Annotated in this window: 56 protein-coding genes and 1 pseudogene (1 of these 57 running past the window's edge); 50 read left to right on the top strand and 7 right to left on the bottom strand. The window is 43.0% G+C overall.

Features of this window, described 5'->3' with window-relative positions; genetic code table 11:
* From typA to GMC92_RS09155, 14 genes are all read left to right on the top strand, one after another.
* Nucleotides 1-1,130: the 3' portion of a translational GTPase TypA gene (gene typA, locus GMC92_RS09220; RefSeq protein ID WP_049474409.1), read on the top strand. It extends 718 nt beyond the left edge of the window; 1,130 of the gene's 1,848 nt are visible here — the last part of the coding sequence; the start codon falls outside the window, past its left edge; it ends in the stop codon at nucleotides 1,128-1,130.
* Nucleotides 1,131-1,153: 23 nt separating this feature from the next.
* The gene (locus tag GMC92_RS09215; protein ID WP_004219693.1) at nucleotides 1,154-1,402 is read left to right on the top strand and encodes a DUF3165 family protein; all 249 of its coding nucleotides are present in this window, start codon (nucleotides 1,154-1,156) and stop codon (nucleotides 1,400-1,402) included.
* A 90-nt stretch (nucleotides 1,403-1,492) separates the two neighbouring features.
* Nucleotides 1,493-2,842 (top strand): UDP-N-acetylmuramoyl-L-alanine--D-glutamate ligase, encoded by a 1,350-nt coding sequence (murD, locus tag GMC92_RS09210; RefSeq protein ID WP_155200236.1) that lies wholly within the window; start codon nucleotides 1,493-1,495, stop codon nucleotides 2,840-2,842.
* A 1-nt stretch (nucleotide 2,843) separates the two neighbouring features.
* Nucleotides 2,844-3,926 carry a UDP-N-acetylglucosamine--N-acetylmuramyl-(pentapeptide) pyrophosphoryl-undecaprenol N-acetylglucosamine transferase gene (locus GMC92_RS09205; protein WP_155200235.1) on the top strand — a complete coding sequence of 361 codons (1,083 nt, stop codon included), beginning with the start codon at nucleotides 2,844-2,846 and terminating at the stop codon, nucleotides 3,924-3,926.
* Nucleotides 3,910-5,121, top strand: a complete 1,212-nt coding sequence (locus GMC92_RS09200; RefSeq protein ID WP_155200234.1) for a cell division protein FtsQ/DivIB — start codon at nucleotides 3,910-3,912, stop codon at nucleotides 5,119-5,121. Before GMC92_RS09205 ends, GMC92_RS09200 begins: the two co-directional genes overlap by 17 nt.
* Before the next feature lie 142 nt (nucleotides 5,122-5,263).
* On the top strand, nucleotides 5,264-6,652 hold the full coding sequence (ftsA, locus tag GMC92_RS09195) for a cell division protein FtsA (RefSeq protein ID WP_155200233.1): 1,389 nt from the start codon (nucleotides 5,264-5,266) through the stop codon (nucleotides 6,650-6,652).
* Nucleotides 6,653-6,667: 15 nt separating this feature from the next.
* Nucleotides 6,668-7,933, top strand: a complete 1,266-nt coding sequence (gene ftsZ / locus GMC92_RS09190; RefSeq protein ID WP_049474213.1) for a cell division protein FtsZ — start codon at nucleotides 6,668-6,670, stop codon at nucleotides 7,931-7,933.
* A 2-nt stretch (nucleotides 7,934-7,935) separates the two neighbouring features.
* A complete protein-coding gene (locus GMC92_RS09185; protein WP_155200232.1) occupies nucleotides 7,936-8,604 on the top strand; it encodes a YggS family pyridoxal phosphate-dependent enzyme in 669 nt (222 codons plus the stop codon).
* A 9-nt stretch (nucleotides 8,605-8,613) separates the two neighbouring features.
* The gene (locus GMC92_RS09180; protein WP_049483056.1) at nucleotides 8,614-9,249 is read left to right on the top strand and encodes a cell division protein SepF; all 636 of its coding nucleotides are present in this window, start codon (nucleotides 8,614-8,616) and stop codon (nucleotides 9,247-9,249) included.
* A gap of 1 nt (nucleotide 9,250) precedes the next feature.
* The gene (locus GMC92_RS09175; protein ID WP_024055397.1) at nucleotides 9,251-9,514 is read left to right on the top strand and encodes a YggT family protein; all 264 of its coding nucleotides are present in this window, start codon (nucleotides 9,251-9,253) and stop codon (nucleotides 9,512-9,514) included.
* 6 nt (nucleotides 9,515-9,520) lie between these two features.
* The gene (locus GMC92_RS09170) at nucleotides 9,521-10,312 is read left to right on the top strand and encodes a YlmH family RNA-binding protein (RefSeq protein WP_155200231.1); all 792 of its coding nucleotides are present in this window, start codon (nucleotides 9,521-9,523) and stop codon (nucleotides 10,310-10,312) included.
* 9 nt (nucleotides 10,313-10,321) lie between these two features.
* Nucleotides 10,322-11,149, top strand: coding sequence for a DivIVA domain-containing protein (locus tag GMC92_RS09165; RefSeq protein WP_155200230.1), 828 nt, complete (start codon nucleotides 10,322-10,324; stop codon nucleotides 11,147-11,149).
* Between the two features lie 255 nt (nucleotides 11,150-11,404).
* Nucleotides 11,405-14,197 carry an isoleucine--tRNA ligase gene (gene ileS, locus GMC92_RS09160; RefSeq protein WP_155200229.1) on the top strand — a complete coding sequence of 931 codons (2,793 nt, stop codon included), beginning with the start codon at nucleotides 11,405-11,407 and terminating at the stop codon, nucleotides 14,195-14,197.
* 60 nt (nucleotides 14,198-14,257) lie between these two features.
* Nucleotides 14,258-14,692, top strand: coding sequence for a GNAT family N-acetyltransferase (locus GMC92_RS09155; RefSeq protein WP_155200228.1), 435 nt, complete (start codon nucleotides 14,258-14,260; stop codon nucleotides 14,690-14,692).
* A gap of 81 nt (nucleotides 14,693-14,773) precedes the next feature.
* Here GMC92_RS09155 and GMC92_RS09150 read toward each other — a convergent pair whose 3' ends face one another.
* From GMC92_RS09150 to GMC92_RS09135, 3 genes are all read right to left on the bottom strand, one after another.
* Nucleotides 14,774-15,076: a DUF1827 family protein gene (locus tag GMC92_RS09150; protein ID WP_021152773.1), complete on the bottom strand. Its 303-nt coding sequence runs from the start codon at nucleotides 15,074-15,076 to the stop codon at nucleotides 14,774-14,776.
* 67 nt (nucleotides 15,077-15,143) lie between these two features.
* On the bottom strand, nucleotides 15,144-15,593 hold the full coding sequence (locus tag GMC92_RS09145) for an NUDIX hydrolase (protein WP_155200227.1): 450 nt from the start codon (nucleotides 15,591-15,593) through the stop codon (nucleotides 15,144-15,146).
* Nucleotides 15,594-15,857: 264 nt separating this feature from the next.
* Nucleotides 15,858-18,116, bottom strand: a complete 2,259-nt coding sequence (locus GMC92_RS09135; protein WP_155200226.1) for an ATP-dependent Clp protease ATP-binding subunit — start codon at nucleotides 18,114-18,116, stop codon at nucleotides 15,858-15,860.
* A 248-nt stretch (nucleotides 18,117-18,364) separates the two neighbouring features.
* Here GMC92_RS09135 and GMC92_RS09130 point away from each other — a divergent pair, with 248 nt between their 5' ends.
* The 23 genes from GMC92_RS09130 (at nucleotide 18,365) to GMC92_RS09020 (ending at nucleotide 40,004) form a co-directional block, all read left to right on the top strand.
* A complete protein-coding gene (locus GMC92_RS09130) occupies nucleotides 18,365-18,595 on the top strand; it encodes a DUF1797 family protein (RefSeq protein ID WP_003005989.1) in 231 nt (76 codons plus the stop codon).
* Between the two features lie 165 nt (nucleotides 18,596-18,760).
* Nucleotides 18,761-19,615, top strand: coding sequence for a bifunctional methylenetetrahydrofolate dehydrogenase/methenyltetrahydrofolate cyclohydrolase (locus GMC92_RS09125; protein ID WP_173019417.1), 855 nt, complete (start codon nucleotides 18,761-18,763; stop codon nucleotides 19,613-19,615).
* Between the two features lie 13 nt (nucleotides 19,616-19,628).
* Nucleotides 19,629-20,402 carry an HAD-IIB family hydrolase gene (locus GMC92_RS09120; protein WP_155200224.1) on the top strand — a complete coding sequence of 258 codons (774 nt, stop codon included), beginning with the start codon at nucleotides 19,629-19,631 and terminating at the stop codon, nucleotides 20,400-20,402.
* Between the two features lie 52 nt (nucleotides 20,403-20,454).
* A complete protein-coding gene (locus tag GMC92_RS09115; RefSeq protein ID WP_155200223.1) occupies nucleotides 20,455-21,333 on the top strand; it encodes an NAD(P)H-hydrate dehydratase in 879 nt (292 codons plus the stop codon).
* A gap of 26 nt (nucleotides 21,334-21,359) precedes the next feature.
* Nucleotides 21,360-22,355: a LacI family DNA-binding transcriptional regulator gene (locus GMC92_RS09110; RefSeq protein ID WP_049514237.1), complete on the top strand. Its 996-nt coding sequence runs from the start codon at nucleotides 21,360-21,362 to the stop codon at nucleotides 22,353-22,355.
* A 131-nt stretch (nucleotides 22,356-22,486) separates the two neighbouring features.
* Nucleotides 22,487-23,800, top strand: a complete 1,314-nt coding sequence (locus GMC92_RS09105) for an ABC transporter substrate-binding protein (RefSeq protein ID WP_118095804.1) — start codon at nucleotides 22,487-22,489, stop codon at nucleotides 23,798-23,800.
* Between the two features lie 84 nt (nucleotides 23,801-23,884).
* Nucleotides 23,885-24,787: a carbohydrate ABC transporter permease gene (locus GMC92_RS09100; RefSeq protein ID WP_023917471.1), complete on the top strand. Its 903-nt coding sequence runs from the start codon at nucleotides 23,885-23,887 to the stop codon at nucleotides 24,785-24,787.
* 1 nt (nucleotide 24,788) lies between these two features.
* Entirely contained in the window at nucleotides 24,789-25,634 is an 846-nt protein-coding gene (locus GMC92_RS09095; RefSeq protein ID WP_023917473.1) for a carbohydrate ABC transporter permease, read from the top strand.
* A 9-nt stretch (nucleotides 25,635-25,643) separates the two neighbouring features.
* The gene (locus GMC92_RS09090; RefSeq protein WP_118396899.1) at nucleotides 25,644-27,098 is read left to right on the top strand and encodes a glycoside hydrolase family 32 protein; all 1,455 of its coding nucleotides are present in this window, start codon (nucleotides 25,644-25,646) and stop codon (nucleotides 27,096-27,098) included.
* A gap of 109 nt (nucleotides 27,099-27,207) precedes the next feature.
* Nucleotides 27,208-27,372, top strand: coding sequence for a type 2 periplasmic-binding domain-containing protein (locus GMC92_RS09085; RefSeq protein ID WP_024055990.1), 165 nt, complete (start codon nucleotides 27,208-27,210; stop codon nucleotides 27,370-27,372).
* Between the two features lie 152 nt (nucleotides 27,373-27,524).
* On the top strand, nucleotides 27,525-28,865 hold the full coding sequence (gene xseA, locus GMC92_RS09080; protein WP_155200222.1) for an exodeoxyribonuclease VII large subunit: 1,341 nt from the start codon (nucleotides 27,525-27,527) through the stop codon (nucleotides 28,863-28,865).
* Nucleotides 28,843-29,055, top strand: a complete 213-nt coding sequence (locus GMC92_RS09075) for an exodeoxyribonuclease VII small subunit (protein WP_003006013.1) — start codon at nucleotides 28,843-28,845, stop codon at nucleotides 29,053-29,055. The genes xseA and GMC92_RS09075 overlap by 23 nt, the downstream gene beginning before the upstream one ends.
* Nucleotides 29,052-29,927 (top strand): polyprenyl synthetase family protein, encoded by an 876-nt coding sequence (locus GMC92_RS09070; protein ID WP_049486560.1) that lies wholly within the window; start codon nucleotides 29,052-29,054, stop codon nucleotides 29,925-29,927. The genes GMC92_RS09075 and GMC92_RS09070 overlap by 4 nt, the downstream gene beginning before the upstream one ends.
* Nucleotides 29,920-30,738, top strand: a complete 819-nt coding sequence (locus GMC92_RS09065; protein ID WP_155200221.1) for a TlyA family RNA methyltransferase — start codon at nucleotides 29,920-29,922, stop codon at nucleotides 30,736-30,738. Before GMC92_RS09070 ends, GMC92_RS09065 begins: the two co-directional genes overlap by 8 nt.
* The gene (locus GMC92_RS09060) at nucleotides 30,728-31,162 is read left to right on the top strand and encodes an arginine repressor (RefSeq protein WP_003006022.1); all 435 of its coding nucleotides are present in this window, start codon (nucleotides 30,728-30,730) and stop codon (nucleotides 31,160-31,162) included. Before GMC92_RS09065 ends, GMC92_RS09060 begins: the two co-directional genes overlap by 11 nt.
* A gap of 6 nt (nucleotides 31,163-31,168) precedes the next feature.
* Nucleotides 31,169-32,827, top strand: a complete 1,659-nt coding sequence (gene recN / locus GMC92_RS09055; RefSeq protein ID WP_125826184.1) for a DNA repair protein RecN — start codon at nucleotides 31,169-31,171, stop codon at nucleotides 32,825-32,827.
* Between the two features lie 20 nt (nucleotides 32,828-32,847).
* Nucleotides 32,848-33,576, top strand: a complete 729-nt coding sequence (locus GMC92_RS09050) for a metallophosphoesterase (protein WP_155168842.1) — start codon at nucleotides 32,848-32,850, stop codon at nucleotides 33,574-33,576.
* Between the two features lie 89 nt (nucleotides 33,577-33,665).
* Nucleotides 33,666-34,499, top strand: coding sequence for a DegV family protein (locus tag GMC92_RS09045; protein WP_045759182.1), 834 nt, complete (start codon nucleotides 33,666-33,668; stop codon nucleotides 34,497-34,499).
* Nucleotides 34,500-34,609: 110 nt separating this feature from the next.
* Nucleotides 34,610-34,885 carry an HU family DNA-binding protein gene (locus GMC92_RS09040; RefSeq protein ID WP_003006038.1) on the top strand — a complete coding sequence of 92 codons (276 nt, stop codon included), beginning with the start codon at nucleotides 34,610-34,612 and terminating at the stop codon, nucleotides 34,883-34,885.
* 454 nt (nucleotides 34,886-35,339) lie between these two features.
* Entirely contained in the window at nucleotides 35,340-35,786 is a 447-nt protein-coding gene (locus GMC92_RS09035) for a Fur family transcriptional regulator (RefSeq protein ID WP_338324057.1), read from the top strand.
* Nucleotides 35,787-35,932: 146 nt separating this feature from the next.
* Complete coding sequence (locus GMC92_RS09030) at nucleotides 35,933-36,625, top strand: phosphoglycerate mutase (RefSeq protein WP_003012031.1); 693 nt, start codon at nucleotides 35,933-35,935, stop codon at nucleotides 36,623-36,625.
* A 155-nt stretch (nucleotides 36,626-36,780) separates the two neighbouring features.
* Nucleotides 36,781-38,772, top strand: a complete 1,992-nt coding sequence (metG, locus tag GMC92_RS09025; protein WP_155200220.1) for a methionine--tRNA ligase — start codon at nucleotides 36,781-36,783, stop codon at nucleotides 38,770-38,772.
* 470 nt (nucleotides 38,773-39,242) lie between these two features.
* A complete protein-coding gene (locus GMC92_RS09020; protein ID WP_173019419.1) occupies nucleotides 39,243-40,004 on the top strand; it encodes a hypothetical protein in 762 nt (253 codons plus the stop codon).
* A gap of 130 nt (nucleotides 40,005-40,134) precedes the next feature.
* On the opposite strand, the gene GMC92_RS09015 is transcribed toward GMC92_RS09020, so the two are convergent.
* Both GMC92_RS09015 and GMC92_RS09010 read right to left on the bottom strand, forming a co-directional pair.
* Nucleotides 40,135-40,341: a helix-turn-helix domain-containing protein gene (locus GMC92_RS09015; RefSeq protein ID WP_003006064.1), complete on the bottom strand. Its 207-nt coding sequence runs from the start codon at nucleotides 40,339-40,341 to the stop codon at nucleotides 40,135-40,137.
* Between the two features lie 10 nt (nucleotides 40,342-40,351).
* Nucleotides 40,352-40,873, bottom strand: a complete 522-nt coding sequence (locus GMC92_RS09010) for a DUF2975 domain-containing protein (protein WP_155200218.1) — start codon at nucleotides 40,871-40,873, stop codon at nucleotides 40,352-40,354.
* A gap of 248 nt (nucleotides 40,874-41,121) precedes the next feature.
* On the opposite strand from GMC92_RS09010, the gene GMC92_RS09005 reads away from it, so the two are divergent.
* The 4 genes from GMC92_RS09005 to GMC92_RS08985 all read left to right on the top strand — a co-directional run bounded on the left by GMC92_RS09005 (nucleotide 41,122) and on the right by GMC92_RS08985 (nucleotide 47,904).
* Nucleotides 41,122-42,384: a DUF6287 domain-containing protein gene (locus GMC92_RS09005; RefSeq protein WP_155200217.1), complete on the top strand. Its 1,263-nt coding sequence runs from the start codon at nucleotides 41,122-41,124 to the stop codon at nucleotides 42,382-42,384.
* A gap of 16 nt (nucleotides 42,385-42,400) precedes the next feature.
* Nucleotides 42,401-43,384 carry a Gfo/Idh/MocA family protein gene (locus GMC92_RS09000; protein ID WP_155200216.1) on the top strand — a complete coding sequence of 328 codons (984 nt, stop codon included), beginning with the start codon at nucleotides 42,401-42,403 and terminating at the stop codon, nucleotides 43,382-43,384.
* A 352-nt stretch (nucleotides 43,385-43,736) separates the two neighbouring features.
* Nucleotides 43,737-44,672, top strand: coding sequence for a metal ABC transporter solute-binding protein, Zn/Mn family (locus GMC92_RS08990; RefSeq protein WP_155200215.1), 936 nt, complete (start codon nucleotides 43,737-43,739; stop codon nucleotides 44,670-44,672).
* A gap of 7 nt (nucleotides 44,673-44,679) precedes the next feature.
* Entirely contained in the window at nucleotides 44,680-47,904 is a 3,225-nt protein-coding gene (locus tag GMC92_RS08985) for a pneumococcal-type histidine triad protein (RefSeq protein WP_155200214.1), read from the top strand.
* Nucleotides 47,905-48,242: 338 nt separating this feature from the next.
* Here the strand turns inward: GMC92_RS08985 and GMC92_RS08980 are convergent, their stop codons facing one another.
* Nucleotides 48,243-49,427, bottom strand: a complete 1,185-nt coding sequence (locus tag GMC92_RS08980) for a DUF2974 domain-containing protein (RefSeq protein WP_118396924.1) — start codon at nucleotides 49,425-49,427, stop codon at nucleotides 48,243-48,245.
* A gap of 169 nt (nucleotides 49,428-49,596) precedes the next feature.
* Here GMC92_RS08980 and GMC92_RS08975 point away from each other — a divergent pair, with 169 nt between their 5' ends.
* The 5 genes from GMC92_RS08975 to GMC92_RS08960 all read left to right on the top strand — a co-directional run bounded on the left by GMC92_RS08975 (nucleotide 49,597) and on the right by GMC92_RS08960 (nucleotide 54,244).
* The gene (locus tag GMC92_RS08975; protein WP_070450357.1) at nucleotides 49,597-50,274 is read left to right on the top strand and encodes a response regulator transcription factor; all 678 of its coding nucleotides are present in this window, start codon (nucleotides 49,597-49,599) and stop codon (nucleotides 50,272-50,274) included.
* Nucleotides 50,267-51,241 carry a sensor histidine kinase gene (locus GMC92_RS08970; RefSeq protein WP_155200213.1) on the top strand — a complete coding sequence of 325 codons (975 nt, stop codon included), beginning with the start codon at nucleotides 50,267-50,269 and terminating at the stop codon, nucleotides 51,239-51,241. Before GMC92_RS08975 ends, GMC92_RS08970 begins: the two co-directional genes overlap by 8 nt.
* A 114-nt stretch (nucleotides 51,242-51,355) precedes the next feature.
* Nucleotides 51,356-51,484: a hypothetical protein gene (locus tag GMC92_RS10905; RefSeq protein ID WP_009732443.1), complete on the top strand. Its 129-nt coding sequence runs from the start codon at nucleotides 51,356-51,358 to the stop codon at nucleotides 51,482-51,484.
* A gap of 15 nt (nucleotides 51,485-51,499) precedes the next feature.
* On the top strand, nucleotides 51,500-52,258 hold the full coding sequence (locus GMC92_RS08965) for an ABC transporter ATP-binding protein (protein ID WP_155200212.1): 759 nt from the start codon (nucleotides 51,500-51,502) through the stop codon (nucleotides 52,256-52,258).
* Nucleotides 52,259-54,244 carry an FtsX-like permease family protein gene (locus tag GMC92_RS08960; RefSeq protein WP_155200211.1) on the top strand — a complete coding sequence of 662 codons (1,986 nt, stop codon included), beginning with the start codon at nucleotides 52,259-52,261 and terminating at the stop codon, nucleotides 54,242-54,244.
* 367 nt (nucleotides 54,245-54,611) lie between these two features.
* On the opposite strand, the gene GMC92_RS08955 is transcribed toward GMC92_RS08960, so the two are convergent.
* On the bottom strand, nucleotides 54,612-54,875 hold the full coding sequence (locus tag GMC92_RS08955) for a SemiSWEET family transporter (RefSeq protein WP_003012241.1): 264 nt from the start codon (nucleotides 54,873-54,875) through the stop codon (nucleotides 54,612-54,614).
* A gap of 279 nt (nucleotides 54,876-55,154) precedes the next feature.
* Here GMC92_RS08955 and GMC92_RS08950 point away from each other — a divergent pair, with 279 nt between their 5' ends.
* The 4 genes and pseudogenes from GMC92_RS08950 to GMC92_RS08935 form a co-directional block, all read left to right on the top strand.
* On the top strand, nucleotides 55,155-55,412 hold the full coding sequence (locus GMC92_RS08950; RefSeq protein ID WP_003011864.1) for a SemiSWEET family transporter: 258 nt from the start codon (nucleotides 55,155-55,157) through the stop codon (nucleotides 55,410-55,412).
* A 106-nt stretch (nucleotides 55,413-55,518) separates the two neighbouring features.
* The gene (locus tag GMC92_RS08945) at nucleotides 55,519-55,896 is read left to right on the top strand and encodes a YbgA family protein (RefSeq protein WP_254729436.1); all 378 of its coding nucleotides are present in this window, start codon (nucleotides 55,519-55,521) and stop codon (nucleotides 55,894-55,896) included.
* Entirely contained in the window at nucleotides 55,897-56,262 is a 366-nt protein-coding gene (locus GMC92_RS08940) for a TIGR02328 family protein (protein WP_155200210.1), read from the top strand.
* Nucleotides 56,263-56,388: 126 nt separating this feature from the next.
* Nucleotides 56,389-57,618, top strand: a pseudogene (locus GMC92_RS08935) (DEAD/DEAH box helicase family protein); the annotation flags it as partial.
* Nucleotides 57,619-57,671 lie beyond the last annotated feature (53 nt).

The following is a 57,671-nucleotide window of genomic DNA, read 5'->3' as shown; positions in this document are numbered from 1 at the left end:
ACCAAGTAACTCTTTCTAAATTGGATGGAACGACTAAGAACTTCCGTGTTACCAAACTCTTTGGTTTCTTTGGCTTGGAACGTCGTGAAATTCAAGAAGCTAAAGCAGGTGATTTGATCGCGATCTCTGGTATGGAAGATATCTTCGTTGGAGAAACGATCACACCGACAGACGCAGTTGAAGCTCTTCCAATCCTTCACATCGATGAACCAACCCTTCAAATGACCTTCTTGGTCAACAACTCACCATTTGCTGGTCGCGAAGGGAAATGGGTGACCTCACGTAAAGTCGAAGAACGTTTGCAAGCGGAATTGCAAACAGACGTCTCTCTTCGTGTTGACCCAACTGATTCACCTGATAAATGGACAGTTTCAGGACGTGGGGAATTGCACTTGTCTATCTTGATCGAAACCATGCGTCGTGAAGGATACGAATTGCAAGTGTCTCGTCCAGAAGTTATTATCAAGGAAATTGATGGTGTCCAATGTGAACCATTTGAGCGCGTACAAATCGACACACCAGAAGAATACCAAGGTTCTGTTATTCAAAGCCTTTCTGAGCGTAAGGGTGAAATGTTGGATATGGTTGCAACAGGTAACGGTCAAACTCGTTTGGTCTTCCTTGTTCCTGCGCGTGGTTTGATTGGATACTCAACAGAGTTCTTGTCAATGACACGTGGTTACGGAATCATGAACCACACCTTTGACCAATACTTGCCAGTGATTCCAGGAGAAATCGGTGGACGTCACCGTGGTGCTCTTGTTTCAATCGATAACGGAAAAGCAACCACTTACTCTATCATGTCTATCGAAGAACGTGGTACGATCTTTGTCAATCCAGGTACAGAAGTTTACGAAGGAATGATCATTGGTGAAAACTCTCGTGAGAACGACTTGACCGTAAACATTACGAAAGCAAAACAAATGACCAACGTTCGTTCCGCTACTAAGGACCAAACAGCGGTTATCAAGACTCCTCGTATCTTGACCTTGGAAGAATCTCTTGAGTTCTTGAACGACGACGAGTACATGGAAGTAACACCTGAATCTATCCGTTTGCGGAAACAAATCTTGAACAAAGCAGAACGCGAAAAAGCAAATAAAAAGAAAAAATCAGCAGCTGCTGAATAATACGGAAAGAAAGGAGAAACAAAATGGTCTATTTTATCTTAGGGATTTTGATTCTCCTTTTTTACCTTTTTATGACCCCAAAAAGTATTCGTGGTACCTTAAACAGTGTCACAATGGTGGTCTTAATCGTCTCCATTATCGTACTGACTTGTCTCGCCATTTTTCAGATATTCCAACTACCGTCTGAGTTTTTTGTCGGTGCCTTTCTCGCCTTTGTTGGCTACCTGGCTTTGGTGGATATTTCCAAAATGACGACCAAACAGAAAAAATAAATGCTGACGTGATTTTTAAAGCCCTTTGGGCTTTTTAATTTTGTTAAAAAAAGGTAAAATAGAGAGTGATAAAAATGGAGCGAAGAAATCATGAAATTTGTGAAACAATTTGAAAATAAAAAGGTTCTTGTATTAGGTTTGGCGAAGTCAGGCGAGTCAGCTGCCCGTTTGTTGGATCACTTAGGAGCGATTGTGACCGTCAATGATGGCAAACCTTTTGAAGAAAATCCAGCAGCACAAAGTTTACTGGAAGAAGGGATTAAAGTTGTGACAGGAGGTCACCCTCTGGAATTGTTGGATGAAGACTTTGCAGTCATGGTCAAAAATCCAGGAATCCCTTATTCCAATCCAATGGTTGAAAAAGCGCTTGAAAAAGGCATTCCCATCCTCACTGAAGTGGAATTGGCCTATCTGATTTCGGATGCGCCAATTATTGGGATTACAGGATCAAACGGAAAAACGACGACAACAACCATGATCGGGGAAGTCTTGACAGCTGCAGGTCAAGGTGGTCTATTGTCTGGGAATATCGGTTTTCCAGCTAGTCAAGTTGCACAAACAGCAACAGAAAAGGACGTTCTGGTCATGGAATTGTCTTCTTTCCAATTGATGGGAATTGAAGCCTTCCATCCAGAGATTGCAGTGATTACCAACCTCATGCCGACCCATATCGACTATCATGGTTCTTTTGAAAATTATGTAGCTGCCAAATGGAATCTTCAAAAGAATATGACAGAAAAAGATGTCATTGTCTTGAACTTCAACCAAGACCTAGCCAAGGAACTCGCTACAAAAACCAAGGCAAGGGTCCTTCCATTTTCAACGGTTGAAAAAGTGGATGGGGCTTATTTGGAAGATGGACTTCTCAAGTTTAAGGGAGAAGCTGTCATGCGTGCAGATGAACTGGGCGTTCCAGGTAGTCACAATGTAGAGAATGCCTTGGCAACGATTGCTGTTGCAAAAGTCCGAGGTGTGGAGAATGAGGTCATTAAAGAAACCTTGTCGGCCTTTGGAGGAGTGAAACACCGTCTTCAATATGTGGATGAAATTCAAGGTGTCAAATTCTACAATGATAGCAAATCGACTAATATTCTAGCAACACAAAAAGCTCTTTCTGGTTTTGATAACAGCAAGGTTATCTTGATTGCAGGAGGGCTCGATCGTGGCAATGAATTTGATGAATTGGTGCCTCACATTACTGGTCTAAAGGAAATGGTGATTCTCGGGGAATCAGCTCCTCGAGTGAAACGTGCAGCCGATAAAGCGGGTGTTTCATATGTCGATGCGACAGATGTAGCAGATGCTACAAAGAAAGCCTTCGACTTGGCTAGCCCTGGAGATGTTGTGCTCTTAAGTCCTGCCAATGCCAGCTGGGATATGTATCCGAATTTTGAAGTGCGTGGGGATGAATTCCTTGCTACAGTAAAAGGGTTGAAATAAGATGAAAAAAATAATGTTTACTGGTGGGGGAACCGTGGGACATGTGACCCTTAATCTCCTCTTGATTCCAAAATTTATCGAAGATGGATGGGAAGTTCATTATATTGGGGACAAAAAAGGAATCGAATACCAAGAGATCAAAAAGTCTGGCTTAGAGGTACGATTCCATTCGATTGCAACAGGGAAATTGCGTCGCTATTTCTCTTTCCAAAATATGATGGATGTGTTCAAGGTGGCTTGGGGAACGCTCCAATCCATAGCGATTCTGCTCCGTGTGCGTCCACAAGTTCTCTTCTCAAAAGGGGGATTTGTCTCGGTGCCACCAGTGATCGCGGCTCGTCTCACTCGTGTTCCTGTCTATATCCATGAGTCCGATCTCTCGATGGGATTGGCCAATAAAATTGCTTATAAATTTGCTACCAAGATGTACACGACTTTTGAGCAAGCACATGGTTTGACAAAGAGTGAGCATATCGGTGCGGTAACCAAGGTCACAGATCATATTCCGCCGACTTCAGAAGTTTTAGAAGAAAAAACAAAAGGTTTCCGAAAAGAGTTGCCGACCCTTCTCTTTGTCGGAGGATCAGCTGGTGCGCGTGTCTTTAATGAATTTGTAACAGAGCATCAAGCAGAGCTCTTGCAGCACTACAATATCATCAATTTGACGGGCGATTCAACATTGAATCAGGCTGAGGGTGGCTTGTATCGAGTGGATTATGTAACCGATCAGTATTTGCCCATGCTCCAGAAGGCTGATTTAGTGGTGACTAGGGGTGGAGCCAATACCTTATTTGAACTCTTGGCTATGAACAAACTCCATTTGATTGTACCACTTGGAAAAGAAGCCAGCCGTGGCGATCAGATTGAAAATGCCCAATATTTTGTGGATAAAGGTTATGCAGAGCAATTGCAGGAAGATCAATTGACCCTCGAAACCTTTAATGAAACCATTCAAGAAATGTTGAAGCAAAGCCAAGTTTACCACCAAGCAATGGAAAAATCGACAGAACTCCTTTCACTAGACGATTTTTATGACCTGCTTCAAAAGGATATCAGTAAGGGAAAAGATGACGGACGACAATAAAAAAACACCAACGGATGACAAAATTACAGAATTGTCAGCCTGGCAAAAAAGAAACAAAGAATATTTAGAAAAAAAAGCGCTTGAAAAAGCGGAAGAAGCTGAGACAGAGGAAACTGAAAGCGAAGAAGCAAAAGAAGACGAAGACCTTTCAGAAAAAGAAACAGCTTCTGTCTCAGAGGAAGAATCTGAAGAAATAGAAGAGTCTGAAGAGGAAGATGAATCTGAGGCCAAAGAGGATCCAGATGCGGATGGAGAAAGTTCAGAAGGAGAAGAAGTTGATCCGGCTAAAGAGGAGCTAGATCCTTCAGAGAAACAAGAGAAAAAGCCTTCATTTTTTAAAGGCTTGAAGACGAAAAAACCAAAGAAGGAACCGACAGTGGCAAAACGCCATATCTATCGTGCCCTTCCGGTAATCGGAATCAGCTCGATTGTCGCCCTTCTCTCAATCTATTTTTTAAGTCCCTTGTCCACACAGAAAGTGATTGAATTTTCAGGGAACAAGGCGGTTGATCAGCAACTCTTGTATGAAAAAAGTCGCATCAAAGAAGAAGATTATACTCTGACGACCTTCCTTCATAAATCGGTCTATGAACAAAATATGAAAACGGCTAGTCCGTGGATCAAAGAAGTGCACATGCATTATCAATTCCCAGTGACCTTTAAAGTCAATATCGTGGAACACAAAGTGGTTGCCTATTATGTGACGGGAGAAGACCACTATCCAGTATTGGAAAATGGAGAAGTAGTGGAGACAGTAACTCCAGCTTCGGAATTGCCGTCCTCCTATATTAGCTTAAAATTCTCAGATCGAGAATTAGTTAGACAATTTGTCCAAGAAATGAAGTCTATTTCTTCGTCCATTACGGATAAAATTGTTTCGGTAGATCTGACTCCGAGCAAGGTCACCAAGGATCTGGTGACCATCACTATGAAAAACGATAATAAAATCTTGGTGCCTGTTTCCCAAATTACCCGCAAGCTTCCTTACTATAAAGCCATTAGTAAGCAATTAGACGATGATTCCACCATTGATATGGAGGCTGGAGTCTTCAGCTATAGTGAACAATCCATTGCAGATGCCAAAGAGCAAGCTGAAAAAGAAAAGGCTGAAAGTACAGAAAAGCAAGAAGAACATTCTGAGGAAGCAAGCCAAGAACAGAATCCAGAAGGAGAGAATTCTTCTGGGAATGAGTAAAGCCCATAAATTATCTCAAATAATTGAAGAAAAAATGTCCATTTTAGGCTTCTTTGTGATATAATGAAGTTTGGATAGTTCCAACTAAAAGGGCTATAAATAGATGTAAAGTGAAAACAAATAAAGAGAGAGGACTGGTGTAATGGCTAGAGACGGCTTTTTTACAGGTTTAGATATCGGTACTAGTTCAATAAAAGTATTGGTGGCAGAACATGTCAATGGAGAAATGAATGTAATTGGAGTCAGCAATGCAAAAAGTGCTGGCGTCAAAGATGGAATTATAGTAGATATCGAAGCTGCTTCAAATGCAATTAAAAATGCAATCAGCCAAGCTGAAGAAAAAGCAGGGATTTCAATCAATCTAGTCAATGTTGGGTTGCCTGCAAACTTACTACAAATCGAAGCAACTCAAGGAATGATTCCAGTCACAAGTGATTCAAAAGAAATCACAGATGCAGATGTTGAAAATGTTGTCAAATCTGCACTCACAAAAAGTATGACACCGGATCGTGAAGTAATCACCTTCATTCCTGAGGAATTCACAGTTGATGGTTTCCAAGGAATCCGCGATCCACGCGGAATGATGGGGATTCGACTTGAAATGCGTGGTCTTCTTTATACAGGACCTCGTACAATCTTGCACAATTTGCGTAAAACCGTTGAACGTGCAGGCTTACAAATTGAAAACATCATCATTTCACCGCTTGCGATGATCAAAACAGTCTTGAATGAAGGCGAACGTGAATTCGGAGCAACGGTGATCGATATGGGTGGTGGCCAAACAACGGTGGCATCTGTTCGTAGCCAAGAACTTCAATTTACAAATATCTACCAAGAAGGTGGCGATTATGTTACCAAAGATATTTCTAAAGTATTGAAAACTTCCCAAAAATTAGCAGAAGGCTTGAAGTTCAACTATGGTGAAGCCTATGTACCATCTGCTGGAAACGAAGTCTTCCATGTAGAAGTCATCGGTGAAGTAGAGCCAGTTGAAGTGACTGAGAAGTACTTGGCTGAAATCATTTCAGCACGTATCAAACACATCTTTGAGCAAATCAAGCAAGACCTTGAAAGAAGACATTTGTTGGATCTTCCTGGTGGTATTGTCATCATCGGTGGAGGTGCGATCCTTCCAGGTGTTGAAGAATTGGCTCAAGAAGTCTTTGGTGTAAATGTGAAATTGTTTGTTCCAAATCAAATTGGAATTCGCAATCCAGCTTTTGCCCATGTAATTAGCTTGTCTGAATATGCAGGCAATTTGACAGATGTGGATATTATTGCTCAAGCTGCGGTTCATGGAGACGAAGTCTTGCGTCAACAACCGATTCAATTTGATCGACCTGTGCAACCACAAGTACAACCACAACCTGCTGCTCCAGCACAACCGGTAGTACCTGCGTACAATGCTGAGAAGATTGAATCTCCAGTAGATGCTCAAGAAATTCCAGTAGCAAGCAATGATAGCAAACAAGAACCAAAAACTACATTCACAGACCGAATGAAAAATTTGATCGGTAATATGTTTGATTAAGGAGTGTAAGTATTTATGACATTTTCATTTGACACAGCAGCGGCACAAGGTGCAGTAATTAAAGTAATCGGTGTCGGTGGCGGTGGCGGTAACGCCATCAATCGTATGATTGACGAAGGCGTTGCCGGTGTAGAATTCATCGCAGCTAATACAGATGTTCAAGCACTTTCAAGTGCAAAAGCTGAAACAGTTATCCAATTGGGTCCAAAATTGACTCGTGGATTGGGTGCTGGAGGTCAACCTGAAGTTGGTCGCAAGGCAGCTGAAGAAAGCGAAGAAGTGTTAACAGAAGCTTTGCAAGGTGCAGACATGGTCTTCATCACTGCAGGGATGGGTGGAGGATCTGGTACAGGTGCTGCACCAGTCATCGCTCGTATTGCTAAAGCAGTTGGTGCTTTGACAGTAGCAGTTGTTACTCGTCCATTCGGGTTTGAAGGTTCAAAACGTGGGAACTTTGCTATTGAAGGGATTAATGAACTTCGCGAACATGTAGATACATTGTTGATTATTTCTAATAACAACTTGCTTGAAATTGTGGACAAGAAGACACCGCTTCTTGAAGCGTTGAGTGAAGCTGACAACGTTCTTCGTCAAGGTGTTCAAGGGATCACTGACTTGATCACAAGTCCTGGATTGATCAACCTTGACTTTGCAGACGTGAAGACTGTTATGGAAAACAAAGGAAATGCCCTCATGGGTATTGGTGTTGGTAGCGGTGAAGAACGCGTTATCGAAGCAGCTCGTAAAGCTATCTACTCACCACTCCTTGAAACAACCATTGACGGTGCTGAAGACGTGATCGTCAACGTAACAGGTGGTTTGGATATGACTTTGATCGAAGCTGAAGAAGCTTCAGAAATTGTGAACCAAGCTGCAGGTCACGGAGTGAACATCTGGTTGGGTACATCTATTGATGAATCTCTTAAAGATGAAATCCGCGTGACGGTTGTTGCAACCGGTGTCCGTCAAGACAAGGTAGAACGCGTCAGCGGAATTGCTTCCTCACAACGTCCTTATAAAACAGGACCACGTGAACAACGCCCACAAACGGCACCATTTGACCGTGAATTTGATTTGAAACAAGATGTTGAATTGCCAACAACTCCAAGTCGTCCAGCGGTAGAACCAAACCGTGGCTCAGCTTTTGGTGATTGGGATATTCGCCGTGAGAATATCGTTCGCCAAACTGAACCAACATCAACACATCAAGTTGATCGTTATGTAGATTCATCTTCAGATGATGATGAATTGGAAACACCACCATTCTTCCGGAATCGTTAATCATGAATCTGGAACAGAATGCTGATCTTGTACGGCAACAAGTAGAAACAGCAAGAAACAAAGCTAACCGCCAAGATCAAGTTAATGTGATAGCTGTCACCAAGTATGTAGATGTTGCAACAACAGAAGCACTGGTGAAAACAGGTATCCAACATATCGGTGAAAATCGTGTTGATAAATTCCTAGAAAAGTATCAAGCTCTAAAAGAGTATGACCTCACTTGGCACTTGATTGGGAGCCTCCAACGGCGAAAAGTAAAAGACGTGATCAATCTCGTCGATTACTTTCATGCCTTGGATTCGGTGAAGCTAGCTCAAGAAATTCAAAAGCGAGCAGAACACCCGATCAAGTGTTTCCTCCAAGTGAACATTTCTGGTGAAGAAAGTAAGCATGGATTTGCACCCGATGAACTGGATGATGTTTTAGCGGAAATCGCACAGCTGGACAAAATTGAAATTGTTGGTTTAATGACGATGGCTCCTTTTGAGGCTAGTCAAGAAGAGTTGCAGGATATTTTTTCAAAAACTCACCAACTTCAGAAACAACTAGAAAAGAAACAATTAAAAAATATGCCTTTTTCAGAACTAAGTATGGGTATGAGTCGTGACTTTGAAGTAGCCATTGCGAACGGTGCGACTTATGTTAGAATTGGGACATCATTTTTTAAATAGGAAAGAACTATGTCATTAAAAGATAAATTTAACAACTTTATTGACTACTTCACAGAAGACGGTGAAGAAGTAGAAGTTCGCGAGGCAAAAGCAGCTGGTGCGGAAACACAACCAGTTCCACAGCCACAGCCGACTCCTCAAGTGACTTCTCCACGTCCACAGATTAGTCAAAAAGAACCGGTAAAACCAAAACCAAAACCGACTCCTGTCGCACCTGTTACAACTCCTGTATCTACAGCAGCTGTGAAGGAATCTGTGTCTACAACGAAAAATACATCTGAAAATATCACTCGCTTGCATGAACGTCAACGTGAATTGGCTGCTAATCGTGCGAATACAGATGAAAAGATTACCATTGATGTACGCTATCCCCGTAAATACGAGGAAGCGACTGAAATTGTCGATCTATTACTATCTAATGAGAGTATCTTGATTGACTTCCAATATATGACAGAGGTACAAGCCCGTCGTTGTTTGGATTATTTGGATGGGGCTCGTTATGTTTTGGCAGGAAATCTTCGCCGTGTTGCAAGCACCATGTACTTGTTGACTCCAATTAATGTAGTCGTTAATGTGGAAGATATTCGCCTTCCAAATGATGTGGAAGTGACAGAATTCGACTATGATATGAAACGTAATCGCTAAGATGATTATCTTTCAATATCTTTCAAATATCATTCAAATCTATTCCATCATTCTTGTCATCTATGCCTTACTTTCTTGGTTCCCTGGGGCACCTCAGAGTACTCTTGGACAAATGGTTCACCGCCTAGTTGAACCATTTTTGAGCCTTTTTAGAAAGTTACCTTTGCAGGTTGGAGGCTTGGATTTTACGGTTCTTGTAGCACTTTTGGTCTTGAACCTAATGAATCAGCTATTAGCCCGGTTGTTTCTATTTTTGATTGGTTAGAATACGATGGGACAGAAAGAGATTTATCAACATTTCAATCGCGAAGATCACGAATTTATTGATCGTTGTATTGAATTGTCAGAAAGAGTAATTGAACGCTATTCTGTTGAAGTGACGGGTTTTTTAAACCCTCATCAGGTCGCTATTTTACGAAATGTTGCGGCAAGCTATCAATTACAGGTCTTTGCTTCCAGTGATGAGCAGAAAATGGAGTATGCCAAGGTCATTGTGGCTCCGGATTATTATCAATTGGATCCAAGTGACTTTGATCTGGCCTTAATAGAGATGGCCTATGCTTCCAAATTTCATCACTTGACCCATTCCCAGGTTCTGGGGACCATTGTTCACCAATTAGGAGTGGAGCGCAAGTCTTTTGGAGATATTCTAACGAGTGAAGGAAAGATCCAAGTATTTGTTGAACAGCGTTTTGTTCCCTATTTCATGGATCACATCCAGAAAATTTCTCGTGTGCCTGTTAAGCTTAGGGAAGTTCCTCTATCTGAACAGATTGTTGTAGAGGAAGAAAGCCAGCAGCGAGATATTCTCGTGTCAAGTTTTCGGTTAGACAAGGTGATTGCTGGGACCTTCAGGCTTTCGCGCTCACAAGCCAGTCAGTTGATTAGTTCTGGCTTGGTGAAAGTTAATTATGCGACAACTTCTAATGTTAGCTATGCTGTAGGTTTGAATGATTTAGTCAGTGTCCGACGCTTTGGGCGTCTTAAAATTGTTTCTGAAAATGGTATTTCAAAGAGTGGAAAATATAAAGTAACTGTTGAAGTACTCTTAAGTAAAAAATGAGGAGGAGTTATGGCTCTTACTGCTTTAGAAATTAAAGATAAAACTTTTGGCGTTAAATTTAGAGGGTATGATGCGAACGAAGTAGAAGAATTTCTAGATATCGTTGTTCGCGATTATGAAGATCTTGTTCGTTTAAATCATGATCAAGAAGCAAAAATTCAAGCTCTTGAAGAACGCTTAAACTATTTTGATGAAATGAAAGATTCATTGAGTCAATCTGTTTTGATTGCACAAGATACTGCTGAACGTGTAAAACAAGCAGCTAACGAACGTTCTGAAAATATTGTTCGTCAAGCTGAACAAGATGCACAACATTTAGTAGATGAAGCAAAACAAAAAGCAAATGAAATCCTTCGTCATGCAACGGATAACGCCAAGAAGGTTGCCGTTGAAACAGAGGAGTTGAAGAACAAGACACGCGTCTTCCATCAACGTTTGAAATCAACAATCGAAAGCCAATTGAGCATTATCGATACGCCTGAATGGGATGAAATTCTTCGCCCAACAGCTATGTATATTCAAACAAGTGATGAAGCTTTCCGTGAAATTGTTGAGAAAGCTTTGGGTGAATCTGTTCACCATCATCATGCAGAAGATGAGAACATTGATTTGACTCGTCAATTCTCTCCAGCTGAAATCGAAGAATTGCAAAAACGTATTGAAGCAGCTAACTTAGAATTGGGTGCGACACAAGCGTTTGAAGGTTTGAATGAAAAAGTTCAATCCGCTTTAGAAGAAGCAGAGCACGCTCGTCATGAAAATGAGGAAGTTGTTGCGGTTGAAGAAACTGTTCAACCTGAAGATGATGCAAATCGTGAATCTGTCAATATTTTATAATTTTTGTAAAAACAGGTCCATTAATGATAGGTCTAGCGAGCAGATGATGGTGGAAGATCTGCACTCCCTCTTAATGGATGATCCTTTTACAGTATTCGTTCTGAATCATTGAGTAAGAACGGACGTTTCCCTCGTTACGGGATGAGAGGAGAAAGTCTCTTGCGACTTCTCGAACAAAGGTGGTACCACGAGCAATCGTCCTTTTTAGGATGCTCGTGTTTTTTTTATAGCTTTTTAAATCAATAAGGAGACACAATGAAACTTAAAGAAACATTGAACCTTGGGAAAACAGCCTTTCCAATGCGGGCTGGTCTTCCAACGAAAGAACCAGTTTGGCAAAAAGAATGGGAAGATGCAAAATTGTATCAACGCCGTCAAGAGTTGAATGAAGGAAAACCGCATTTTACACTTCATGATGGCCCTCCCTATGCCAACGGAAACATTCACGTAGGACATGCCATGAACAAGATTTCAAAAGATATCATTGTTCGTTCTAAGTCTATGTCAGGCTTTTATGCCCCTTATATCCCAGGTTGGGATACCCATGGTTTGCCAATTGAGCAAGTCTTGGCTAAACAAGGCGTGAAACGTAAAGAAATGGACTTGGTTGAGTACTTGAAACTTTGCCGTGAATACGCCCTTTCTCAAGTAGATAAACAACGCGAAGACTTCAAACGCTTGGGTGTTTCAGGTGATTGGGATCATCCTTATGTCACCTTGACGCCTGACTATGAAGCAGCGCAAATCCGAGTCTTTGGTGAAATGGCCAATAAAGGCTATATCTATCGTGGAGCGAAGCCAGTTTACTGGTCTTGGTCTTCTGAATCAGCCCTTGCTGAAGCAGAGATTGAATACCATGATTTGGTATCAACTTCTCTTTACTATGCTAACAAAGTTAAAGATGGTAAGGGTGTCCTAGATACAGATACCTACATCGTTGTTTGGACAACAACTCCATTTACGGTTACAGCTTCTCGTGGATTGACAGTAGGTGCAGACTTTGATTATGTCGTAGTGAAACCTGCTGGATCTGATCGTAAGTATGTCGTAGCGTCTGAGCTTTTGCCAAGCCTTTCTGAAAAATTCGGTTGGGAGAATGTTGAAGTCCTTGCTACTTACCAAGGGAAAGAATTGAACCATATCGTTACAGAACACCCATGGGATACGGAAGTTGATGAATTGGTGATCCTTGGTGAGCATGTAACCCTTGATTCAGGTACTGGTATTGTCCATACGGCTCCTGGTTTTGGTGAGGATGACTACAATGTAGGGATTGCAAATGGCCTCGAAGTAGCCGTTACGGTTAACGAACGCGGTATTATGATGGAGAATGCTGGTCCTGATTTTGCAGGTCAGTTCTACGACAAGGTTGTACCAACGGTTATTGAGAAACTTGGCGATTTACTTCTTGCTCAAGAAGAAATCTCTCACTCCTACCCATTTGACTGGCGGACGAAAAAACCAATCATCTGGCGTGCCGTGCCACAGTGGTTCGCTTCTGTATCAAAATTCCGTCAAGATATCTTGGACGAAATTGAAAAAGTGAAATTCCACTCAGAATGGGGGAAAGTGCGTCTTTATAACATGATTCGTGACCGTGGTGACTGGGTCATCTCTCGTCAACGTGCATGGGGAGTTCCACTTCCAATCTTCTATGCTGAAGATGGCACACCAATCATGACAGCTGAAACCATCGAACATGTAGCTCAACTCTTTGAAGAGCACGGATCAATCGTCTGGTGGCAACGTGATGCCAAAGACCTCTTGCCAGAAGGATTTACCCATCCAGGTTCACCAAATGGTGAGTTCAAAAAAGAAACAGATATCATGGATGTCTGGTTCGACTCAGGTTCATCATGGAATGGGGTCGTGGTTAACCGTCCAGAACTCAAATACCCAGCAGATCTTTACCTAGAAGGTTCAGACCAATACCGTGGTTGGTTTAACTCATCACTTATCACCTCTGTAGCGAACCATGGCGTAGCACCTTACAAGCAAATCTTGTCTCAAGGTTTCACATTAGATGGTAAAGGTGAGAAGATGTCTAAATCTCTTGGGAATACCATTGCTCCAAGCGATGTTGAAAAGCAATTTGGTGCGGAAATCTTGCGTCTCTGGGTGACTAGTGTAGACTCAAGTAACGACGTACGTATCTCAATGGATATCTTGAGCCAAGTCTCTGAAACTTATCGTAAGATCCGTAACACGCTTCGTTTCTTGATTGCTAACACATCTGACTTTAACCCAGCTGAGGATGCAGTCGCTTATGAAGAACTTCGTTCTGTTGATAAGTACATGACCATCCGCTTTAACCAGCTTGTTAAGACCATCCGTGACGCTTATGCAAACTTCGAATTCTTGACGATTTATAAGGCTTTGGTTAACTTTATCAATGTTGATCTGTCAGCCTTCTACCTTGATTTTGCCAAAGATGTTGTCTACATTGAAGGAGCTAAATCACTTGAACGCCGTCAGATGCAAACAGTCTTCTATGACATCCTTGTGAAAATCACTAAACTCTTGACGCCAATTCTTCCTCACACTGCTGAAGAAATCTGGTCATACCTTGAGTTTGAAGCAGAGGATTTTGTTCAATTATCAGAATTGCCAGAAGCAGAAACGTTTGCCAACCAAGAAGAAATCTTGGATACTTGGTCAGCCTTCATGGACTTCCGTGGTCAAGCTCAAAAAGCCTTGGAAGAAGCACGTAATGAAAAAGTGATTGGTAAATCTCTTGAAGCTCATTTGACAGTTTATCCAAATGAAGTGGTGAAAACACTTCTTGGAGCTGTTGATAGCAATGTCGCTCAACTCTTGATTGTTTCTGAGTTGACCATTGCAGAAGGTTCAGCTCCAGAAGGTGCAGTGGCCTTCGAAGATGTTGCCTTCACTGTTGAACGTGCAGCTGGTGAAGTTTGTGACCGTTGCCGTCGTATCGATCCATCAACTGCAGAACGCCACTACCACGCAACCATCTGTGATCACTGTGCAAGCATTGTCGAAGAGAACTTTGCGGACGCAGTCGCAGAAGGATTTGAAGCAAAATAATAAGAAGTGAAAAATCGCAGGGAGAGAGTCTCCTTGCGACTTTTCAATAAAGAGGAAGTTATGTGGTACCAGAAAGAATTTAAGGAACTAGAACTGAAAGAGTTTTACGAGATCGTTCAGCTGCGATTAGAGACCTTTGTCGTGGAACAAACTAGGATCTACAATGATCTCGATGATATTGATTATCGATCTATCCATCTTTTTCATCAAAATAGGGAAGGACGTGTGGATGCCTATGCACGTATCTTTGAGACAGGGGCTACGATTCATTTTGGCAGAGTGGCTGTTTCCAAAGGTAGCCGTGGTCGAGGACTGGGAAAAGACATGGTAGAGCAGATTTTGGACCTGTGTGAACAGAGATTTCCTGGACGGACCATTGAAATTGAGGCTCAAGAACAGGTGGTCGGCTTGTATGAAAAATTAGGTTTTCAAACGGTGAGCAAGCCCTTTATCTTGGCTTCTACCTCCCACGTAAAAATGGTCTTTCAGAAATAAAGAATCCTTTCATCTCATAATCGAGGTGAAAGGTTTTTTTTTGGAAAAAGATACCAAAGAAAAAAGCAAGGCAAATTGGCCTTACTTAGTAATTGGAAAGGAAATTTCAATTAGTTTATCGGAGTAGAGGGTTTTAATAGCGGATTGGTCAATGTTTTGAAGATCAATCTTACGTTTTAAAAAGAACTCACGAATTAATTCTACTTCAGTTTCACGAATAGCACGGTGTTTGTTACTGATCAATAATTCATAGTGGGTTGGGGCTTGTGTAAAAACAACATCAGTATTGCCCGCGGAATAAACCTCGACAAGCAAGGCGTCAGTGCTGGCAAGTTGGCTCTTGACCAGTGCAGCATGACTATTGGTGGTATTAATGAGCTTCATATGAGTTCCTCCTGACCTCTATCTTCATTTATTATAGCACTTTTTTTTATTTTGTGAAAGAAGTCCTTTAGTTTTTATGGGCAATTTTCCACTGTTCAATGCCCCATTTATGACTGCCTCGTTTGAGTTTTTCGATCGCTGCCTCTACTGGGAACCAAGCAAGATTGTTAAAATCTTCCAGTGGTTTTTGAGTTTCTGTGTAGTCGACGACTTCATAAATATAGGCAGGATTGTAGTAGTAGGTATCCCGGTGGCTAGAATAAAAATACTCGTCTGCTTGGCCATAGTATCGCCCTAAAATAGCAGTAAAGCCTAATTCTTCGATCAGTTCCCGCTTCAGAGCTTGCAGGTGATCTTCACCCGCCTCGATTTCCCCGCCAGGTAAGAACCAAGCTCCATTTGGAGCTTGAACGAGGATGATCTGATCCTGGTCCTTATTGGAAATAACAGCGTAGACACCATAGCGATTGACGTAGGTCACATCTTGTTTTTTTTCACCAAAACTTGGAATGGTCATGGTTTTCTCTTTTCTTATTTTTTCATCATTATATCATATTTTTTAGCAAAAATCTGGAGGGAAAAAAGAAAGAGACTGGGACAAAAGTCCTAGCCTCTCAATTATTATTGGATTGTCGAGCAAGACGCAGTGGTTGAGTGGGCTCTACTACGTTGATTTCATCAGCTTTTACAGCCCTACTCAACTGTGCGGAGGTGGGACGACGAAATCGAATTCTAACGAATTACCGATTTCTGTCCCACTCTCTGAATGTACATTTACTGATTATGATTCTAACTTCTTTTCAGCCGTCTTGTGAACTGCTTTGATACTAATATTCCCATTGCTGGTCATGACTGCTTTGAGTTGTTTCTCACTTGGATGTTCTAGGTAATAATCGGTAATGGCATCTTCGATATGGTCTTGGATGGTACGACGGAGTGGGCGGGCCCCCATTTTTGGATCGTATCCCAGATCAACCAATTTTTCTTTGACCTTCTCTGTCACATCCAGATGAATCTCATTTTGTGCGAGACGTTGATTGACTTCATCGAGCATGAGGGTAACGATTTGGAGAAGGTTTTCTTTTGATAGAGGTTGGAATTCAATGATGCCATCAAAACGGTTCATGAATTCAGGGCTAAAGAAGTTCCCGAGTTCTCCAAGTACAGAGTTGGTTCGACCTTCGCGAGCAGCTCCAAAACCAACATTGGCCTCAGCTTTGCCAGTTCCAGCATTAGAGGTCATGATGATAATGGTATCTTTGAAGCTAACGGTACGGCCTTGACCATCTGTCAAACGGCCATCATCCAAGACTTGCAAGAACATGTGCATGACATCTGGATGGGCTTTTTCCACTTCATCCAATAACACGAGGGAGTAAGGATTGCGACGGACCTTTTCCGTTAGTTGTCCGGCTTCATCGTAGCCAACATAGCCTGGAGGAGCTCCGACTAGTTTCGCTACGCTATGTTTTTCCATGTATTCGCTCATGTCAAAGCGGATCATATTGTCTGCAGAGCCAAAGAGCTCGATCGCCAATTGTTTAGACAATTCGGTCTTTCCGACACCGGTTGGTCCGACAAAGAGGAAGCTTCCGATCGGACGGTTAGGAGATCCTAGGCCGACACGATTGCGTCGAATGGCTTTCGCGATTTTATCTACTGCATCGTCTTGACCAATCACATGAGCTTTCAAATCAGAAGCCAGATTGATCAATTGAGACTGTTCTTTTTCTTTCAAATCACCAACAGGAATATTGGTCTTTTGTTCAACGATGTGTTCAATCGTTTTTTCGCTGATGACAGGAGTCTCTTGATCTGTGACATGTTGTCCTTGCATTTCCTTGTATTTCGCGATTTGGTCACGGAAGTAGGCTGCTTTTTCAAAGTCTTCTTCGCGGGTTGCTTGAGCTTTGAGGTTTTCAGCTTCAATCAAGCGCTGATCGATAACCTTTGGATCCACAAAGTTCAGGGTCAAATTCATTTTAGACCCGGCTTCATCCAACAAATCAATGGCCTTGTCTGGCAGGAAGCGATCTTGGATGTAGCGGTTTGAAAGAATAGCTGCCGCTTCGATGGCCCCGTCTGTATAGTGAACGTGGTGGTAGTCTTCGTATTTTTTCTGGATGCCTTTGAGGATGGTGATGGTTTCTTCAACCGTTGGCTCATCGACCTTAACGGGTTGCATCCGACGTTCCAAGGCCGCATCTTTTTCAATGATGCGGTATTCATTGAGGGTAGTAGCACCGACCAATTGGAGTTCACCACGCGCCAAGGCTGGTTTGAGGATATTTCCAGCGTCCATATTGCCTTCGCCAGCAGATCCTGCGCCAACAATTTCATGGATTTCGTCGATGAAAAGAATCACATCTTCACGTTGACGAATTTCATCCATTAATTTTTGCATGCGTTCTTCGAATTGACCACGAATACCTGTGCCTTGAACGAGGCTGACGACGTCTAGGCGGATAACTTCTTTTCCTTGCAATTTATGAGGAACGTCTCCATCGACGATTTTTTGGGCCAAGCCTTCCACAACGGCAGTTTTTCCGACCCCAGGTTCTCCGATCAGAACCGGATTGTTCTTGGTTCGACGGTTGAGAATTTCGATGACACGGATAATTTCTTCATCACGGCCGATGACAGGGTCAATATCCCCTTTGCGGGCAATTTCTGTGACATTGATACCGAATTCTTCTAATAGTCCTTTAGGCTTTTGAGGGCGAGCTTGACGTGGGTCTTGACTGCCGCTACGGTTATTGTTTTGGCCGTAACCGCCACCTCCATAACTGCCTCCAGATTGAGTTGGAGGTGTTTGAGGTTCTTGTGGACTTTGGAAGTTTCCAAGGTTATTGAAGAAATCTTCGAAAGGATCTCCAGTCAGTTGGCTCCGTTGGGTCATACCTTTCAAGAAGCTGTTATTTGGGTCTGTTTTCATAATTTTATAGCAATTTTGACAGAGGTCTACTTGCTGCTGGCGTCCATTTACATTTGTATATAAATGGATGGTTGATTCATTTATTTTACAATTTTGACAAAGCATATACATACCTCACAGTAGGTTTTTGATGGTCTTCCATCAACAGACGAGCCTATTTTTAAAAGGTCAAAAATAGTCAAAGATTTATAGTTTCATTATATCAGTATTCTAGAAGTTTGCAAGAATTTGCTACGAAATGTCGCTTAGGAATACTGAAGAAAGCAAATCAATGGAAAAATGTGAATTTTTATTGGAAGAGCTTTCTCTTTTATGATAAAATAGGAGAGTAGAAAGTAAAGAGGAGAAATAAAATGGAATCACATTTAGTACGGATTATCAACCGTTTGGAGACGATGACAAAAGACGGTGGAAACTTAAAACGTAATTTTGAACGTGACGGTGTTGTTGTCGCTGAAGTAGCCTACAACCACAATGAAGAAGAAGGTTCAACCTTTACACTTCGTGATGTTGAAGCGCGTGAAACCTATACTTTTGACAGCATTGATTTAATTGCAATGGAAATTTATGAATTGCTTTACTAAGCAACTGAGTGGATGAGTTTGGGGTGGTCTCAAGCTCATTTTTTGTCCATCTGGCTATAGTTTGCGTCTATAAGAAATTCTAAATAGGAACAGTTAGGTTTGAGACTTGAAATCTGCTATAATAGAGAGGACTATTTTCATTACTTGACTAGAAAGAGAATTGACATGACGACAATCATTGATGGGAAGGCGCTCGCTACAAAATTACAGGGTGAGATTGCAGAGAAAACAGTACGATTAAAAGAAGAGACAGGGGTTGTACCTGGCCTTGTTGTCATCGTAGTAGGAGATAATCCAGCCAGCAAGATTTATGTAAGAAATAAAGAGCGTTCTGCTATTGCGGCAGGCTTTCGCAGTGAAGTGAGACAACTTCCTGAAAATATCAGCCAAGATGAATTATTAGAAGTGATCGAACACTACAATCAAAATCCCCTTTGGCATGGGATTTTGGTGCAGTTACCACTGCCTAAGCATATCGATGCGGATGCGGTTCTTTTAGCGATTGATCCGACCAAGGACGTGGATGGCTTTCATCCATTGAATATGGGGCGTTTATGGGCTGGAAATCCTATTATGGTGCCATCGACGCCTGCTGGGATCATGGAGATGTTCAAAGAGTATGGGATTGATCTAGAAGGGAAGCGTGCAGTCGTGATTGGTCGTTCCAATATCGTTGGAAAACCTATGGCGCAGTTGCTCCTCGCCAAAAATGCCACGGTAACCTTGACCCATTCCCGGACCCATCATCTGCCTAAAATCGCTAAAAGAGCGGATATCCTGGTTGTGGCGATCGGTCGTGCAAAATTTGTAACAGCAGACTTCGTGAAAGAAGGCGCCGTCGTCATTGACGTCGGGATGAATCGTGATGAGAATGGCAAATTGTGTGGGGATGTCGATTTTGACTCCGTTGCCCCTTTGGCCAGTCATATTACTCCGGTACCAGGAGGGGTTGGTCCTATGACCGTTACCATGCTGATGGAGCAGACCTACGAAGCAGCTGTTCGTACCTTAAAAAAATGAAAGTGTGAGCGAGATGAAGTTTGTCTTTGATTTAGATGGAACCTTGTCATTCGATGGTGTTACAATCGATGATGAAATTAAACAGGTCTTATTGAGAGCAGAAGAATTTGGCCATGAAGTTGCCTTTGCTTCTGCACGTTCTTATCGGGATTGCTTAGGCCTTTTAGGGGATCAACTGAGCCATCAACTCGTGATTGGCTTAAATGGCGGGTTAGCTTATCGTCAGGGGCAACTGGTTTATGAGGATCAATTGGACAAGGATGTATATCGAGAAGTCCTTGGTTTTTGTCGCCATTACAATCTACCATTTTTTGTGGACGATACCTTTGATTATAGTGGTCAGATTTTGGAAAAGATTCCTTTTATTGCGAATGTGGATCCCCTCAAAAAAGCCCAGTATCGTTCTTTAGAGGACCTGACGGACCCGATTAAGGTTGTGATCTATATGGGGGCCCATGAGGAATTGGTAGATGAAATCATCGAGCGAATTGAAAAGACCAATAAGGCCCACATTCGTTATCATGCTCATGAAAAATGTATCTATCTCAATCCAACAAACACTCATAAAGCGACAACAGTAGAAGAACTCTGTGGAGAAAATTTCGTGGCTTTTGGTAATGATCAAAACGATATTGAGCTCTTTGAAAAAGCTCTTTATGCAGTTCAGATTGGTGATTTTCCATCCCTTCGGCCTTACGCGGATGATCAATTAGTGGCCAAGCAAAATCATCCACAAGCTGTTGCTGCTAAGATCTTGCAAGTCTTCGCAGAATTTAGAGGAAAATAAAAGAAGGAGGGGGAGTCGTGGCTTCTCCTTTTTCGCTAGAAATGAGGAAGGTATGAAAAGAGTTCAGAAAGAAGAGATCCAGCGCGTCATTGTGAAGCGCCCAATGACGTCATATAAGGGAGATTTTGGTCGTCTGCTCCTGATTGGAGGAACCTATCCCTATGGGGGAGCCATCATTATGGCAGCGATCGCTGCGGTTCATAGTGGGGCGGGCTTGGTCACTGTTGCAACAGATCCTGACAATCTGACGGCCCTTCATGGCCATCTTCCTGAAGCTATGGGCTTTGATCTAGCGGATCATGAACTCCTTTGTGAGCAAGTGCAAAAAGCTAGCGTGATTTTAGTAGGGCCGGGCTTAAAGGAATCTAATGAAAACCAAGGAGTCTTACAAATGATTTTTGAGCAGGTCTCTAGGCATCAGGTTCTGATTTTAGATGGAGGTGCTATTAGTCTTTTTGCAACCTCTCAATTTGACTTGCCAGAAGCTCAGTTGGTCTTTACCCCTCATCAAAAAGAATGGGAAAAACTATCGGGACTTGATCTAGCAAGCCAGACAGAAGAAAAGAGCCAAAGAGCAGTACAGAACTTTCCTGAAGGGACTGTCATAGTAGAAAAGGGGCCTCACACACGAATTTGGACAAGTGGGCAAGAAGTGGGCTATCAGCTAGATGTTGGTGGTCCCTACCAAGCAACAGGTGGCATGGGAGATACCTTGGCAGGGATGATCGCGGGGTTTGCAGGTCAATTTCCACAGGTTGGACTCTATGAGCGCGTGGCAGTCGCGACCTACCTTCATTCAGCGATTGCTGAAGACTTGAGCAAGGAGGCTTATGTGGTTTTACCGACAACCATCAGCAAAGAAATTCCCAAATGGATGAAGAAGTGGAGTGACAAATTAAACGAAAATGTTGTAAATAAAACGTTTTCATGATAGTATGGATGAAAGGAGGTGAAAAAATGAATGAGCAAAAAAAATCGATTACCATGAAAGATGTTGCAGCAGAAGCTGGAGTTAGTGTTGGGACAGTCTCTCGTGTCATCAATAATGAAAAAGGCATTAAAGAGGTGACCTTAAAAAAAGTTCAACAAGCAATTGAAAAACTTTCTTATGTCCCAGATGAATATGCGAGAGGATTAAAAACGAATCGTAGTAATATTATTGCTTTACTCATTCCAACTATATGGCATCCTTTCTTTTCTGAATTTGCTTATCATGTTGAAAAAGCACTATTAAAAAATCAATATAAATTATTAATTTGTAATGCGGATAAAGATTCTAAAAATGAGATAGAATACATAAAATTACTTGAGAAAAATAAAGTAGATGGGATTATAGGGATCACCTATTCAGATATTGATAAGTATGTCTCATCAAATTTACCTTTTGTCAGTATTGACCGTCATTTTTCTGAAAATGTCTATTACGTAACTTCTGAAAATTTTCATGGTGGTCAACTAGCTTGTCGCGAATTAGTCAAACGCGATTGTCAAAATCTAGCTTACATTAGTGGTGTGAACAAACATTTGAATGAAACAACGGAACGGGGGAGAGGTTTCAAAGCGGAGGCTAAACAGAAAAATACGAACCTTTATTGTCTTGAAATGCCGGAACCACTGAATCAAGTAGAAGAGCAAATAAGAACCTTTTTTGAAAAGCATCCTCAGATTGATGGGATTTTCACAGTAAATGATTTTATGGCCCTTCGTGTGATAAAAGTTTTAGGGGAGATGGGAAAAATTCCTATAGAAGATTATCAGATTATTGGTTTTGATGGATTAAGACCAGCTTTTGATCAACCTTACTTACTTTCTACAATTGTTCAACAAATAGCTCAGATGGCTCAAGCAGCAGTTGAACTATTGCTTAAATTAATTCGTGAAGAAAAAATAGACCAGAATGTCATTAGTTTACCGGTACATTTTTTTGAAGGAAACACAACAAAAAAATTATAAAAAGTGCTTGACAAATTATGAAAGCGCTGTTATAATTTAGTCATAAAATGAAACGTTTCAAAAAAACTCAGCTATCTTAGTTTGAGTTAAAAAATCAATAAAAAATGAAACGTTTCAAAAAGGAGGACGCTATGCGTAAAGGTATTAAGTTATCTGTAGTTGCAGCACTATCATTAGGATTGCTTGCAGGATGTGGTGGGGGATCAAAATCCAAAACTGCAAGTTCTTCGGACGAAATAAAAGTCTGGGTTCAATTCTCAGATGAAACAGCTGAGGGAAAAGCTTGGCAACAAGTTGTTGATAATTTCAACAAGTCAAAGAAAACCAAATACAAGGTTGTGACAGAATATATTCCACGTAGTGGTAGCGGTGGAGGATATGAAGATAAGGTCAACGCTGCTATTACGACAAATAGTTTACCAGATGTTATTACGCTAGATGGACCAAATACTGCTGCCTATGCAAAATCAAAAGTGATTGCTCCCTTGGATGATTATCTAAAGGACAATGACATGGATGATGTACTGGACAGTATTAAACAACAGGGAACTTATGATGGTAAATTCTATGCGTTTGGTTTTTCTGAATCAAATGTAGGTGTATACTATAACAAGAAGATGTTTAAGGAAGCTGGGATTGATGAAGCGAGTTTGCCAACCCTTGAAAAACCATGGACATGGTCTGAGTTTAATGCTATTGCTAAGAAATTAAAAGATCATTTTAATAAACCAGCAATCGATTTCCGTTTGAATTCAAATGATGAGATGTTACCATATGCTTATATGCCCCTTATTTGGTCAAATGGTGGTTCTGTTGTAAATTCTAAAGGAACAAAAGCTGAAGGTTACTTCAATAGTAAGGAAAGTGTTGAAGCTGTTCAATTTATTCAAAATCTAGTAAAAGAGGATTACACTACAGTTAGTCCTGTTGAAAAAGGATTTGAAACAGGTGAGTATCCGATGGTTCTAAGCGGGTCTTGGACGATTGGGGATCTACAAACAAATTACAAAGATATTGATTTTGGTATTCTTCCTTATCCAGTTTCAGATAAAACGAAGAAATTGGTCTCACCTTCAGGTAGTTGGCAATTAGCTGTTACAACAAAATCTGATAAAAAAGAAGCTGCTGCTGAATTTGTTAAGTTTGCAACAAATACAGAATCTAGTGAAATTATAAGCTTGGGGAACAGTGTTCTTCCAATCAGAAAATCAACAATTAAAAATATTAAGGATAAAGTATCTGAACCATTGCGCTTCTTGATGGAACAAAATGCTGTATCAGCCCATCCTCGTCCTGTTGTAGTAGCTTATCCACAAGTTTCACGCGCTTTCCAACAAGCGATGCAAGATATCAGCTATTATAAAGATAATCCAGATGTACAAAAAGTATTAGATGCTCGTACGAAAGAAATGCAAACAGCAATCGACCAATCTTTAAATAAATAGTTGATATTCAAAAGGTGGAAGGAAAGTTATGAAATGTACCTTCCACCTTATTTTATTTAATGATTTCATCTTAGGAGACGAACAATGAGCGAAACAAAGAAAGTCGAAACAAAAAAGAAAGAACGTCTTAAAGAAAATATTATGGGCTATAGCTTTTTAGCTCCAGCCTTAGTATTACTTTTTATCTTTTTGGTGATACCTGTTGGTATGGTCATCTATTATGCCTTTACAGATTATTACCTATTGACCCCAGAGGACAGAAAATTTGTAGGGTTACAAAATTTCATGCGCTTAGCACAAGATCCGATCTTTATAAAAAGCTTCCTGAATACCTTGAAATTTGTTGTTTGGATTATTCCAGTACAACTTGGGGCAGCCCTTGGTATGGCTTTAATCGTAAATAAGAAACGTAAAGGAAACATGTTCTTTAAGGTAGCATTCTTTGCTCCTGTTGTGATGTCTCTCGTGGTTATCTCTATCCTTTGGCTATACTTGTTAAATCCAAATAATGGTTTGCTTAATGCCCTACTGAATAAAATTGGTATTTCTTCACAACCATTCTTGACAAGTCCAAAACAGGCCATGTATGCAATTGTATTTGTTTCTGCATGGCAAGGTGCAGGCTATCAAATGTTGTTATTCCTTGGAGGAATGCAAAATATTCCACAAGATGTTTATGAGGCAGCAGAGTTGGATGGATTTTCAAAATGGGCTCAATTCAGATACATCACAATGCCTTTATTGAAACCAACTGCCTTATTTGTACTCTTGACGACATTGATTTCAGCATTTAAATTGATTGTGCAACCAATGGTCATGACTCAAGGTGGACCACTAAACTCAACAATTACAATGGTATATTATATTTACCAACAAGGTTTCACAGACCGTCTCGTTGGTTATTCAAGTTCTATTGCCTTAGTATTTACAACATTGATTGGTATGATCAGTCTTGTACAACGGCGAGTTTTGAAGGAGGACGATTAGGATGAAACGTTTAAAACCGACTTCTATTTTAGAATATATTTTATTAATTCTATTAGCAGGCCTCTTTCTATTTCCTATGATCTGGATGGTGGTTTCAGCAATGAAGCCAGAAGCAGATGTGTATAAGAATTTAACAAGTTGGAAAGCTTTCTTACCTAGTTTTAATCCAGCTGATTGGTTTAAACCTTACCAAGAAGTTCTTTCACGTTTTAGTATTCTAACATACTTAGGGAACAGTATTTTTTATGCAGGAACATTTGCACTGGGGTCTATTATAGTAAATGCCTTAGCGGGATTTGCATTTGCAAAAATTAATTTTACAGGTAAAAAAATTCTATTTGGCTTTTTATTGGCATTGTTAATCATTCCGATTGAAACAGTGTTGATTCCTCAATTTACAATTATTAATTCCCTTGGCTTAGTCAATAATCGTTTAGCGGTTATTATTCCTGGATTAGCTAGTGTCTTTAATATCTATCTTTTCCGGAACTTCTTTATTGCCATTCCAGAAGAAATTATCGAATCTGCAAAAATAGATGGTGCAAGTATCCTGCGGATCTTTTTCAAGATTATGTTGCCGATGTCGAAACCAGCAGTTGCAACAGTCGGTGTTCTTTCCTTTATTTCTAGTTGGAATGATTATATCTGGCCGTTGATGGTGTTAACAGATTCTTCAAAATTTTCAATGCAGGTAGCGATTACAACCATTAATACAACTCAACCAGTTTATATCAATCAAGTAATGGCTGTTTTGACAATTTCTACAATTCCACTTATTCTAGTATATATCGTAGCACAAAAATATATTATTCAAGGTTTAGGTGGGTCTGGAACAGGTATTAAGTAGGTGATAAGGATGAAGGAAACTATTCGAAAAGCGAATCAGTATATCGATGAAAATAGGGAGAAGGTTGACCAGCAATATAGAGGATCCTTTCACTTACTACCTCCAATTGGCTGGATGAACGATCCTAATGGCTTTGTTTATTTCCGCGGAGAATACCATTTGTTTTACCAATTCTATCCCTATGATAGTGTTTGGGGGCCCATGCATTGGGGGCATGCCAAATCAAAAGATCTTCTCCATTGGGAAGAACTGCCAGTAGCATTAGCGCCAAGTGAAAGCTATGATAAGGATGGCTGCTTCTCGGGTAGTGCTATCGTGAAAGACGACAAGCTCTACTTGCTGTATACGGGTCATGTAGACGATGAGGAAAAGCGCGAAGAAACTCAGTGTCTTGCGGTATCGACGGATGGCATTACCTTTGAAAAAATCCCCACTAATCCAGTGATTCATGTGGAGCATATTGATGGTATCGCAGATATTGCTGATTTTCGTGATCCCAAAGTCTTTGAATACCAAGGAAGCTATTATACTGTAGTTGCTTCCAAAACAGTAGATGATCGAGGGCAAATTCTCTTGTTTGCATCAAGTAATCTAGAGGACTGGAGCTTTAAATCAGTCTTACTGGAAGGTGAAAAAGGGCAAGGTATCATGTGGGAATGTCCGGATTTCTTCCCCTTAGATGGTAAATGGGTCTTGATTCTGTCTCCCATTGAAATGGAAAGACAGCAAGAAAAATACTGGAATTTAAATTCGACTGTTGCCTTTATCGGTGACATGAATTGGGAAACGGGTCAGTTTGTTGTCGATTCATATGATGAAATTGATGGTGGCTTGGACTTCTATGCTCCTCAAACTTGTCAAGGACCAAATGGCGAACGATACATGGTTGCTTGGATGCAAATGTGGCAACGTTCCATCCCTAGTCATGACTTAGGTCATGGTTGGGCAGGAAGCATGACGGTTCCTAGAAAATTAGGTTTGAGAGACGGAAGATTGGTTCAGGAATTACCTGAGTCTGTGAAAGATCACTTCCTTGTAGAGAATGCGCCAGAAACCATTGTGAAGGGCAATCAAATCACGATCCCAGCTAGAGGAAAACAAACCTTGTTTGAGATAGGTGCTAAATCAGGTCGCTCCTTTATCCTAAGCTATGGGAATGAATCTGATGCTGATAGTGCCTTGCAATTGATTTACGATGCCTCCAATAAACGCTTTAGCTTGAGTCGAGACCAATTTGGATACCTCATTTCTGGAAAAGAAAGCCCAGAAATTCAATCAAGATGGATTCAGTTGGATGGTGAAAAGGATCATCATTTCTCGATTCTTCGAGATACCAACTCAATTGAAGTATTCGTGGATGGTAAAACTCTATCAATGACCTTTTATGAAACGACTGAGAACCCTGTCTATACCTTCAAAGCAGATGAAGGGGTCGATTTAGTTGTAAAAACATATCAAAAATAGGTATATAAAAATCTCCTAAAGAACAAAGAGACAAGTCCTGAGACTTGTCTTTTTGTTGTATCCTAAATAGGTTTTGAGTTTCATCGAAGAAAATTTAGGAATTGGCCTCATGACCGATCTGACTCTCTTTCCAGAATATCCAAATCTTGTCAAAATTCCGCTGGTTGAAGAGGAAAAAACAGTCTTCTATATTAGTTATGCCTACCCAAATGAAGGGGAACCCCAAGCACTTCTTAGCTCCTTTATTGAACGATTAGAGAAGTGTGAAAAATAGGGAAGCTGGTTTAAAATAGACCAGTAGAAAGTGACTTGAATAAAATGAGGTTTGGAGAGAAAGGAAATTCATGATTTCGCTTTGTCTGCCAGCCTTTTTTGGTGTTTTTTGGTATAATTAAACTTGATCATATTCTGTAGAAAGGAGTTCCTATGTCCAACTATTTATCCGTATCCAGTCTGACCAAATACCTCAAGTTAAAATTTGATAAGGACCCCTATTTGGAGCGGGTCTATTTGACAGGTCAGGTCTCAAATTTTCGGAAGCGTCCCAATCACCAGTATTTCTCTCTAAAGGATGAAAAGGCTGTGATTCAGGCGACTGTTTGGGCTGGGATCTATAAGAGTTTTGGCTTTGAGCTAGAAGAAGGCATGAAGATCAACGTCATTGGTCGGATTCAGCTTTATGAACCAAGTGGGAGTTATTCCATTGTCATCGAAAAGGCGGAGCCAGATGGGGTAGGGGCCTTAGCCATCCAATTTGAGCAACTTAAGAAAAAGCTGACCGAAGAAGGGCTTTTTCAGGATCGGTGGAAGCAAGCTCTACCACAATTCCCAAGAAAGATCGGGGTGGTCACTAGTCAAAGTGGGGCCGTGATTCGCGATATTATCACAACGGTGAGCCGTCGTTTTCCTGGTGTGGACATCGTGCTCTACCCGACCAAGGTCCAGGGAGAAGGCGCTACAAGTGAGGTGGTTGCTAATATCCAGAAGGCCAATGCTCGGACGGACCTAGATGTCTTGATCATCGGTCGTGGGGGTGGTTCGATTGAAGACCTCTGGGCCTTTAATGAAGAGCCGGTTGTGCGGGCTATTTTTGAGTCTAGGATTCCCATTATTTCCAGTGTGGGACATGAGACAGACACGACTCTAGCAGATTTTGTAGCGGACCGACGAGCCGCTACTCCGACAGCAGCCGCTGAATTAGCCACTCCGGTGACGAAATTAGATCTCTTGTCGCATTTACAAAAGCAGGAGAATCGCATGGCAACAGCCATGTCCAATCGTTTAGCCTATAATCGTGAACGTTTGGCCAAATTAAGTCAATCGGTTATTTTTAGACAGCCCGAGAGACTCTATGATGGCTACCTGCAAAAGATTGACCAGTTGCAATTGCGATTGAAACAAGGGATGCGCGAAGTTTATGGACAAGGGGACATTCAGCTGCAAGGTCTGCGTCATCGCTTAGAAGCTACGTCTCCTTTGCATCGCATCGAGCGCTACCAAGACCGCCTGCTCCAAGATAAGAGAATCTTAACCAACCGAATGGAACAAGTCCTAAAAGAGCAAAAGATCAAGGTACAAGGCTTATCAGAAGCCCTCTTGATGCTTGATACCAGTCGGATTATTGCGCGTGGCTATGCCATGGTTAAGGAAGGGGATCAGGTACTAGATTCGGTTGCAAAAGTAACAGAAGGGGACCCGCTGTCACTCATCATGAGAGATGGCCAGTTAGAAGTAGAGGTAAAACATGTCGAAAGAAAAGAAATTTGAAGAAAATTTAGCAGATTTGGAAGCCATCGTCCAAAAATTGGAAAGTGGGGATGTGGCTCTTGAAGAAGCTATTACAGAATTCCAAAAAGGAATGAAGTTGTCAAAAGAATTGCAAGATACCTTGGATCAAGCAGAGAAAACCTTGGTCAAGGTCATGCAGGCAGATGGTACTGAAGCGGATCTAGCATGAGACAAGAAGAAAAACGAAATAGAGTAGAGCAAGCAGTTCGCTCTTTTTATGAGGAGAAAGCCGTCGCCCCCCATTTAGTGGAGTCGGTCCTGTATTCGATCCAGGCAGGCGGAAAACGCCTGCGCCCCATGCTCCTTCTAGAATTGTTAGAGGCCTTTGGACTGGAATTGACGGAGGCTCACTTTCAAGTGGCAGGAGCTTTGGAGATGATCCATACAGGAAGCCTTATTCACGATGATCTGCCTGCCATGGACAATGACGATTACCGTCGGGGACAATTGACCAATCATAAGAAATTCGGAGAAGACCTGGCGATTTTAGCAGGGGATGCGCTTTTTCTCGATCCCTTTGGGATGATAGCTGCGAGTGCCCTTCCTGATGCGGTCAAGGTCTCTTTGATCCTTGAATTGTCGGATGCATCCGGAAGTCGTGGAATGGTAGCTGGCCAAGTCCTTGATATGGAAGGGGAGCACAAACAGCTAACTCTAGCAGAGTTGCAGACTATCCATGCCAATAAGACAGGACGCCTCCTTGCCTATCCTTTCATCGCAGCCGGTTTGATTTTAGAGTTGCAAGCAGACATTGGTCGGCTCTTAGAAAAAATCGGGAAAAAATTAGGCCTGGCTTTTCAAGTGCGGGATGATATTTTGGATTTGGTCGCTGATTTTGAAGCTTTGGGGAAGACCCCTCAAAAGGACTTGGTAGCTGAAAAATCGACCTATCCAGCCCTGTTGGGATTGGAAGAATCAAAAGCTTTGCTGACAAGTGAATTAGACGCTTGCGAGGACTTGTTGGATCAGATTACAGCTGCTTGCGACTTTGATCCGCGAGCGATCAAGAAATTAATAGAAGGATTACGAATAGATGGCTAAGGAAAGAGTGGATGTATTAGCCTATAAACAAGGCCTATTTGATACCCGCGAACAAGCCAAAAGAGGGGTGATGGCAGGCCTTGTCGTTGCCGTTATCAATGGTGAGCGCTTTGATAAACCGGGTGAAAAAATTGATGAAGCAACCGAGTTGAAATTAAAAGGTGAAAAGCTCAAATATGTCAGCCGGGGCGGTCTTAAATTAGAAAAAGCCTTGAACCACTTCGGTTTATCTGTAGAGGGTAAAATTGCGATTGATATCGGGGCTTCTACAGGTGGCTTTACAGATGTCATGCTGCAAAATGGAGCCAGCCAGGTCTTTTCGGTGGATGTCGGGACCAATCAGTTGGCCTGGAAATTGCGCAATGATCCTCGGGTGGTCTCGATGGAGCAGTTCAATTTCCGCTATGCCGAGCCAGATGATTTTGAAGCGACACCGAGCTTTGCGAGTATCGATGTCAGCTTTATTTCCTTGGACTTGATTCTGCCAGCCCTTCACCGGATTTTGGCAGATAATGGACAAGTCGTGGCCTTGGTGAAACCTCAGTTTGAAGCAGGGCGCGAGCAGATCGGAAAAAATGGGATCATTAAGGATCCTAAGATTCATTTAGCGGTCCTTAAAAAGGTCGCTACATTTGCAGGAACGCATGGCTTTGCGGTAAAGGGAGTGGATTATTCCCCTATCCAAGGAGGTCATGGCAACATCGAATTTTTGATGTATCTAGAAAAAAAAGAAGAGAAAACAAAGCCAACTACAGAGCAGCTGGAGGCTGTTGTGGAGCTGGCACACAAGGAATTTAAACATGAAGAGTAAGAATATCAGATTAGAAAAAATTCGTCGCTTCATTCGCGATCATGAAGTGGGGACGCAAGAAGAGATCGTCGAACATTTGAAAGAAGAAGGCATCTCAGCAACCCAAGCGACGGTATCACGGGATATCAAAGAATTGGGCATCGTAAAACGTCCTCTCAAAGATATGACCTATGTCTATGAATTGCCACGTAAGCACCACCAAGGGATTGGGATGATTGAAAGCAATATCTTGTCTCATCGTCGCATGGGAGAATATGTCAATTTCACCATGGTTCCAGGGACGGCTCCTCTAGTCAAACGTCGCTTGCGGGAGATTTATAAGGAGCATATCTTTAGTATTGTTGCAGATGATGATACGATCTTGTTGATTGCTTATTCCGCACCAGAAGCAGAGAATATCCTCAAATCAATCTTTGGGTGGTAAGAGCCTATGCTATTAGAAATTTCGATTAAGAACTTTGCCATTATCGAAGAGATTTCCTTAAATTTTGAAAAGGGAATGACGGTACTGACAGGGGAAACAGGTGCAGGGAAATCCATCATTATCGATGCCATGAACATGATGCTGGGAAGCCGCGCAACGACGGATGTCATCCGACACGGAGCCCCAAAAGCGGAAATCGAAGGGCTCTTTACCGTTGAGAGCAATCGACACCTGACAGCTCTCTTTGAAGAGCAAGGACTAGAGTGGACCGATGAATTGATCATTCGCCGAGAGATCCTGCAAAATGGACGAAGTGTCAGCCGGATCAATGGACAAATGGTGAATTTGTCTGTCTTAAAGGCAGTCGGTCAACATTTGGTGGATATCCATGGCCAGCATGATCAGGAAGAACTCATGCGGCCCCAATTGCATATCGCCATGCTGGATGAATTTGGGGATGCAGCCTTTTTCCAAACCAAAGACGCTTATCGTCAGACTTTTGAAGACTACAAACGCCTGCGCAAACAAGTGGTGGAACTCCAGCGCAACCAGCAGGAAAACAAGGCTCGTATCGAGATGTTGGAGTTTCAAATTGCAGAGATTGAGGCAGCTGCCTTGGAAGTGGATGAGGACCTGCGTCTGGAGCAAGAACGCCAACGCCTGCTCAATCACAAGATGATTGCTGATACCCTAACCAATGCCTATACCATGCTGGATGCAGAAGAGTTTTCGAGCCTCTCCAATGTTCGCTCAGCCATGAATGATCTGGAAAGCATTGAAGAATATGATCCCAGCTACAAAGAGCTCTCAAGCCAGTTATCGGAAACCTTCTATGCCCTTGAGGATATTACCAAGCGCTTAGAAGATGTGGTCGATGGTCTGGAGTTTGATGGCAATCGCCTCATGCAGGTGGAATCTCGTTTGGATTTGATCCACTCCATCACGCGCAAGTATGGTGGCCAAGTCAAGGACGTATTGGAATACCTGGCGCAAATCACCAAAGAATATAGCCTTCTCACCGGAAGTGATCTCTCGTCTGAGGACTTGGAAAAAGAACTCAAACGTCTAGAAAAGAGTTTGGTCACCTTGGCTCAAGATTTGAGTGATCAACGGCATGACCTAGCTCAAGATTTGGAAAATGAAATCCAGCAAGAATTGGCAGATCTCTACATGGACAAGGCGCGTTTTCAAGTGCGTTTTAGCAAGGCTAAGTTTAATCGTGAGGGAAATGAAGCTGTCGAATTTTACATTTCGACCAACCCAGGTGAGGATTTTAAACCCCTTGTCAAGGTAGCATCCGGCGGAGAATTGTCACGCTTGATGTTGGCCATTAAGTCGGCTTTTTCTCGAAAAGAAGGAAAAACCAGTATTGTCTTTGACGAGGTGGATACAGGAGTCTCTGGGCGCGTGGCTCAAGCCATCGCAGCGAAAATTCACAAGATTGGTCAAAATGGCCAAGTGCTTGCCATTTCTCACCTGCCTCAAGTCATTGCTGCAGCAGATTATCAATTCTATATTGAGAAAATCAGCGATGAACACTCAACTGTATCTACTGTTCGTTTGCTCAATAGAGAAGAACGAATCGAAGAAATTGCCAAGATGCTGGCAGGAGAGGATCTAACGGAAGCTGCCCGTCAACAAGCAGAGCAACTTCTCAAGCGATAAGAGAAAGAAGGTTTGAAACAATGTCAACATACTTTGTAGTCGGAGATATTCACGGAAAAGCACAAATGCTAGAAGAGCTCATGACAGAGTGGGATGGAAAAGCTCAATTGGTCTTTTTAGGGGATTTGATAGATCGAGGCGAAAATGGCAAACGATCAATTGAAATCGTAAAGGACTACGTAGACCATCACGGAGCGGTTTGCCTTTCCGGGAATCACGAGTACATGTTTTTAGCCTGGTTGGACAATCCAGAAGAGCGTTATGACCACTACCGAAGAAATGGTGGCGATACGACCATCAACTCTCTGTTAGGCCGGCCGCTCGATGCTCCTGTAGATGGCATTGCGGATGCGCAAGCAGTAGAGAGCACTGTTCCTGACTTGGTGGCCTTCATCCGTAGTTTGCCTTTTGACTACGAGACAGAAACCTATTACTTTGTCCATGCTGGTGTGGATCTAACCCTTGAAAATTGGCGGGAAACCAGTGATTACCAAAAGGTCTGGATCCGAAAACCATTCCATGAAACGGAGAATCATACAGGCAAATGGATCGTCTTTGGCCATACGCCGGTTTATGGACTGCTCAATGAGCCAGTCGGCACCGAAAATCTTTGGATTTCAGATCAGAAGATGGGTGTCGATGGGGGCGCTGTCTTTGGTGGAGTCCTCCATGGATTGCTCTTGGATGATCAAGGCATTGTCCATGACCATGTCCTTCATAATACAGGTTTTTCTGCCGCAGACGACTGAGGAAGCAGGAATGGATATCTTTCACTGCAAAACCCCGTGTTTTTTGATATAATGAAAGCAGAACATTCTTAGGAAGAGTATAGAAATATATGGCAAATATTAAAATAGTTACAGACTCATCTATTACAATTGAGCCTGAAGTGGTTGAAGAATATGGCATCACCATTGTGCCACTTTCTGTTATGGTGGATGGAGTCCTTTATTCCGACAGTGAGTTGGGTGAGGGTGACTTCTTGCGCTTAATGCAGTCTAGCAAAAATCTTCCAAAGACCAGCCAACCACCCGTTGGAGTCTTTGCGGAAATTTATGAAAAACTAGCAGCAGACGGAGCTCATATCGTTTCAATTCATATGTCTCATGCCTTGTCAGGAACCGTAGAGGCGGCTCGCCAAGGGGCAACCTTGTCAGGGGCAGATGTGACCGTGATTGATAGTGGCTTTACAGACCAAGCTATGAAGTTCCAAGTGGTTGAGGCAGCTAAGTTGGCTAAAGAAGGAGCAGATCTAGACACCGTTTTAGCTCGTATTGAAGAAGTCAAAGAAAAGACAGAGTTGTATATCGGCGTATCTACCTTGGAAAATCTAGTTAAAGGTGGTCGGATTGGCCGTGTTACCGGACTTTTGAGCTCGCTTCTTAACATCCGTGTGGTGATGGAAATGAAGGACCATCAGTTGGAACCAATCGTCAAGGGCCGTGGAAACAAGACCTTTAAGAAATGGTTGGATGAATTGGTAGAGAAACTTTCCCATAGTAAGGTGGCTGAGATCGGGATTTCTTACGCAGGGACACCAGAATGGGCCAATGAAATGAAGGCTCAGTTGCAATCTCTCGTTGAAAAAGCAATCCCTGTTCTCGAAACTGGATCGATTATTCAAACTCATACAGGTGAGAATGCATTTGCAGTTTTGGTGCGCTACGAATAAGCTGAATAAATGTTTGAAAAAACAGGTTTAGTACTTGACCTAAAGGCTTTTTTTAGATATTATAGTACTGTTAAGGCGTAAAGCCTAAAAAAATTTGGAGGATTTGTTAAATGGCTAACAAACAAGATTTGATCGCAAAAGTGGCAGAAGCTACAGAATTGACTAAAAAAGATTCAGCAGCAGCTGTTGACGCTGTATTCGCAGCAGTTTCAGAATACCTTTCAAAAGGTGAAAAAGTTCAATTGATCGGTTTCGGTAACTTCGAAGTTCGTGAACGTGCAGCTCGTAAAGGTCGCAACCCACAAACTGGTAAAGAAATCAAAATCGCAGCTTCTAAAGTTCCAGCATTCAAAGCTGGTAAAGCTCTTAAAGAAGCAGTTAAATAATTGCATTTTGAAAAGCCATCCTAGATTTCTAGGATGGTTTTTTTGTTGGACAGCTCTATAGGATAAGGGTATAATAGGAAAAAAGAAAGAGAGAAAAGACCATGCGATTCATTTTAGGCCTCTTTGCCTTGTTGTTTATCCGACCTATTTTGTATCTATTGAAAGGGCTGTGGTTCGTACTGGAATTTTGCTTTATGATCCTCGTGGTAAAAATGATCCTAGGAACCGTGCGCTGGATGACCAGTTGGATCGGTTGAGAGTAGATGAATCTATTTCAGGCTCGTGAATCAATGTCCCCTGGACATAAACTCGCTTTTCGGTTTTCAGGCTCATGAAAAAAATGTCCTCCGGACATTTTTTTTAATTAAAAGCATTCTAAATAGTGATTTATTTTGAAACATGATATAATAAGGGTAACGAATCGATTAAATCATATTGGAAAGGGGGAATCATAGTGAACGCATTGCATCGTCATGAAGAAGAGCGCGTGGAAGAAGTCTTGCAAAATTTGCGTGCCAAGGGTATTCGGATTACTGATACCCGCAGAGCAGTTCTTTCCTATTTAGTGGCGAGTCATGAACATCCAAGCGCTGAGAAGATCTATCGCGATTTATTACCTCAGTTTCCAAGCATGAGTCTAGCAACTGTCTACAACAATATCAAGGTTTTAATTGATGAGGGAGTTGTCTCTGAGATCAAGGTTCGCAATGATACCACGACCTATTTTGATTTCATGGGGCATGACCATTTGAATGTGGTGTGTGAAAAATGTGGTCGTATCGCAGATGTGGATATCGAAGTCCCAGATCTTCGCGAAGAAGCAGCCAGTCAAAGTGGCTACCAGATCACCAAGACCCAGATGACGGTCTATGGCATTTGCCCAGAATGTCAAAAACAATGATAAAGATATTCCAAGAGAGCCGTCAGGCTCTTTTTTGTGAGAAATTGCACTTTTCTATGGTCGCCACTAGATTTTTTACTGAAAATCTAGTAGAATAAAATAGATAAACGGGGGGAACCTCGGAGAATAAAAAGGAGATCCATCTAATGGTAAAATTGGTTTTTGCTCGCCACGGTGAGTCTGAATGGAACAAAGCTAACCTTTTCACTGGTTGGGCTGATGTTGATTTGTCTGAAAAAGGTACACAACAAGCGATCGACGCTGGTAAATTGATCAAAGAAGCTGGTATCGAATTTGACCAAGCATACACTTCAGTATTGAAACGTGCGATCAAAACAACAAACCTTGCGCTTGAAGCTTCTGACCAATTGTGGGTTCCAGTTGAAAAATCATGGCGTTTGAACGAACGTCACTACGGTGGTTTGACTGGTAAAAACAAAGCAGAAGCTGCTGAACAATTTGGTGATGAACAAGTTCACATCTGGCGTCGTTCTTACGATGTATTGCCTCCTGCAATGGACCGTGATGATGAACACTCAGCACACACTGACCGTCGTTACGCTTCACTTGACGATTCAGTGATTCCAGATGCTGAAAACTTGAAAGTTACTTTGGAACGTGCCCTTCCATTCTGGGAAGATAAAATCGCTCCAGCTCTTAAAGACGGTAAAAACGTATTCGTAGGAGCACACGGTAACTCAATCCGTGCTCTTGTTAAACACATCAAACAATTGTCAGACGACGAAATCATGGATGTGGAAATCCCTAACTTCCCACCATTGGTATTCGAATTTGACGAAAAATTGAACGTTGTAAAAGAATACTATCTTGGAAAGTAAGATAGCGTGATTCGTTATCAATCATAGAAAGCTGACTTCGGTCAGCTTTTTTGTTCATCGCAAACCTAGCCGCTTTTGGGTTTTCAGGGTCTCCTAAAAATGTTATAATAGAGTGTTACTAAATTGGGTTCCATTAGCCCTGAAAGGAAAAGAAAATGACAAAATCATTCTACATCACAACCCCTATCTATTACCCATCTGGTAAATTGCATATTGGTTCAGCATACACAACGATCGCCTGTGACGTCTTGGCGCGTTACAAACGTATGATGAACTACGATGTGTTCTACCTGACTGGTCTTGATGAGCACGGTCAAAAGATCCAGCAAAAAGCAGAAGAAGCTGGGATCACGCCGCAGGCTTATGTAGATGGGATGGCGGTTGGAGTGAAAGAACTCTGGCAATTACTCGATATCTCATATGATAAATTCATCCGTACGACAGACGATTACCATGAAAAAGTGGTGGCTCAGGTCTTTGAACGTTTGCTTGCGCAAGACGATATCTACCTGGGTGAGTACTCTGGCTGGTATTCAGTCTCTGATGAAGAGTTCTTTACAGAAAGCCAATTGGCTGAGGTCTACCGTGATGAGAATGGCAAGGTCATCGGTGGGGTAGCCCCATCAGGCCACGAAGTAGAATGGGTCTCTGAAGAATCTTACTTCCTTCGCCTCAGCAAATACCAAGACCGCTTGGTTGAATTTTTCAAATCTCAACCGGATTTCATCACGCCAGATGGCCGTCTCAATGAAATGTTGAAAAACTTCATCGAGCCAGGTTTGGAAGATTTGGCAGTATCTCGGACAACCTTTACTTGGGGAGTTCCAGTTCCATCTAATCCAAAACACGTGGTCTATGTATGGATTGATGCCCTTCTTAACTATGTGACGGCTCTTGGTTACGGTCAAGAAGATCATGAAAACTTTGATAAATTCTGGAACGGAACCGTCTTCCACATGGTTGGAAAAGACATCCTTCGTTTCCACTCCATCTACTGGCCAATCCTTCTCATGATGTTGGATATCAAATTGCCAGAACGCTTGATTGCCCATGGTTGGTTTGTCATGAAAGACGGTAAGATGTCTAAGTCTAAAGGGAATGTCATCTACCCAGAAATGTTGGTGGAACGCTTCGGCTTGGATCCACTTCGTTACTACCTCATGCGCAGTTTGCCAGTTGGTTCAGATGGAACCTTCACACCAGAAGACTATGTGGCTCGCATCAACTATGAATTGGCCAATGACCTTGGAAACCTCCTTAACCGGACGGTAGCCATGATCAATAAATACTTTGGTGGTCAAGTTCCTGCTTATGTCGAAAATGTTACCGCATTTGATGCAGATTTGGCTAAGGTGGTTGAAGAAAACATCGCTGAATACCACAAGCAAATGAATGCGGTTGATTACCCACGTGCTTTGGAAGCCGTATGGAACATCATCTCTCGGACCAACAAGTACATCGATGAGACAGCGCCTTGGGTTCTCGCCAAAGAAGATGGGGACAAGGAACAATTGGCAGCGGTCATGGCTCACTTGGCAGCTAGTCTTCGTGTCGTGGCTCATTTGATCCAACCATTCATGATGAACACTTCAAATGCCATCATGGAACAACTTGGCTTGGGCTTGGACTTCGATCTTGAAAACTTGACCCTAGCAGGCTTCCCTGAAAATGTCACAGTGGTTGCCAAAGGAACTCCAATCTTCCCACGTCTCGATATGGAAGAAGAAATTGCCTACATCCAATCTCAAATGACTGCTGGAAAACCACAAGAAAAAGAATGGATTCCAGAAGAAGTGGAACTCAAGTCTGAAAAAAACGAGATCAAGTTTGAAGACTTTGACAAGGTTGAAATCCGTGTAGCAGAAGTCAAAGAAGTGGAACGCGTCGAAGGATCAGACAAATTGCTTCGCTTCCGCCTAGATGCAGGAGATGGCGAAGACCGTCAAATCCTCTCTGGTATCGCGAAATTCTATCCAAATGAACAAGAATTGGTCGGTAAGAAACTTCAAATCGTGGCCAACCTCAAACCACGTAAGATGATGAAGAAATATGTCAGCCAAGGCATGATTCTTTCCGCAGAACACGGAGATCAATTAACAGTCTTAACAGTTGATCCATCTGTTCCAAATGGAAGCATTATCGGCTAAATGAAAGATATATGAAAAGCACTCCGGTGGGAGTGCTTTTGTTGTATATGAGACAGCCATTCAAGGCTGTTTCCACTATTGTTTTAGCTAGTAAATACTACTTATCTAGAATTTAAAATATTTATATATCCATTGACAAAATTATCTCCATGTAGGATAATTTAGATATAGATTTTGTTTTATCTATAGAATTATTTGAAGAAAAATTTAGGAGATTTGTTATGGCTTTTTGGGATGATATTGTCAAGGGAGCTGGCGATATTGCAAATGGGACTTTAAAAGTTGTTGGAGATGGAGTGAATGCTACAACGAAAATTGTTGGGGACGGAGTGAATGCTACAACGAAAATTGTTGGAGATGGATTTAACACAACAACTAAAGTTGTAGGTGATATCGCAAATAGTACTTCAAAAGAAATCGGTAAAGCATTTAATGGTGCAAAAGAGAAAATTAACGATAGACCAGAAGATATGGCTATTAAGGTATTAGAGCAAGTTGCTAAAATACCAGTTGTTAAAGTTGATCGAAATCAATTTCTTATGGATAAGTTTGGAAAAGGATTGAGTAGAGATCAGGTGAATCAACTACTATTAGACGGTCCAGTAAACATGGTTGACAAAGAACGATTGGATAAAGTTGCGAAAACATGTATTATGGATAATGTATTGATGGCAAGCGGAGCATCTGTATTAGCGGGATTACCAGGAGGAGTTGCTATGGCAATTACAATTCCTGCTGATGTTGCACAATATTATGCGATGTCTTTAAAATTAGCTCAAGAGCTGGGTTATATTTATGGTTTCCAATATTTATGGTCTGAAAAAGATAAGCTAACAGAAGAGGCACAAGATACATTGTTACTATACTTGGGAATTATGTTGGGTGTATCAGGAGCTGCTGCAATTTTACGTGCAGGTGGAGTAGCGATTGGAAAACAGGCTTTAAAATCAATTCCTCAAAAAGCTTTAACTAAAACGATGTATTATCCAATTTTGAAAAAAGTTCTAAAAATCTTTGGAATTAGTCTTACTAAAGGGACTTTTGCAAAAGGGGTTTCTAAAGTATTACCAGTTGTTTCAGGTGTGATCTCAGGCGTAATGACATTTGCTACTATGAAACCTATGGGAGAGAACTTGCAAAAAGAACTTTCTAAGATGATTAATTATGATACAAAACAATATGAACAAGATCTTGAATCGATTCGTAAAGAAGCTGAAGTTATAGAAGAGTAAATTTATAAAACTGGTTAAGTGCGAATGAATAAGATAACTTAAATAATCGATAAGATTTAGTGTTATTAAACAGACCACTATAGAACAAAAGCACTCCCACGGGAGTGCTTTTGTTGTGTCGATACTTATCCTATTCATCTGGCCGGTATTCTAGGATATCTCCTGGCTGGCAGTCGAGTTCTTTGCAGATGGCTTCAAGGGTGGTGAAGCGGATGGCTTTGGCCTTGCCGGTTTTGAGGATGGAGAGGTTGGCTGTGGTGATGCCGATTTTGTCAGCCAGCTCATTGGATTTCATCTTTCGCTTGGCCAGCATGACATCTAGATTGACGATAATCATGGCACCCTCCTTAAATGGTTAGCTCATTTTCTTCAGCGATCTCAATCCCTCTCTCTAAAATCTTGCCAAGGACCCAGACAATTGGAACGGCAAGGAGAAGTCCTGTGTTAAAGGTAAATTGGAAGGTGAAGGGAAGGAGATAAGCATTGCCGCTGGTTTCAAGTGTGCCAGACATAAAGGACAAGACCAAGAGAATCTTCCAAGCTCGGTTGCAAAGATCAACGTTGGAGTGAGAAAAGATCTTTTCTTGGTAAAGATTTTGGAGGAAGCTGCGAATGGTGATGAGAAGAAAAATATAAATAGCACTAGAGGCTAGTGGAAAGAGCAACTGCCAGAGGGGTTGCGGATGTTTGGGGAAGAGTTGGATGCCATTCACATCAAAGGACAAGCGTCCAGTTTGAATGAGATCTTTAAACACTCCCATCCGTGAAAGCAGGTGGACGACCAGTGCAGCCACAGTCATAAAGCCACAGAAGTAAATGAAAGCCGTCAAGACTTCAATGACATTTTTTAAGGTTTTTGAGTTTTTCATCGCAAGCCTCCTTGAAGTTTATTTATTTTTCACTTATAGTATACTCCTTATAAAAAATTAGTCAATAAAAAAGTATCGAAAAACGATAAAAAAATAACGATAAACAAAATATTATTTTTGGGAAACAGGTATTTTCTACTCAAACTAGTCAGTTCAAACCTGGAAAACCACTACATAGAGGGGAATTTTACTATACTTTCGATTTAGGGTATACTAGTGTAAAGATCTTATTCCATGGAGGTAGTAAAATGAATCTTAAGTGGAAGAAAAAATACCTGGGGCCGATTTTGGGGCTGGTCGGAGCAGTTGTTCTGATCGGTGGAGTCTATCTCTACTCTAGCTCCAACATCCAACCAGACCATCAAAAGGAATTTAACCAGACTAGCAAGAAGGTCACCAAGCCAAAGGAAAAAGCCATTGACTTGAGTGGTGACTATGTCTCTAATGAACGGGATGAAGCCAAAATCGAGAAAAAGGGCAAGGCCTGGAAGATCGATTACCAAACGGCTGACGGTAAGGTATCCGCTGAATTTAGTACGGATTGGAAGGTCGAAGGGTCTAACAAAGTTTCAACAGGCAAGATGAAAAAGTCCGATGGCAATACAGACTTTACAGTCACTGTTCGTGTCTTCAAATACAAGACAGACAAGAAGCCTTTGATCACGGTCACCATGTCTGACAAAAATCCCGACCACGAGATGGTCTTTGCCAATCGAGAGGATTTTTTCAAATCGACAGATCCAAATGATGTCGTCCTTGATGGCAATCTCTCACCGTTTGAAGGTGCTTATTCTAATGATACCTATGAAAAGGAAATCGCAGATTCCGGTTTTAAACTTTATGGCTATACTCCAGAAGAATATTACCAAAACAAGACCAACGCCTTTCCAAGTATTGTAAATGGGGAGACTGGCTGGACTTTCTGGAGTGGAGGCACTCGGGCAAGTTACTTGTTCAATAAAGAAAAAGAGCCCAAGAAGCGAAAAGGTTATTATGAAGTTTATTTCACTGGGGCCAATGCGACTGCGATCCAAGGGCAAGAGCAAACCTTGTACTTGATCCCAGCGGGTGTGACAGGTCCTGATGGAGTAGCTTCCCAAGAACGTCGGATTCTCTTTGGGGATGCGGCCTACCGTGATTACCATCTAGAGTGGTGGAAAGCTTACCCACAACCGAAAAAAGAGAAAGACTTGGATATTGCGGCCATTAACGGAGGCGATTTCTCAAGCTTAGCTGGAACCTGGCGCAATGGCAAGGGAGCTGAAATCGTCATCCAAGCAGACGGAAAAGTCAAGGGCCAAGGCAGCCTCAAGGCTGTTGCGGACTCGGATAAGAAGAGCAAGATCCCTTATGTTGAGATGAAGATGGGTGAGACTGGTGCTGCGATTGGACTTTTGAAAATCGGGTTCCAAAATCCAGATGGAGACCAGTCTGATACCAGCAAGCCACGTCTAGTGGTCACTCAATCTGCAGGCAACTATCCGGCTGATCAATATTTCTACCGTCAATAAAAAAGGAGATTAAACCATGGGCCATCACATCAACTATAAGTGGGCTAGTCTTGGAACAGGCGTTATTGCCAATGAATTGGCGCAAGCCCTTGAAGCGCTTGGTGGGAAACTCTATTCCGTTGCCAATCGTACCTATGACAAGGGGCTAGCCTTCGCTGAGAAATACGGGATCGAAAAGGTGTATCATGAAATTGATGAAGTCTTTGAGGATCCTGAAGTGGATATCATCTATGTCTCAACGCCTCACAATACTCATATCCAGTATCTTCGCAAGGCCCTCGCAGCTGGCAAGCACGTGCTCTGTGAAAAGTCCATCACTCTCAACAGTGAGGAATTGGCAGAAGCGATAAAGCTTGCTGAAGAAAACCATGTCAAACTGGCAGAAGCCATGACCATTTTCCATATGCCTATTTATCGGAAACTCTCTGAAATTGTAGCAAGTGGGAAGCTGGGCCCTCTCAAGGTCATCCAGATGAACTTCGGTTCCTATAAAGAATACGATATGAGCAACCGCTTTTTCAATCGCAATCTGGCAGGTGGGGCTCTACTGGATATCGGTGTCTATGCCCTATCTTTCGTCCGTTGGTTTATGACGTCACAGCCGACAGAGATGGTTTCACAGGTCAAGCTGGCACCGACTGGTGTTGATGAGCAAGCAGGGATCCTTCTTACGAATCGTGAAGGGGAAATGGCGACGGTGACGCTGAGTCTTCACGCCAAACAACCGAAACGTGGGACGATCGCTTATGATAAGGGCTATATCGAACTTTACGAATATCCACGTGGGCAAAAAGCGGTCATCACCTATACGGAAGATGGATCACAAGAAGTGATCGAAGCAGGAGAAACCGCTAAAGCCCTCCAGTATGAAGTCCTCGATATGGAAGCAGCAGTCGCAGGAAGGGAAAATCATCTCTACCTAAACTACAGCCGCGATGTCATGGACCTCATGACTCAACTCCGCAAAGACTGGGGCTTGGTTTACCCAGAAGAAGAATAACGAAAGGAAAAGAGGCTGGGACAAAAGTCCTAGCCTCTCAATTGTTTTTGGATTGTCGAGCAAGACGCAGTGGTTGAGTGGGCTGTAAAAGCTGATTTCATCAGCTTTTACAGCCCTACTCAACTGTGCGGAGGTGGGACGACGAAATCGAATTCTAACGAATTACCGATTTCTGTCCCACTCTCTTTTTTACTGCAAGGAAGGCTCGTGGGGTCTAGGAAATTGCTAGTCTCTAGCATTAAAAGGAAAAAAATGTAAAAAAGGCTTGACAAAGCAAATGATTCGCAGTATTATTAACTAGTTAATTAACCGATTAATAAACTAGTTAATAAAAATGAAAAAGAGGTGAAGGATGAATAGGAGAAGAATGAAGGTTCTGGGACTCTTGTTTCTCGGTTTCTTTCTACTGACAGCTTGTGGAAGTCAAGGAAATGCGGGCAAGCCCCCTTCTAAAAAAGGTCTTAAAATTGTCACGAGTTTTTATCCTATCTATGCCCTGGTCAAGGAAATCTCTGGCGATCAAAATGACATCTGGATGGTTCAGTCCGGTGCAGGGATCCATGATTATGAACCCTCTACCAAAGAAGTGGCCCAGATCTATGATGCGGATGTTTTTGTCTATCATTCTCAGACCCTGGAATCGTGGGCCGGTCGCTTAGATCCCAATCTTCAAGGTTCCAAGTTGCGAGTGATCGAAGGCAGCCAAGGAATGACCCTTGATAAGGTGGCTGGATTAGAGGATATCGAGGCTGGTCAGGGAAAAGAAGCCAAGCACTTGTATGATCCGCATACTTGGTTGGATCCTGTAAAAATTGCAGAGGAAGGAAAGATCATCGCCCAACGCTTGGGAGAGATCGATCCAAAGAACAAGGAGCTCTATCAGGCCAATGCTCAAAAGCTTGAAAAGCGCTGTGAGGAACTGGTAGCCCGCTACCAGCCTCTCTTTGACAAGGCCAAGCAAAAGACTTTTGTGACCCAGCATACGGCCTTTTCTTATCTGGCCAAACGCTTTGGTCTCAAGCAGTTAGGGATTGCAGGGATTTCCCCAGAGCAAGAACCGACCGCTCGGCAATTGGCGGAGATCCAGCAGTTTGTCAAAGACTACAAGGTAAAAACGATCTTTGTGGAAAAGCACACGTCGTCAAAAGTGGCAGATAGTATTGCCAAGGCAACAGGGGCGCGTGTCAAGGTCTTGGATCCACTGGAAGCTGATCCGAAAAATGATAAGGATCTATTAGAAAATTTAGAAGAAAATATGGCGACTTTAGCCAAGGAATTAGAGGAGTAAATCAAGAATGAAGAAAAAGGGAACGATTGGATTGGTAGCGACCTTGGGGCTAGGACTCTGTGCCTATGCGCTCAGTCAGCAGCCACAAGTCAAGGAAGAGAAAAAGAATCAGATTCAGTATTTGCAAGCGGACAAGAAATCGTCATCGTCTGCCTCCAGCAAAAAGGAAGACAGCATCGAAGCGGTCAATGCCAAGGAAAAGACCCAGGCAGAGCAGATTGTCATCAAGATTACAGATGAAGGCTTTGTCACTTCTCATGGGGATCATTTTCATTACTACAGCGGGAAGGTCCCATTTGATGCCATCTTTAGTGAAGAGTTGATTTTGCGGGATCCAACTTATCAGCTGCAAGAAGCGGATATCGTGAGCAAGGTCAAGGATGGCTATATTATCAAACGCGCTGGGAAATACTATCTCTACTTAAAGGATGCCCAACATACGGTCAATGTGCGCTCGATCGAAGAGATCGCCCAACAACAAAAGGGAAGCACCAAAGAAGAAGGAGAGACGGGATCGGTGCAAGCGAGCTCCTCGCACAAGGCAGGCAAGACCCGTGACTTCCGTCAACCGAGTCAAGCGCTGAAAGAAGGAAAGACTCTAGAGATGCTGACGGCTAAGAACCATACAGGTGGTGGCTATCGTACGGACGATGGTTATGTCTTTAGTCCTGGAGATGTCATTTCAGATACAGGGGACGGCTTTATTGTGCCCCATGGTGGCCATTTCCATTATATTCCAAAGAGTGCTTTATCTGCTGGAGAGTTAGCAGCAGCCCTCTCCGTCTTAGGTGGTCAAGCCGGTCATCAGGCTGGGAACTCACACCTAGCTGGAGCAAGCACAGAGCAAGCTACTCCAGATCAAGCCTCTCCAAGCATAGGGAAACAAGCGAGCAACCAGCCGTCAGCCGGTCCAACCAATACACAGAAAACCCCAACGACGTCTAAACCGACTTCCTCCAAACCGAGTCCAACCCTGACCAACTTGATCGAAGAATTGCAGAAAGCCCCGTTGTCTTCTCGTCATGTGGAATCTGATGGTTCTGTCTTTGATCCAAGTAAGATTACCAAGTGGACCGATCAAGGGATTGTCTACCCTCATGGGGATCATTTCCACTTTATCCCATACAGCTCCTTATCGCCTTTAGAGCGTGAGTTGGCGCGGCAATTCCAATTGCTTCGTGCTCAAGGATCTAGTAGTCCAACAGAAGGAAGTCCAAGCTTGCCTTCAAATCCGAGCACAAAACCAGTTGATCCTGATCATGAGCATGGCGACAGTCACGATCACAAAGAGGAGCACGACCATGGTTTCCACGCAGACAAGGTCATCAGCAAGGACGAGGAAGGCTATATGGTCGCTCATGGCAACCATGCCCATTATTTCTATAAAAAGGACCTCTCTCCTCAAGAGATTGCAGCAGCAGAGGCAACTCTAGCTGGTAAGAAAGAAGAGGACAAGGGTCAGCCCCTGACAGATGATGTTGCGACCTATTCTCGTGATGCCTCAGATGAGGAAAAGATCCAGTACATCAGCAAGACCTACGGTGTCCCTCGTGAGGCCATTAAGATTTCCAATGGTTTCTTTGTCTTTAACAATCCAGACCAAGAATACGATCCGACCCACATCCACCCTTATGCCGTTCGTAAGGAACACGTTCGGATTCCACTTGAAACGGGTAATCCTGAACTAGACTTTATCAATGAACTCTATGCAACAGCGCTTCGTTCAGGGATTTCTCCTTATAGCCTCCAGATTGAAAATGGTCAGTTTGTCATCCCGCATGGCGATCACAACCACTACATCAAGGTGCGCTCAGCAGGGTTAGCAGATTACTTAGCCCATCGCCTTCCTACCATCCAATCGCCTTATAAAAAAGGAGACTTGGACAAAAAAGTAGTAGAGGACAAGGTCAACCAGCTCTTAGCAGAAAGTCGCAGTCTATATGCTTCTGATCCATTGCAGCAAAGACGGATTGAGCTGATCTTGGGCCACTTCTTGGAAAATGTCAAGAGTTTCCCAAGCAATTCGACGGAAGGCTACCTAGCCAGTCTCAAACAGGTTGATGAGCAGTACATTCATGCGACCCAAGCGGTCAAACCAAAAGAAGAGACAGCCTTGGATCGTCGTTACCAAGAATTGTTGGAACAAGTGCGCTTGCTAGACACAGAAGCCTTCCAATTGAAGAAGGAAGAGTTGGTCTCTCAACTGCAGGAAGCCTATACTGCCAAGGACAGCAAGCGTTTAGAGCAGGAAGGGAAGCTATTAGAAGCTGTTCAGGAGATGCAAGATCGGACGGGTGTGACATCGGTCGATTACCTCAAGTATTTCTACCAAAGCTTGAGCGATGCGCGCTTGACACCAGAACTCCGCACCAAGGCAGCAGATCTAGCCTTGAAGCTCTACCGAGCTCAAGCCTTTGAAGAAGCTTGGGATTCCAAGTCTCACTTTATGGAACTCTACCAAACTAAGCAAGCTATTGACCAGCTCTTCTCCCAAGAAAAAGGCCAAACCTATCCTATTGAAAAAACAGTTTTGGATCAAAAAGGAAGTCAAACCCCATCCTACAACGTAGCAGTTTATGATTTCCTCAAAGGCTTGTATGGAGAGTTGGATAAGGCAACAGAAGCCCGTCAACAGAACAAGATTTTGACAGCTCTCTTAGAGCAAATCCAGTCGCTCTTGCCACAAGTCGAAGACCAAGGCAAACGAACTGCTTTTGAAGCAGGCTTGGCTCAACTTGGAAAAGAATCTGATCCAGACAAGGCTATTACAAGTGGGGAAGCACTTCTACGCGAAATCAGTGATACCATTGAAAAGCAAAAACAAAAGCAAACGGAAGAGCCTCAAATTGGGGATGTCGCTCTTTATCAACAGCTCTATAACCAATTGATGGCCCTACACCAACAATTGGTGGAAAAGGGAGCTAGTGATGCTGTATTTGATCGCTTAGAAGCTCTCTTTGACCAATTGGCTAATCCAAAGAGTGATAAAGCAGCTTTATTGCAGACCATCCAAGCCTTCCAGGCAGAATTAGCTGCAGCCCCATCTGCAAGCGAAGCGGGCAAACCAGCTTCCACAGCTGAAACGCCTGTCGCTACAGAGACTCCAGCAGCAACAGAAGCAGCAGCTTCAGAAGGGAACAAGCCTGCCACAACTGAGACAGAAACAGAGCCTGCAAGCGCAGCTGTAACAGAAGCAAGCACACCAGATGCTCCATCTCCTCAGAACCAATAGAAAATAGAAAAGCATCTGAAAGGAAATTTCAGATGCTTGAATTTGAAAAAATCTTCTTAAGACTTTCCTAAGGTGAGTACGGACGTCAGCGAACTTCTTAGAAGTTCCATGACTTAGTTTTGAGCCTAAGGTCTCAAAACTCCCGAGTGCTTGAAATATTATTTCAAGCACTTTTCTCACGGCGGAAAGCCCGAAGTAGACATGAATAACTAACAACATATAATTTTTCTTTGCAAAATATCTTGTATTATTTTTGTAAAGAGTGGTTTATCAATGTCCTGTACGCTTGAAGTTATTTATTCAGATGATTTTTGTGTGAAGAGGTCAGTAGTTGAGCCTCACTCCTTGTGCTCAAGAAGCAGTGGTGAGGAAGTCTCGACTGCTTTTTTTCGCTTGAAAAATGCGGCCATTTGAACCAGGATGCGGGGGACCGTTTGCCATTTTTTCCAAGCTTGAAAGCGAGTGTCGATGAGCTGCTTGGCTAAGCGTTCCAGCATTTCCCGTTCGGTTGGATCCAGATCCTGGGCATTTTGGAGGATTTCTTTGGCCTTAGCTAGCTGTTTGAGATCGGTTAGATCATTGATGGAAGTGATGCCGGCATCCAGAAAAATGCCAAAAAAGGTGTCAAAAAACTTCTTGCGCTCCTCTGCCGATGTTTCGCGAACCCATTGCTTCAAGGTCAGGTCGGTCTGCTGGCTATCGGGACTGGTTTCAGAAACAGTCACAAAGCTGTAGTCCTTGATTTCCCAAGTAAAGGCATCGTGCTGGGCAAAGCCACCCAAGGCGTGACTTTTGACAATGGTCGTCGGTTCTGGCACTTCCAACATCATGCCAACGATGGATCCCTGAGGGACAAAGCGACGAATGTATGGGGACGTGCGCTGGTAGCCTTCGGTTTCGATAATGGCCTTGTTGAGGCCAGGAGCATCGTAGCTGTAGATCGTGTCGACCCGTTCAAATAAGGAATCAGGTAGATACGAGCAGGCATAGGTTGCAAGATTTCCCCCTTTGGAGTGACCGGCTACTAAGAAACGTCCTTTCGGAAATTCCTTCATGACGTTTTGCAGGTAGCTGGCAGCGCGCTTCTGGGCTGGGACATGGTCCATATAGGTCATGTGGAAGTCTTCCTTCCAGCCGATCAAGGTGTCATCCGTCCCTCTGAAAACGACCAAATAGACATCCATGGTGAGCCGATAGGTCATGGCCGCAAACTGTTTTTGCACATCGAGATCGTACTCATCGACGTAGTTAAGGAGTTTGATGTTCTTAAAGCGCTTTGAACTAGCTAATTCATCGACTAATTGGAGGTGCTGGTTACTCACGATGAAATCGGTTGTCCGGTCGATCAGTTCCATCGCATCAGACAGGCGCACTTGGATCCCTGTTGTATCTCCTTGAGGCACAATGTGTCCAAAAGGCAGATAGGTCAGCTCTGTCAAAGCGAGGACATCCAGCTCCTTGAAGGGGCGGTCATAAATGGAATCGTCCGTCACTTCTTTTAGGTAATCAAAAATCGTCGACATCTGTGCCTCCCGTGTCTTATTTCTTTCAGTATAGCACAAAAATGGATGTAGAAAAAGCGCCTCCTATCAAGAAAGTAGAGGCCAGCTCTTCTTTCCCTCTGAAACAGCCTTTTTCTCTGCTGTTTAATCTGTTATAATAGGAAGAAGAAAAAAAGAAGGAAAGAAAGCCATGCATAAAATTCTCTTAGTAGAAGACGATGAAATTATCCGCCAACAAGTCAAACAATTATTGGAACAATGGGGCTATGAAGTGGTCGCAGTAGAGGACTTTATGGATGTCCTCGGGATCTTTGTCGAAAGTGACCCCCACTTGATCCTCATGGATATTGGCCTGCCTCTCTACAATGGTTACCACTGGTGCCAGGAGATTCGTAAGGTTTCAAAGGTTCCGATCATGTTTCTTTCTTCACGGGATCAAGCCATGGATATTGTCATGGCCATCAATATGGGGGGAGACGACTTTGTCACCAAGCCTTTTGACCAAAATGTCCTCCTTGCCAAGGTCCAAGGGCTCTTGCGCCGCTCTTACGAATTTGGGACAGATCAAAATCTGCTGGAGCACCGGGGAGCCATCCTCAATCTCAAGTCTACGGACTTGGTGTATGAAGGGGAAGTCATCAAGTTGACCAAGAATGAATTTCAGATCCTGCGTGTCCTGTTTGAGCATGCGGGCAGTATCGTGGCGCGCGATGATATGATGAAAGAGCTCTGGAATAGCGACTTCTTTATTGATGACAATACCTTGTCTGTCAATGTGGCCCGCCTTCGCAAGAAATTAGAAGAGGCTGGCTTGTCAAACTTCATCGAAACCAAGAAAGGCATCGGTTATGGGTTAATCCATGAATAAATATGGGAACATCTTTTGGCAGTATGTGGTATCCCGCAGGCGCCTGCTCTATCTAGTAGTCATCTTTTTGATGGTCGATTTGGTTTTTGCCTTTCTCTTTCCAGAGACGGGGACGGTTTTCCTCTATGCGACTCTGATGCTAGGATTTTTTACCCTCTGTATCTTGATCTGGGATTTCGCTATGACCTTTCAGGAGTACCGCAAAGCTTTGCTGTATGAGGAAATAGAGCTTGCCTCACCACTGGAACACCTCCTTTATGAAAAATACACGGAAGAACAGCAGGCGCGCCTGGAGCAAGGCAAAGTAGCCCAGGCCAAGTTCAATGACCTGATGGATTACTACACCCTCTGGGTTCACCAGATTAAGACGCCCATTGCAGCTAGTCAGCTCTTGGTCCAAGATGTCGAGACACCTATTGTCAAGCAGCAGATGGAGCAGGAGCTCTTTAAGATTGACTCCTATGCCAATCTGGTTCTGCAGTACCTGCGATTGGAGAGTTTTCATGACGATCTGGTCTTAAAGCGCGTGTCGCTAGAGGACTTGGTCAAAGAAGTGGTCCGCAAATATGCCCTCTTTTTTATCCAAAAGAACTTGGCAGTGAACCTGCATGATTTGGATGTCGCCGTCATTACCGATCGCAAGTGGCTTTTGGTGATCATCGAGCAACTCTTGTCCAATAGCCTCAAGTATACCAGTACAGGTGGAATTGAGATCTATTTCAAGGACCAGACCCTCTATTTAAAAGACAGCGGGATTGGGATCAAAAATAGCGATGTCCTCCGCGTCTTTGAGCGAGGCTTCTCCGGATACAATGGCCACCTGACCCAGCAATCCTCAGGGCTGGGGCTCTATCTGTCTAAGAAAATTGCAGAGCAATTAGGCCACAGGATCACCCTCCATTCAGAGGTTGGCCGAGGCACAACCGTCGCTATTCGCTTTGAAGAGAAGAAGTTGGTCATGGATTAGTTTTTTCCATCTTACAAAAATGTAAGAAATAAACGGTAAAATGAAAGGTTAGGTTATGGTAGCCGCCTTTTATTTTTTATACAATAGTCTCATCAAATGAAGGAGGTCAAGAAAATGAAACTCTTGAAATGGATGAAAGAACCCAAAAAGATTAAGAAACCAAATGAGCAAACCGATCTGGAAAAGACGGAATTTGGTCTCCAAGTCCTGCAACAAACCCAAGAATTTTTCTTGATCTACTAGTAAAAGGAGAAAAGTATGTCATTGCTAGACGTTCAACACATCAAAAAAATCTACAAAACCCGCTTTCAAGGGACGCAGGTTGAAGCCCTAAAGGACATTCATTTTACCGTGGAAAATGGCGAATACGTTGCCATCATGGGGGAATCAGGATCCGGGAAATCGACGCTCCTCAATATCCTAGCCATGCTGGACCAGCCGACCGAAGGGCGGGTCTACCTCAACGGTACCGATACTTCAACTATCAAGAACAAGGATGCCTCGAGTTTTCGTCGGGAAAAACTAGGATTTGTCTTTCAAGACTTCAACCTGCTCGATACCTTGTCCGTCAAGGACAATATTCTTCTCCCTCTAGTCCTCTCTCGCAGACCAGTCAAGGAAATGATGAGTAAGGTGGATAGCGTCAGTCGGGAGTTGGGCATTCACCAGTTATTGGAAAAGTACCCTTACGAAATCTCTGGTGGGCAAAAACAACGGGTAGCCGTAGCACGGGCCATCATCACCTCACCTGAAATCCTCCTCGCTGATGAGCCAACAGGGGCGCTGGATTCCAAGTCTTCGGCTGCTTTGCTAGATGTTTTTGAAGACATCAATAGCATGGGCCAAACCATTCTAATGGTGACCCACTCAACAGCAGCCGCAGCGCGTGCCAAGCGCGTGCTCTTTATCAAGGACGGGATTCTCTACAATCAGATCTTCCGTGGGGAAAAGACAGAGCGCCAGATGTTCCAAGAAATCTCGGATACCCTGACAGTCATGGCAAGTGAGGTGGAGTAGATGTTTCGATTAACCACTAAACTAGCTTGCTCCAATCTCATCAAGAACCGCAAGCTCTATTATCCCTTTGCGATTGCGGTCATTCTCGCAGTGACCATCGCCTACCTCTTTGACTCCCTGACCTTTAATCCCCATATTCACGAGCTTCGAGGGGGATCTCCCATCCTCTTCACCCTTGGATTGGGACTGTTCGTGGTAAATGTTGCGGGGGCTATCATCGTGCTCTATGCCAATAGCTTTGTCATGAAAAACCGCTCCAAGGAGTTGGGAATTTACAGTATGCTAGGCCTTGAGAAACGCCATCTCATCAGCATGATCTTCAAGGAACTCTTGATCTTTGGCTTTGTGACTATCTCAGCCGGTGTCTTGATCGGGGCTCTCTTTGACAAGCTGATCTATGCCTTTCTCTTGAAACTGATGAAGATGAAGGTTCAGCTGGTATCTACCTTCCAACCTGGGATTGTCATCTTGGTCTTTGTCACCTTTGGTCTCATCTTTGGCCTCTTAGTTTTTCTCAATGCTTGGCGCATTCTCCGTTTGAATGCCCTGCAGTTGACGCGTGAGAAAGTTAGTGGTGAAAAGAAAGCCCGCTTCTTGTGGCCCCAAACCATCATTGGCTTAGCCTCTCTCGGTTTTGGCTACTACCTGGCTTTGTCAGTCAAAGACCCCATGTCTGCGATTTTGATCTTCTTTCTAGCCGTTGTCTTGGTTATGATCGGGACCTACTTACTCTTTAATGCTGGGATCACCGTCTTCTTGTACCTGCTTAAGAAAAAGAAGGGCTATTATTACCAACCCAACAACATGATCTCGGTCTCTAACCTCATTTATCGCATGAAGAAAAATGCAGTGGGCCTTGCGACCATTGCCATCCTCTCGACCATGGTGCTGGTGACGATCTCTGCTGCCACCAACATCTATGTCGGTGGCGAAATGATCAAGAAAATCATGAATCCACATGATTTCTCCATTCAAGGAAAAGGGGTGGACCTGGAGCAAATCAACCAGAAGTTTGATGAATTTGCTTCTGAGCATCATCTTGAGATCAAAAATCGTGACCTGGTGAACTATGCCACCTTTGGGGTCGAATCACAAAAGGGCACAGACTTCACGGTCTATCCTGATGATGAACGCGATGTCAGACCGAGAACAGTCTTTCTGGTCTTTGATGCAGCTAGCTATGAGCAAATGACCGGAGAACACGTTGATCTGGCCGGCAACCAAGTCGTTCTCTTTGCCCATAACCAGGCTCTGACAGGGCAGAAACAGTTCACCATCAATGGGCAAGACTTCCAAGTCAAGGAAGAAGTGACCAAGGATTTTATCACTGATCATGTCCCAAACATGTTTAACATGCTGACGGAGGATTTCAATTACCTGATCGTACCTGACCTTTCAGCCTTTGTTGCCAAGTTTCCGAACCTTGCTGTCGTTACCCAAATCTATGGTGGCTTCAATGTCAATGTTGACGAAGACCAGCAACTTAAGCTGGCAGCTAGCTATGACAAGATGATCGATGAATTGAGCAGCCAACAGGGCCAAGGAACATTTGTCTATGGAGGCAATCGAGCATATAATGTGAGAGAAATGAATAGCCTCTTTGGTGGCATCTTCTTTATCGGTATTTTCTTGTCATTGATCTTTATGGTCGGAACAGTCATCGTTATCTACTACAAGCAAATTTCAGAAGGCTATGAAGACCGTGACCGCTTTGTCATCCTCCAACAGGTGGGACTTGATGAAGATGAGGTCAAACGGACCATCAACCGTCAAGTGCGGACCGTCTTCTTCCTTCCCCTCATCTTTGCCTTTGTCCACCTGGCCTTTGCCTACCATATGATCCGCCTGATCCTCAAAGCCCTTGGCGTGATTAATAGTGGCCAAGTCCTCGTCGTCACCCTCAGTGTCTGTGCTGTCTTTCTTATCACCTACCTGATCGTCTTTTGGATCACCTCTCGGAGTTATCGTAAGATTGTGCAGATTTAGGAAAAGAAACTCAAATTAAATTAGAAACTTTCCTTAGGTGAGTACGGACGTCAGCGAACTTCAAAGAAGTTCCATGACTAATTATTGAGCCTAAGGTCTCAATAATTCCGAGTGCCTGAAACATAATTATTTCAGGCACTTTTCTCACAGCGGAAAGTTTCAATATACTCTAATAATAATCAGATATTATTTGGATATTTTTGCACAATAATCCAGCATAGGTTATTCAAAGAAAAGAATTGTCAATTTTTTTAGCTTGCTCATAGCGGGCTTTTTTGTACGAAAACCGACTGCGATTGTTTTTGTTTTTCAAAGGGATACACAAAAAAGACTGAACCCGTAGAGTTCAGTCTTTGTTCACTTTCTATTAAAGTGATGTAAGGAAAGTCAATCCCCCTAGGATGACACCTGCCGAATTCGGAATGATCAAAATCCAGTCTTTTTTAGGTTCCTTTGTCCAACCATAAATGACCCAGATCAAGCAAGAAATAGCAGCTGACAAGGGTTGGAAAGGTTGGGCCTTATTTCCCTGTAAATTAGCAATAATTTGTGGGATGTAGGCAATGAAAACGATAATCCCAATAAAGGCACCGATCGAGCCAACGATTTGGTTGATTTTTTGTTTATTCATAAAATTTTACCTCCGTGTATCAAAATAGCATAAGTAGGAAGAAAATGCAATTAATTTGCATGTTATTCGAGATGAAAATGATTACATTTCCACAAAATTAGACAATATATCTAAAAACAACAATTAGAGAGAATATTCCCTCGAAAAGAAATCCATCTTCCTGCAAAATCACAAGATTGTGACACTTTACAGTTTAGTAACATTTGAAAAAAAGACTTGCATTTAAACATGTCAAGCGTTAGAATAGTGCATACTTAAAAAACGAAAGGTGTTTTGAAAATGAATGAAAAACAAATGAAAATCCTTGGTTGGGTTGCAACCTTTATGTCTGTGATGATGTATGTGTCTTACTTCCCACAAATCATGGACAACCTTGCAGGTCACAAAGGGAACTTTATTCAACCTCTTGTCGCAGCTATCAACTGTAGTCTTTGGGTCTATTACGGACTCTTCAAAAAAGAACGCGATATCCCACTTGCTGCAGCCAATGCACCAGGGATCATCTTTGGTTTGATCACAGCGATCACAGCCTTGTAATTAATTAAAAAAGCTGGACAAAAGTCTGGCTTCTTTTTTATGACTTCACTCATTTCCATGGTATAATGGGAGAACTATTGATAGAGAGAATCAAAAGGAGACACGAGTGGATCAAAAACATCACTGCCAAGTCCTATGGGCGAAAAATAAATACCTGGTGCTGAGTCATTCCAGCAACATTTACAAGGAGATCCGGGAATACCTCAAGCAAGACCAGGTGGAGGTCAGCCACGTCGAAGGCTTGATTCAGCAAGCGCTGGCCTTGCCGGAAAATCGTGGCCAGGTCTCCAATGCCTTCCAGCATATCTGGGGCTATTTCAAAAAGCAGGCGACTCCTGAGGAAAAGGCGGACTTTATGCTGCTACTTGAGAAATACCAGCATGGCCAAGCTAGCCAAGAGGATCTCATCAAGGGGATCCAGACGCTCCTTGAGCGTTATCCAAATCGCTACTTGCAAGACTCGACGCTATTAGGAGGTCAATAGATGAGACTCTGGCACCAAGACTTGATTAGCAAACTCCCTCGTCCCCAGCTTCTGGGGCAACACCGGGAATGTTGCGCCCTGAGAGGCAATGGCTGGGGCAAGAAGCACGCAACGGTCAACTATGTCTTTGACTGCTCGCCCTATCGCCTCTATGCCTATCACCGCCTGATCATGGAGGAGATGACCGCTCGTGGCTATAAGGTCAGCCCAGAGTGGTGGGAGCCAACCTACCGAGGCAAGACCTGCCCAGCCTACCCAGAGCTGGAAGAAGAAGCCTTGAGCACCCCTATCTATCCCGAGCATCAGGCTACTTACCTCCAAGAATGTCTAGACAATCTAGCAGAAAAAGGGATTCAACTAGACTAAGGAAGAACGAACCAGACCAGGTTCGTTTTTTTGTGCTAAAAACCAACAAAATGCTTTGAAAGCGTTAATTTCTTTCCCAAACATGCTATAATAATAGGAGATTATGCACAGGAAAAGGATAGACGGATGAAGGCAGTAGCAACTCCAGAACTTGAGATTGAAAGACAGTTGATCCAGCAGTTAACATCAGGAGAGAGTCAGTGGACTTATCGTGAGGATCTCAAGAATGAAGACCAGTTATGGGACAATTTCTTTGACAAGCTCGCGCAAAACAATGTCGCATTGTTGGCGGACCATCCCTTGACCGAGCAAGAAAAGCGTCAGATCAAGAACCAGCTCAACTTTGTCAGCTACTATGAAGCGGCCAAGTGGCTAGCAGGTGAAAATGGCATCGCCAAGGTAGAAGTCCAACGAGAAGATGCCAGTCTAGGAACCATCCGTCTTGCGGTCATCTGGCGGGACAATATCGCAGCTGGGAAGTCGAGCTATGAAGTGGTCAACCAAGTCGAACGCGACAAGGCTTATCCGCTAGACCAGGATCGACGGCTAGATACGACCCTTCTGATCAATGGCCTGCCTCTCATCCATATCGAACTTAAGAGTCCACGAGTGGCCTTTCTAGATGCCTTTCATCAGATCAAAAAGTACGACCGTGAAGGCAAGTTCCGGGGGATTTACTCCAGCTTACAGATGTTTGTCGTGACCAATAAAATTGACACACGCTATATCGCTGCAGCCCGTGAAAGCAAGCTAAATAAGCAATTCCTGACCAAGTGGGTGGACAAGGACAACCAACCCATGATCGATCTCAATAGCTTTGCTCATGAGGTCCTCTCCATCCCCCGGGCCCACCAGATGGTCATGCAGTACTCGGTCATCGACGACAGTAAGAAGGCCCTCATCCTCCTGCGTCCCTACCAGATCCATGCCATCGAGGCTGTGCAGGAAGCCTCTCGTCGTCAAGAGTCGGGCTATATCTGGCATACGACCGGTTCAGGTAAGACCCTGACCTCTTACAAGGTAGCTCGCAATCTCTTGCAGATCCCAGCCATTCAAAAGACCATCTTTGTCGTCGACCGCAGAGACCTGGACCAGCAGACGACTTCGTCCTTCCTCTCTTATGCGGCCAATGATGTCATCGACATCGACGAGACGGACAATACCCATGAGCTGGTCAAGCGCCTAGGGGGCAATGACAAGCGCGTGGTGGTCACGACCATTCAGAAAATAACGACCATGATGCGTAAGATCGAAGAAGGGAAGTACCAGCGGGATGCTGGGAAGATCAAGGAGCTGCGCGTGGCCTTTGTCGTGGATGAGTGCCACCGGGCATGTACTGACCCCAAAAAGTTAGACAAATAATTTAAGTTAAGGATTTAGTCCTGTATTGTACAGGACTAAGTCCTTTT

It is taken from the genome of Streptococcus parasanguinis (assembly GCF_009717775.1).
GTDB lineage: Bacteria > Bacillota > Bacilli > Lactobacillales > Streptococcaceae > Streptococcus > Streptococcus parasanguinis_AG.
This window is presented reverse-complemented; position numbering and strand designations above follow the sequence as displayed.

Coding starts and splice junctions, on each gene's coding strand:
- GMC92_RS09215 (WP_004219693.1), top strand. CDS start 1,154: ATGGTCTATTTTATCTTAGGGATTTTGATTCTCCTTTTTTACCTTTTT.
- murD (WP_155200236.1), top strand. CDS start 1,493: ATGAAATTTGTGAAACAATTTGAAAATAAAAAGGTTCTTGTATTAGGT.
- GMC92_RS09205 (WP_155200235.1), top strand. CDS start 2,844: ATGAAAAAAATAATGTTTACTGGTGGGGGAACCGTGGGACATGTGACC.
- GMC92_RS09200 (WP_155200234.1), top strand. CDS start 3,910: ATGACGGACGACAATAAAAAAACACCAACGGATGACAAAATTACAGAA.
- ftsA (WP_155200233.1), top strand. CDS start 5,264: ATGGCTAGAGACGGCTTTTTTACAGGTTTAGATATCGGTACTAGTTCA.
- ftsZ (WP_049474213.1), top strand. CDS start 6,668: ATGACATTTTCATTTGACACAGCAGCGGCACAAGGTGCAGTAATTAAA.
- GMC92_RS09185 (WP_155200232.1), top strand. CDS start 7,936: ATGAATCTGGAACAGAATGCTGATCTTGTACGGCAACAAGTAGAAACA.
- GMC92_RS09180 (WP_049483056.1), top strand. CDS start 8,614: ATGTCATTAAAAGATAAATTTAACAACTTTATTGACTACTTCACAGAA.
- GMC92_RS09175 (WP_024055397.1), top strand. CDS start 9,251: ATGATTATCTTTCAATATCTTTCAAATATCATTCAAATCTATTCCATC.
- GMC92_RS09170 (WP_155200231.1), top strand. CDS start 9,521: ATGGGACAGAAAGAGATTTATCAACATTTCAATCGCGAAGATCACGAA.
- GMC92_RS09165 (WP_155200230.1), top strand. CDS start 10,322: ATGGCTCTTACTGCTTTAGAAATTAAAGATAAAACTTTTGGCGTTAAA.
- ileS (WP_155200229.1), top strand. CDS start 11,405: ATGAAACTTAAAGAAACATTGAACCTTGGGAAAACAGCCTTTCCAATG.
- GMC92_RS09155 (WP_155200228.1), top strand. CDS start 14,258: ATGTGGTACCAGAAAGAATTTAAGGAACTAGAACTGAAAGAGTTTTAC.
- GMC92_RS09150 (WP_021152773.1), bottom strand. CDS start 15,076: ATGAAGCTCATTAATACCACCAATAGTCATGCTGCACTGGTCAAGAGC.
- GMC92_RS09145 (WP_155200227.1), bottom strand. CDS start 15,593: ATGACCATTCCAAGTTTTGGTGAAAAAAAACAAGATGTGACCTACGTC.
- GMC92_RS09135 (WP_155200226.1), bottom strand. CDS start 18,116: ATGCTTTGTCAAAATTGTAAAATAAATGAATCAACCATCCATTTATAT.
- GMC92_RS09130 (WP_003005989.1), top strand. CDS start 18,365: ATGGAATCACATTTAGTACGGATTATCAACCGTTTGGAGACGATGACA.
- GMC92_RS09125 (WP_173019417.1), top strand. CDS start 18,761: ATGACGACAATCATTGATGGGAAGGCGCTCGCTACAAAATTACAGGGT.
- GMC92_RS09120 (WP_155200224.1), top strand. CDS start 19,629: ATGAAGTTTGTCTTTGATTTAGATGGAACCTTGTCATTCGATGGTGTT.
- GMC92_RS09115 (WP_155200223.1), top strand. CDS start 20,455: ATGAAAAGAGTTCAGAAAGAAGAGATCCAGCGCGTCATTGTGAAGCGC.
- GMC92_RS09110 (WP_049514237.1), top strand. CDS start 21,360: ATGAATGAGCAAAAAAAATCGATTACCATGAAAGATGTTGCAGCAGAA.
- GMC92_RS09105 (WP_118095804.1), top strand. CDS start 22,487: ATGCGTAAAGGTATTAAGTTATCTGTAGTTGCAGCACTATCATTAGGA.
- GMC92_RS09100 (WP_023917471.1), top strand. CDS start 23,885: ATGAGCGAAACAAAGAAAGTCGAAACAAAAAAGAAAGAACGTCTTAAA.
- GMC92_RS09095 (WP_023917473.1), top strand. CDS start 24,789: ATGAAACGTTTAAAACCGACTTCTATTTTAGAATATATTTTATTAATT.
- GMC92_RS09090 (WP_118396899.1), top strand. CDS start 25,644: ATGAAGGAAACTATTCGAAAAGCGAATCAGTATATCGATGAAAATAGG.
- GMC92_RS09085 (WP_024055990.1), top strand. CDS start 27,208: ATGACCGATCTGACTCTCTTTCCAGAATATCCAAATCTTGTCAAAATT.
- xseA (WP_155200222.1), top strand. CDS start 27,525: ATGTCCAACTATTTATCCGTATCCAGTCTGACCAAATACCTCAAGTTA.
- GMC92_RS09075 (WP_003006013.1), top strand. CDS start 28,843: ATGTCGAAAGAAAAGAAATTTGAAGAAAATTTAGCAGATTTGGAAGCC.
- GMC92_RS09070 (WP_049486560.1), top strand. CDS start 29,052: ATGAGACAAGAAGAAAAACGAAATAGAGTAGAGCAAGCAGTTCGCTCT.
- GMC92_RS09065 (WP_155200221.1), top strand. CDS start 29,920: ATGGCTAAGGAAAGAGTGGATGTATTAGCCTATAAACAAGGCCTATTT.
- GMC92_RS09060 (WP_003006022.1), top strand. CDS start 30,728: ATGAAGAGTAAGAATATCAGATTAGAAAAAATTCGTCGCTTCATTCGC.
- recN (WP_125826184.1), top strand. CDS start 31,169: ATGCTATTAGAAATTTCGATTAAGAACTTTGCCATTATCGAAGAGATT.
- GMC92_RS09050 (WP_155168842.1), top strand. CDS start 32,848: ATGTCAACATACTTTGTAGTCGGAGATATTCACGGAAAAGCACAAATG.
- GMC92_RS09045 (WP_045759182.1), top strand. CDS start 33,666: ATGGCAAATATTAAAATAGTTACAGACTCATCTATTACAATTGAGCCT.
- GMC92_RS09040 (WP_003006038.1), top strand. CDS start 34,610: ATGGCTAACAAACAAGATTTGATCGCAAAAGTGGCAGAAGCTACAGAA.
- GMC92_RS09030 (WP_003012031.1), top strand. CDS start 35,933: ATGGTAAAATTGGTTTTTGCTCGCCACGGTGAGTCTGAATGGAACAAA.
- metG (WP_155200220.1), top strand. CDS start 36,781: ATGACAAAATCATTCTACATCACAACCCCTATCTATTACCCATCTGGT.
- GMC92_RS09020 (WP_173019419.1), top strand. CDS start 39,243: ATGGCTATTAAGGTATTAGAGCAAGTTGCTAAAATACCAGTTGTTAAA.
- GMC92_RS09015 (WP_003006064.1), bottom strand. CDS start 40,341: ATGATTATCGTCAATCTAGATGTCATGCTGGCCAAGCGAAAGATGAAA.
- GMC92_RS09010 (WP_155200218.1), bottom strand. CDS start 40,873: ATGAAAAACTCAAAAACCTTAAAAAATGTCATTGAAGTCTTGACGGCT.
- GMC92_RS09005 (WP_155200217.1), top strand. CDS start 41,122: ATGAATCTTAAGTGGAAGAAAAAATACCTGGGGCCGATTTTGGGGCTG.
- GMC92_RS09000 (WP_155200216.1), top strand. CDS start 42,401: ATGGGCCATCACATCAACTATAAGTGGGCTAGTCTTGGAACAGGCGTT.
- GMC92_RS08990 (WP_155200215.1), top strand. CDS start 43,737: ATGAATAGGAGAAGAATGAAGGTTCTGGGACTCTTGTTTCTCGGTTTC.
- GMC92_RS08985 (WP_155200214.1), top strand. CDS start 44,680: ATGAAGAAAAAGGGAACGATTGGATTGGTAGCGACCTTGGGGCTAGGA.
- GMC92_RS08980 (WP_118396924.1), bottom strand. CDS start 49,427: ATGTCGACGATTTTTGATTACCTAAAAGAAGTGACGGACGATTCCATT.
- GMC92_RS08975 (WP_070450357.1), top strand. CDS start 49,597: ATGCATAAAATTCTCTTAGTAGAAGACGATGAAATTATCCGCCAACAA.
- GMC92_RS08970 (WP_155200213.1), top strand. CDS start 50,267: ATGAATAAATATGGGAACATCTTTTGGCAGTATGTGGTATCCCGCAGG.
- GMC92_RS10905 (WP_009732443.1), top strand. CDS start 51,356: ATGAAACTCTTGAAATGGATGAAAGAACCCAAAAAGATTAAGAAACCA.
- GMC92_RS08965 (WP_155200212.1), top strand. CDS start 51,500: ATGTCATTGCTAGACGTTCAACACATCAAAAAAATCTACAAAACCCGC.
- GMC92_RS08960 (WP_155200211.1), top strand. CDS start 52,259: ATGTTTCGATTAACCACTAAACTAGCTTGCTCCAATCTCATCAAGAAC.
- GMC92_RS08955 (WP_003012241.1), bottom strand. CDS start 54,875: ATGAATAAACAAAAAATCAACCAAATCGTTGGCTCGATCGGTGCCTTT.
- GMC92_RS08950 (WP_003011864.1), top strand. CDS start 55,155: ATGAATGAAAAACAAATGAAAATCCTTGGTTGGGTTGCAACCTTTATG.
- GMC92_RS08940 (WP_155200210.1), top strand. CDS start 55,897: ATGAGACTCTGGCACCAAGACTTGATTAGCAAACTCCCTCGTCCCCAG.